Source organism: Clostridium ihumii AP5 (assembly GCF_000612845.1).
GTDB lineage: Bacteria > Bacillota > Clostridia > Clostridiales > Clostridiaceae > Clostridium_J > Clostridium_J ihumii.
Map to the genome: position 1 here is coordinate 57,672 of NZ_CCAT010000009.1, position 41,475 is coordinate 99,146.

At 26.8% G+C, this 41,475-nt stretch carries 45 protein-coding genes and 1 riboswitch; all 45 genes read right to left on the reverse strand.

Annotation, left to right across the window (positions count from 1 at the left end):
* Window positions 1–390: 390 nt before the first annotated feature.
* A complete protein-coding gene (locus tag BN346_RS02455; RefSeq protein ID WP_034438995.1) occupies window positions 391–1,089 on the reverse strand; it encodes a DUF6678 family protein in 699 nt (232 codons plus the stop codon).
* Between the two features lie 232 nt (window positions 1,090–1,321).
* Window positions 1,322–1,771, reverse strand: a complete 450-nt coding sequence (locus BN346_RS02460; RefSeq protein WP_034439075.1) for an NUDIX hydrolase — start codon at window positions 1,769–1,771, stop codon at window positions 1,322–1,324.
* Between the two features lie 127 nt (window positions 1,772–1,898).
* The gene (locus BN346_RS02465) at window positions 1,899–2,153 is read right to left on the reverse strand and encodes a hypothetical protein (protein WP_034438998.1); all 255 of its coding nucleotides are present in this window, start codon (window positions 2,151–2,153) and stop codon (window positions 1,899–1,901) included.
* A gap of 296 nt (window positions 2,154–2,449) precedes the next feature.
* A complete protein-coding gene (locus BN346_RS02470; RefSeq protein ID WP_034439000.1) occupies window positions 2,450–3,082 on the reverse strand; it encodes a class I SAM-dependent methyltransferase in 633 nt (210 codons plus the stop codon).
* A gap of 218 nt (window positions 3,083–3,300) precedes the next feature.
* Entirely contained in the window at window positions 3,301–3,843 is a 543-nt protein-coding gene (locus BN346_RS02475) for a GNAT family N-acetyltransferase (RefSeq protein WP_034439002.1), read from the reverse strand.
* 93 nt (window positions 3,844–3,936) lie between these two features.
* Window positions 3,937–4,155, reverse strand: a complete 219-nt coding sequence (locus tag BN346_RS02480) for a nucleotide modification associated domain-containing protein (RefSeq protein ID WP_341350014.1) — start codon at window positions 4,153–4,155, stop codon at window positions 3,937–3,939.
* A 409-nt stretch (window positions 4,156–4,564) separates the two neighbouring features.
* Window positions 4,565–5,227: a Type 1 glutamine amidotransferase-like domain-containing protein gene (locus tag BN346_RS02485; protein WP_034439005.1), complete on the reverse strand. Its 663-nt coding sequence runs from the start codon at window positions 5,225–5,227 to the stop codon at window positions 4,565–4,567.
* Window positions 5,228–5,478: 251 nt separating this feature from the next.
* Window positions 5,479–5,808 (reverse strand): hypothetical protein, encoded by a 330-nt coding sequence (locus BN346_RS02490; RefSeq protein WP_034439007.1) that lies wholly within the window; start codon window positions 5,806–5,808, stop codon window positions 5,479–5,481.
* Between the two features lie 330 nt (window positions 5,809–6,138).
* On the reverse strand, window positions 6,139–6,561 hold the full coding sequence (locus BN346_RS02495) for a DUF5301 domain-containing protein (protein WP_034439009.1): 423 nt from the start codon (window positions 6,559–6,561) through the stop codon (window positions 6,139–6,141).
* A gap of 90 nt (window positions 6,562–6,651) precedes the next feature.
* Window positions 6,652–7,104 carry a helix-turn-helix domain-containing protein gene (locus BN346_RS02500; protein ID WP_034439011.1) on the reverse strand — a complete coding sequence of 151 codons (453 nt, stop codon included), beginning with the start codon at window positions 7,102–7,104 and terminating at the stop codon, window positions 6,652–6,654.
* 175 nt (window positions 7,105–7,279) lie between these two features.
* Entirely contained in the window at window positions 7,280–7,675 is a 396-nt protein-coding gene (locus BN346_RS02505; protein ID WP_051539916.1) for a tetratricopeptide repeat protein, read from the reverse strand.
* A 69-nt stretch (window positions 7,676–7,744) separates the two neighbouring features.
* A complete protein-coding gene (locus tag BN346_RS02510) occupies window positions 7,745–8,596 on the reverse strand; it encodes a GNAT family N-acetyltransferase (RefSeq protein WP_034439013.1) in 852 nt (283 codons plus the stop codon).
* 206 nt (window positions 8,597–8,802) lie between these two features.
* Window positions 8,803–9,255, reverse strand: a complete 453-nt coding sequence (locus BN346_RS02515; RefSeq protein WP_034439017.1) for an NUDIX hydrolase — start codon at window positions 9,253–9,255, stop codon at window positions 8,803–8,805.
* 195 nt (window positions 9,256–9,450) lie between these two features.
* Window positions 9,451–9,699: a hypothetical protein gene (locus BN346_RS02520; protein ID WP_034439019.1), complete on the reverse strand. Its 249-nt coding sequence runs from the start codon at window positions 9,697–9,699 to the stop codon at window positions 9,451–9,453.
* 57 nt (window positions 9,700–9,756) lie between these two features.
* Window positions 9,757–9,948, reverse strand: coding sequence for a hypothetical protein (locus tag BN346_RS02525; RefSeq protein WP_034439022.1), 192 nt, complete (start codon window positions 9,946–9,948; stop codon window positions 9,757–9,759).
* Window positions 9,949–10,236: 288 nt separating this feature from the next.
* On the reverse strand, window positions 10,237–11,277 hold the full coding sequence (locus tag BN346_RS02530) for a hypothetical protein (protein WP_034439025.1): 1,041 nt from the start codon (window positions 11,275–11,277) through the stop codon (window positions 10,237–10,239).
* A gap of 95 nt (window positions 11,278–11,372) precedes the next feature.
* Window positions 11,373–11,903, reverse strand: a complete 531-nt coding sequence (locus BN346_RS02535; RefSeq protein ID WP_081770895.1) for a GNAT family N-acetyltransferase — start codon at window positions 11,901–11,903, stop codon at window positions 11,373–11,375.
* Between the two features lie 2 nt (window positions 11,904–11,905).
* Window positions 11,906–12,574, reverse strand: a complete 669-nt coding sequence (locus BN346_RS02540) for an HAD family hydrolase (RefSeq protein ID WP_034439027.1) — start codon at window positions 12,572–12,574, stop codon at window positions 11,906–11,908.
* A gap of 61 nt (window positions 12,575–12,635) precedes the next feature.
* Window positions 12,636–13,196, reverse strand: coding sequence for a histidine phosphatase family protein (locus BN346_RS02545; protein ID WP_051539922.1), 561 nt, complete (start codon window positions 13,194–13,196; stop codon window positions 12,636–12,638).
* 385 nt (window positions 13,197–13,581) lie between these two features.
* Window positions 13,582–14,109, reverse strand: coding sequence for an NUDIX hydrolase (locus BN346_RS02550; RefSeq protein WP_034439029.1), 528 nt, complete (start codon window positions 14,107–14,109; stop codon window positions 13,582–13,584).
* Between the two features lie 215 nt (window positions 14,110–14,324).
* Entirely contained in the window at window positions 14,325–14,984 is a 660-nt protein-coding gene (locus BN346_RS02555; RefSeq protein ID WP_034439032.1) for an acyltransferase, read from the reverse strand.
* 388 nt (window positions 14,985–15,372) lie between these two features.
* Complete coding sequence (locus BN346_RS02560) at window positions 15,373–16,389, reverse strand: serine hydrolase domain-containing protein (protein ID WP_034439034.1); 1,017 nt, start codon at window positions 16,387–16,389, stop codon at window positions 15,373–15,375.
* Window positions 16,390–16,685: 296 nt separating this feature from the next.
* Complete coding sequence (locus BN346_RS02565; RefSeq protein ID WP_034439036.1) at window positions 16,686–17,600, reverse strand: hypothetical protein; 915 nt, start codon at window positions 17,598–17,600, stop codon at window positions 16,686–16,688.
* Window positions 17,601–17,891: 291 nt separating this feature from the next.
* The gene (locus BN346_RS21300; protein WP_034439038.1) at window positions 17,892–18,080 is read right to left on the reverse strand and encodes a hypothetical protein; all 189 of its coding nucleotides are present in this window, start codon (window positions 18,078–18,080) and stop codon (window positions 17,892–17,894) included.
* Between the two features lie 345 nt (window positions 18,081–18,425).
* A complete protein-coding gene (locus tag BN346_RS02575) occupies window positions 18,426–18,899 on the reverse strand; it encodes a DUF4829 domain-containing protein (RefSeq protein WP_034439041.1) in 474 nt (157 codons plus the stop codon).
* A 454-nt stretch (window positions 18,900–19,353) separates the two neighbouring features.
* A complete protein-coding gene (locus BN346_RS02580) occupies window positions 19,354–19,572 on the reverse strand; it encodes a hypothetical protein (protein ID WP_034439043.1) in 219 nt (72 codons plus the stop codon).
* A gap of 333 nt (window positions 19,573–19,905) precedes the next feature.
* Complete coding sequence (locus tag BN346_RS02585) at window positions 19,906–20,907, reverse strand: S66 family peptidase (protein ID WP_034439045.1); 1,002 nt, start codon at window positions 20,905–20,907, stop codon at window positions 19,906–19,908.
* Window positions 20,908–21,555: 648 nt separating this feature from the next.
* Window positions 21,556–21,834 (reverse strand): hypothetical protein, encoded by a 279-nt coding sequence (locus BN346_RS02590; RefSeq protein ID WP_242838380.1) that lies wholly within the window; start codon window positions 21,832–21,834, stop codon window positions 21,556–21,558.
* Window positions 21,835–22,161: 327 nt separating this feature from the next.
* A complete protein-coding gene (locus BN346_RS02595; protein WP_034439087.1) occupies window positions 22,162–22,521 on the reverse strand; it encodes a DUF5412 domain-containing protein in 360 nt (119 codons plus the stop codon).
* A gap of 312 nt (window positions 22,522–22,833) precedes the next feature.
* Entirely contained in the window at window positions 22,834–23,715 is an 882-nt protein-coding gene (locus tag BN346_RS02600; RefSeq protein WP_034439047.1) for a class I SAM-dependent methyltransferase, read from the reverse strand.
* A 218-nt stretch (window positions 23,716–23,933) separates the two neighbouring features.
* The gene (locus tag BN346_RS02605) at window positions 23,934–24,281 is read right to left on the reverse strand and encodes a TIGR04076 family protein (RefSeq protein WP_034439049.1); all 348 of its coding nucleotides are present in this window, start codon (window positions 24,279–24,281) and stop codon (window positions 23,934–23,936) included.
* A gap of 708 nt (window positions 24,282–24,989) precedes the next feature.
* Complete coding sequence (locus tag BN346_RS02610) at window positions 24,990–25,328, reverse strand: CGGC domain-containing protein (protein ID WP_034439050.1); 339 nt, start codon at window positions 25,326–25,328, stop codon at window positions 24,990–24,992.
* A 400-nt stretch (window positions 25,329–25,728) separates the two neighbouring features.
* Entirely contained in the window at window positions 25,729–26,790 is a 1,062-nt protein-coding gene (locus BN346_RS02615; RefSeq protein ID WP_034439053.1) for an ABC transporter substrate-binding protein, read from the reverse strand.
* 272 nt (window positions 26,791–27,062) lie between these two features.
* A riboswitch (cobalamin riboswitch) is annotated at window positions 27,063–27,246 on the reverse strand.
* Between the two features lie 51 nt (window positions 27,247–27,297).
* Complete coding sequence (locus BN346_RS02620; RefSeq protein WP_034439055.1) at window positions 27,298–28,113, reverse strand: CPBP family intramembrane glutamic endopeptidase; 816 nt, start codon at window positions 28,111–28,113, stop codon at window positions 27,298–27,300.
* A gap of 1,673 nt (window positions 28,114–29,786) precedes the next feature.
* Window positions 29,787–30,347 (reverse strand): histidine phosphatase family protein, encoded by a 561-nt coding sequence (locus BN346_RS02630; RefSeq protein WP_034439059.1) that lies wholly within the window; start codon window positions 30,345–30,347, stop codon window positions 29,787–29,789.
* 176 nt (window positions 30,348–30,523) lie between these two features.
* Window positions 30,524–32,389 carry a type IA DNA topoisomerase gene (locus BN346_RS02635; protein WP_034439060.1) on the reverse strand — a complete coding sequence of 622 codons (1,866 nt, stop codon included), beginning with the start codon at window positions 32,387–32,389 and terminating at the stop codon, window positions 30,524–30,526.
* Window positions 32,390–32,903: 514 nt separating this feature from the next.
* Window positions 32,904–33,485 carry a hypothetical protein gene (locus tag BN346_RS02640; RefSeq protein WP_034439061.1) on the reverse strand — a complete coding sequence of 194 codons (582 nt, stop codon included), beginning with the start codon at window positions 33,483–33,485 and terminating at the stop codon, window positions 32,904–32,906.
* A gap of 283 nt (window positions 33,486–33,768) precedes the next feature.
* Window positions 33,769–34,926, reverse strand: coding sequence for a hypothetical protein (locus BN346_RS02645; protein WP_034439063.1), 1,158 nt, complete (start codon window positions 34,924–34,926; stop codon window positions 33,769–33,771).
* A complete protein-coding gene (locus BN346_RS20355) occupies window positions 34,913–35,758 on the reverse strand; it encodes a DUF1700 domain-containing protein (RefSeq protein ID WP_051539927.1) in 846 nt (281 codons plus the stop codon). Before BN346_RS20355 ends, BN346_RS02645 begins: the two co-directional genes overlap by 14 nt.
* Window positions 35,759–35,761: 3 nt before the next feature.
* Window positions 35,762–36,085 (reverse strand): PadR family transcriptional regulator, encoded by a 324-nt coding sequence (locus BN346_RS02655; protein WP_034439064.1) that lies wholly within the window; start codon window positions 36,083–36,085, stop codon window positions 35,762–35,764.
* A gap of 287 nt (window positions 36,086–36,372) precedes the next feature.
* Window positions 36,373–37,020 (reverse strand): HAD family hydrolase, encoded by a 648-nt coding sequence (locus BN346_RS02660; protein ID WP_034439065.1) that lies wholly within the window; start codon window positions 37,018–37,020, stop codon window positions 36,373–36,375.
* Between the two features lie 648 nt (window positions 37,021–37,668).
* Window positions 37,669–38,130: a 6,7-dimethyl-8-ribityllumazine synthase gene (gene ribH / locus BN346_RS02665; protein ID WP_034439067.1), complete on the reverse strand. Its 462-nt coding sequence runs from the start codon at window positions 38,128–38,130 to the stop codon at window positions 37,669–37,671.
* A 22-nt stretch (window positions 38,131–38,152) separates the two neighbouring features.
* Window positions 38,153–39,346, reverse strand: a complete 1,194-nt coding sequence (locus tag BN346_RS02670) for a bifunctional 3,4-dihydroxy-2-butanone-4-phosphate synthase/GTP cyclohydrolase II (RefSeq protein ID WP_034439068.1) — start codon at window positions 39,344–39,346, stop codon at window positions 38,153–38,155.
* A 75-nt stretch (window positions 39,347–39,421) separates the two neighbouring features.
* Window positions 39,422–40,075, reverse strand: a complete 654-nt coding sequence (locus BN346_RS02675) for a riboflavin synthase (protein ID WP_034439091.1) — start codon at window positions 40,073–40,075, stop codon at window positions 39,422–39,424.
* Window positions 40,076–40,088: 13 nt separating this feature from the next.
* Complete coding sequence (gene ribD, locus BN346_RS02680; protein WP_034439069.1) at window positions 40,089–41,168, reverse strand: bifunctional diaminohydroxyphosphoribosylaminopyrimidine deaminase/5-amino-6-(5-phosphoribosylamino)uracil reductase RibD; 1,080 nt, start codon at window positions 41,166–41,168, stop codon at window positions 40,089–40,091.
* Window positions 41,169–41,475 lie beyond the last annotated feature (307 nt).

The following is a 41,475-nucleotide window of genomic DNA, read 5'->3' on the forward strand; positions in this document are numbered from 1 at the left end:
GATGAAATTCTATTTATACACTATAGGGTTCCAAGTTCATCTTCATAATTATTAGTTCCAAAACTTGGATACCCTTAAGAGTGAGACTAGCTCGGAATCATTTTATAGTAAGTATTTCTTTTGAAATCAATATATTTACAGCTTAAAAAATAGTTTTGAATTCGAGCTTGTTTCCCTATATTATATACCAAACCTATAAAATAATAAACTTAATATCTTTTTATTTTGGTTCTCCACAGATATGCTTCACCGTATAATAAGCAAAAGATAACACCTTCCAAATATGTATTATCACTAGAATAGTTTCAATTTCAAATTTTCATTATAAATTTTCATAAAAAATAATATAGGCATCTGCCTATATTATTGAATTCCTACCATATAGTAAAATTATCTATATCCATATATAATAACATCATTTCCATCAACTTCATATGGTATATGTTCTTTTTTAAGTTCTCTTTTAAATTCTTCACTCTCATCTTGTATTTCAATTTTTGATGCAAGTCTGCCACCTTTGTTAACAGCATACTTAGGAGTGATCCTTATCCATTCTATTAAATAATGCTTATACTCAAGCCCTTCATAGCTATAATCGCCAAAATAACTAGGTATTTTAGATATAGTTTTTAAAAAATTACTATCAGGCATATCAAATAAAGTTTTATATATAAATGCTGGTGGAAATGAAAGTCTATTATTTACTATATCTAAAAGGACATTCCACTTTGTGTTATTCATATAACTTGTAAGATATTTATCTTCAATAATTTTTCGTGCCTTTTCTTTATCAGTTTTTTTTCTGTTATACTGCCCATCATTAATATTTTTAGCCAATTTTTGTACATATGATAAAACAGATGCTGCTCCCTTGAATTGAAAAGATTCAAAAATAGTATCATCCTTATAAACACTAATTCTATAATATTTACTATTAAACATTAATAACTCTAAACTAACTCCACCAGGCCATATAGCACTCATTATAATATTGAAAAAATTATTTTTATCTAATTGTTTATTTTCTACAAATTTTCCATTTCCTAAATCTATATCACTAAAATCATCAAAACACAGATTATTTTCCATCTTATCATACTCTCCTAAAAGCTCTATTTTTTATTTAATGCAATAATCTTTCTCTCTCATAATAAATTCTCATAGCTTCCTCATCACTACTTAGGTGTTCAATTTTTTGTTCAGCTTTTTATATTGCTGTATCACAACTTGATACAACTTTTTAAAATTTTATTTTTTAGACCTAATCCAAGGAGGAATTGGTTGTTACACAAGACAAGGGTGTATATTATAAACTTGAAATTTAACATTGTGTTTTCTTTGTATCAACCCACTTATTTAATGCTATCTTGATTGGCGGACATATCTTTTTAGGTAACTCTTCCATATAAAAAAACTTTAATTGTTCAACTTCACTTTCTTGACATATTAATTCACCAGCATAATCCCTACAAATGAATACTATATCCACATTAGATACCTCATCACCATTTGGATATACATAATGTGTATCTTTTCCTGAGAATATACCAAATAGTTCTAGACTATTAGCTATTAATCCAGTTTCCTCATATAATTCCCTTTTTGCAGCATCCTCAACTTTTTCATCTAATTCAACAGCACCTCCTGCATATCCCCAACAATGATTATCAGTTCTTTTTTGTAATAGTATTCTTCCTTTATCATCTTCTACAATTATACTTGCACCAACCTGCAATAAAGTTCTATGCCCAACAATAGTCCTCAAATCCATTATATAATTTGACACTTCATAACTTCCTCTCACACATATTTTATCGGTATATTACTTTTAAATAAATTTTTATTTATGCTTATTTCTCATTTTCAAATTTTGTATTCGTTCAATATAGTCTAGATTTTTACCACAACGCCCTATCCATATCATTTCTTGTTAATACCTCTTTATTTTCATAAGGATAACTGCATAATACGCTATCTAAAAATTTAATTTCACAAAAATATTTACATATCGAAGTTCCTTTTACAGCACATTTATGTTTATTATTGCCATCATCAACGTTCCATGGGCATTTTGTCTGTTTCCAATCAACTCCATCACTTGCCAAATCTATATCCATATTTCCACCGCTTAATGCTTTTACTCTATCATCCATATTAATACTCCTTTCACAAACTCCTATCTATATATTAGTTCAGTTAAAAACTATCACACATAAAATTCTACTACAAATTAGTAATAGCATATTTTATAAATATTATGTTATTTATATCTAAATTTTCAAAAATTTCATTTTCCTTTTATCTAATTTTAAAATAAAAACACTGCAAGATTTTAGATTAGATAATGCAGTGTTTTTTCATTATTTTGTTATATGTGAATATTTTCTTATAAATTATACATCATTTAAATAAGTTATATTATTTTAGTCAAATCGTATTCTATTATATACTAACTATTTTTAGTAGCTACTAAAACACCTACAAGAGGATGTAATTGATGTAATTCAACATTAAAATTTAGTTCTGAAAAACATTTAACTAAATCTTCAACTGTTGATGGTTTGTCCCCACCTGGTCCATAACCAATTTCATCGTATTCATCTTCATACTTATCTGGATTATCAAAAAACATTAAATCACCTATGATAATAGTTTGTAAGGTTTGTCCACCTATGTAAACCATATTTTCAATTGCCTTCTTCTTTTCTTCTAAATTTAAGTGATGTAATGCGTAATTTGAAATGATTTTAGTAATTTGCTTTTCTTTCAAATTAACATTTTCATCTAGCTTATCAAATGTTCCAATAAAAAATTCAACATTTTCTCTATTTCCTTCACTAGCATTTTCAGTTGACTTTATAATCATTCCTTCACTTATATCAATTCCTATGCCAAGTTTTATAGTATTTGAAAGTTCAATAATTTGCTTGCCTGTTCCACATCCCATATCTAAAATAACATCATTTGCATTTGGACTTGCTAATTTACTTACCAATTGACATGATCTATATCTCCAAATGTAGTTATCAGTTACATACTCTTCACTTGCATTATCAAATCTTTCCTTTACATTGTTATCCATTTAATTACCCCCATTTTTGCAATTTACTATTATTTATTATTTAAAATAAATATCCCCGATTAATATTTTACCATAATACTCAATTAATGTAATGAAATTACTATAACTAATTTATAAAAATACATTTAAAAACTTAAGCTATATATTTATTAAATTCTCGGATAATTTGGAAGTTAAAATTTAACGCCCATAATATATTAAAATTACAAATTATTTATTTAAATAGAATTTATATTCTTTTCCATGACTATAAACTTGAAATTATCATCTTCAATATACTCACCGCATCTATTAAATCCTAACTTACTGAACAAATTTAATGCAGGTTTATTAGTTTCACCAGTTTCAATGTATATTCTATTAATATCCATATTATTGAATATATATTTTGTAACTATATTTATTGATGTGAATGCAATACCTTTTCCCCAACATCGCTTATCAGCTATAATAATACCCATTTCACCCTGCTTTTTTTCTTTATCTATACTAAAAAAATTAACAAATCCTATAAAATCATCTGAATTATTTGTAATAATAAAATACTTATATTTTCTATCTTTAACATTCTCATTAATTATTTCATCATTAAATATATTGCAAAAATTTATACATTCATCTATTAACTCTTTACTTGTGTTAGGTATAGGTCGCGGGTCGTGTAAGTTTATTTCCTTATCTATTCTACAAGAAAATAAATTGATAACATCATCACTACGTACATCTCTAATCTTAATATTTTCATCTTGGTAATAAATCATTATAATCCCTCCTTATATCAATTTATTTTATTTAATGTAATTCTTAATCAAGCTAAGCCACAAATTCGCTTTTAATTATTTCACTTTTAATTCCTATTTATCTTTATTTTCAATTTCAATAATTGTCATTATAGAGTAATTGGCTAAATCTAGTAGTGTATCTATAATGCTCTCGTCTTTTACTTCAGCATCTTGTTTAATTAATTGCTTATATCTTCGTATCTTATCTTCCAATCTAATTGCAGGCATTATAAGTCCATATTCTTGAAAACCTTCACCAAAACTGTCTCCATAGTCTTCATTTTTTGCCACATATATCTTATTTAACTTTTCACATATCTCTCATACTGTTCAACTTTTGCCATGTAATAATATTTTCTTCTTGTATTTTATAATTTTTAAGGTTCATTATTTAAATATTAAATGAGAACAATGTTATTCCAGGAAAAAAGTTTAAATACTTTCTTTATCCAAAAAGTTAAAGTCTATTTTTCCTTTGTAGATAAAAACTATATCACCTTAGTAGCTGAGGTTTTAACCTTGGAGGTAATATATCCTTGCTAAATTCTTATTTTTTGAATTACAACATAAAAATACCCTAAAATTCATTTTTGAATAATAAGGTATTTAGAAAACTTATTTGTTTTATATTTTAGTTCTTGAATAAAAATATTGTTTTTAAAAACTAATTTAATAAAATCAGCATGGCTAATTAACACAACTAAAGTGTCTCATCTAACTTTTGAATTTTTGAATGTGAAATTAAATATACATTGCCTAAAATATCAATTTTGTTTCCTTTTACACGTATAGCACAATCTTTGTTTGATGCGTAAACATTCATTTCTTCTGATAATGGAGATAATTCGCTTTGAATTTGTTCAATGTTATTTTCAAGATCACAATGAGACAACACTGAAAAATCATCAAGACCAATACCATTGTAAATAGAACTTATGTCACATTCGCAGTCAGTACATTTCGAACATACCCATTTAGCAGACATGTTTATAGCACCAGCGCTTGTTCCCATCACAACTGATTTGCTTTTTTTTATTAAATCGGACAATTGGTATTCAATCAAAAGATTATTTTGTTCAACAGTATCTCCACCTAACAAGAAAATTACCGAAGCATCTTGAATTAATTTTCGTGCCTCTTCCTTCTGTACGCTATAATCAATTAAATGATATTCATCAAATATAATATTGGCCTGGTCAAGCCACGAACGTTCAGTAGCACCAACTTCTTTATCTTCATGAAGAAATGGATTTGCACTAATCATAACAAGCGATTTTCTATCAATTATATCCTCATACAATAACTTTACCAGTTTTTCAAGAAAAGTATCGTTAAACCAACCTAAATAATAATGAATTCCCATAAGTACCTCCGTATAAAAGTTTATATAATATAAACTTTTATATTTATAATTGTATTACATTTTAAATATATTTTATAAATAAAGCATTTTTCAATTTTTAAAGAACATTATCCATATTTAAATTTTCAAAAATTGCATTTTATTATAATCATAACATCCTCTTATTTTTGTAGAATAAAATAGAAATACCACATACTAACGTTGAATAGTATGTATTTAATTTTATCCTTTAACAAGAATATAAATTGTCATTATTCAAAATTTTCTTTAAATATCACTTTTAATGCTTCACATGGAATCACCTGATTATGAAAAATTTGTAGCATTCCTTTAGGCGTTATTTTATAACCTAACAATTCATCTTTATGAAGAACTACTGTTTTTGCTTCAACATTAATATGATCTTTAAAAGCAATAAGACGAACGAATTTATCACTTACATAAAATGTAGGTAGTTTAGCCCACAATTTTTCATCAATATTTTGGGAAGTACTTTCATAGATAAGTCTATATAAATCCCAAAACCTTTCCTTAGTTTGTTCTTCAAACTTCTTTAAATAATTATTTATTTCCTCTTTCATTTTTATCTCCATACTTCTATGATTTGTTTATATTTATATATCATATAAATTAACCTTGATATGAATTCCTTTATTACCACAAAACAATTATAACATATTTTGTAAATACAGAATTGCTTAATTTTAAAAAGTTATCTTGTATTTTCATTACTTTATAAAACATTTTATGCCTTTATTTTGAATATTAAGTAAAACTCCACTAGATCATTTTTCTTTGATTGGTATTACAACATAATAAAAAAAATACCATAAATTCATTTTTGAATAGTATGGTATTTAATATATTACTTTTCACTATTCACTTTTACTTCTTAACTCCTCATTAAATCACTACTTATCCTTAAGTAATGCATCTATATCCTCATATATCTCTTGTGCTATCTCCCAAGTACCATTATAAGGTTGTTCAATATAACATATATCTTTTATTTTGTACACATAAGCTACACTACTTCCACCTTCAGAATATGAAAATTCTAACTTTATATAATAGTCTACATTTGTTGGCGTGTCACCAAGAGACTCACGATTTGTTTTTTTAGAATTTAATTTAGTACTATCAATTATTTTTTTAATTTCTTCATTATCAGTGATTGTAATATATTTATTATTTTCTTCTTTGTTATCTGATAAAACTATACTTTTTAAATCAGCTTCATTTGGCAAAACAACTTGCACTTTACTACAACCAATTAAACTTAAACTCAATAACAAAATCACAATTAAAACACTGAAAATTTTGCTTCTACTCATTATTCAACTCCTATATAATTTAAAACTATGGTATTCTATCTCAATGTAATTATTTTAATAATACATTTAATACATTGATGAGACTAACCATTATTTTATTTTGCTTCGTTTTTTTGATAATTTAAATTTTTGGTAAAGAATATCTTTTAAAACCAAAGCAGTATCCTCATCATTAAAATTAAATTCATTTTTGCAATCATCATACAACTGCGATATTTTTTCACAATAATTATTTATTCCTTGCATACCTTGATAAGATGCTAAAATTGGATACTTCTTGCTCCATGCACTAGTCCAATCAATTTCATCCACAATCATTTTTATGCTTGTAACATCACCACTAAGATTACTTCCATTTATAAGATAATCATAACTTACATTATATAGTTGACTTAACAATTTTACCTTAATTAACTCTGGAACTGTTTGATCAGTTTCCCATTTGCTGATAGTTTGCCTTGATACCCCTAATTTTTCAGCCACATCTTCTTGAGATAAACCTGATTTTTTACGTAAATCTAGTAATTTATCACCTAATAACATAATAATCACACACCTTTCAATTCCTCTGAGCTACCTTGTATCTAAAGTATACTTGAAATGTAAAGTGTTATCTACCAATTAATCTTGGAATTTTGTCAACTATAATTAACATTTTTAATATAAGTATTCACTACTTTATTAAAATGACCAACAAATTTAAAATTTGATTTACTATTTACTTAATCTGAATTTTTAATTCCATACAGCGGTTAATAGCATAATCATTATTCTGCAATGCTGCCTTAATAAACCATTCTCTTGCTTTTGAAAAATTTTTTTCCACTATAATACCTTCCATATAGAATAAATCTGCAAGATTACATTGTGCATCTCTATCTCCGTGTAGTGCGGCTCGTTCAGTCCAGTAAAAAGCCTTTTCCATATCCTTTTCTACACCAATTCCATCATAATAGAAGCACCCAACTTGACATTCAGCTAAGGGATATCCTTTCTCAGCTAACCTTAAATGACCTTGAAAACACTCTTCATATTGTTGCGTTTCAAAGTATTTCTGAATAAGTTCATTACATTCATCAAGTTCTTTGCAGGGACTATAATAATCATCCGTCATATGTGTTTCCTCCCAAAATTCTATTTATCTTTATTTTTTACTTAACATAATTTGATTATTATAAATAATTTATGATTTTATAGGTTTTAATACTTTGTAAGAAAATTCTGAAATATATGCTTCTCTAAAACCTAAACTATCATATAACTTCCTAGCATCATTTCCAACAACACACCATAACACTACTTCTTTATAACCTCGATTATATATTTCATTGCATAAATACTTAACAAAATTTTTCCCTATACCATTTCCTTGTAAATCTGTTTTTACTGCTACGCTACCAATTTCATTTCCTACTAAATGTCCATGTCCAGCAACTTCATCATTTACTTCATATGTAAAACGATTAGCTGCATCTACATTCCAGGCTTTCCGATTTTTTTCACTTGGTTGTTCAACAACAGAGCCTGGAAAATCTCCTACTTTAATACGCATTTCATGAAATGGTTCTGCATACAAAGCATGCCCTTTTGAATAATCTTCATCAACATATAACCTTACAGGAAGCTCGCTAATTTCAAATTTTCCATCTTTATGTTTCATATAAGCACTTGAAAATTCTCTTTCATAACCCAATCTCTTTGCAAACATTTTTGACACTTCATTATCTGCATGAAAATTTGTTATTATTTTTTGTGATTCTTTTTGCAATTCATTTTCACAAAATTTAGCCACTGCTTGTCCTATTCCTTTACACCTATATTTTGGTGCAACAAATATAATTAAGCAAGATACCTTTTTACCTGATATTATTTGTGCTACTGCAACAATCTTACCTTCCATGTATACAACCGTTAGTGTACCTGTATCATTTTGCAATGCCCATAAAAATTCTTCACTTGTTTCAATATCTTGAAATAACAATTCCCTTACATCATCATACTCATTTTGACTTATTGATTTGTAAAAAAGCTCCATACTATTACATCCTCATATAATTATTTTTTTAAAATATATAACCCCCACTACAAATTAGAATTTGTATATGACTTATGGTATAAAACTAGATTTCTCTACTACTACATAAATATTTTTTCAAAGCTAAATTGCTTCACATTTTGTAGATATGAACCATATCTACAAAATATGAAGCAACTGATAATTAAATACAATCATTTAACATATTAAAAAATATTAGATTTAATTCTATTGTGGAGTTCAAAAATAGCTACTTTATTAGTTTGCCAATATAACATCTCTTCTGCTTTTTCATATGTAGCCCAAATATATTCTGTATGTTCTTCTGATAATTTTATTGGGTTATTATCTACGTTTACAGCAAAGCAATATTCAGGTAAAACAAACGTATCAGCAGACCAATATTTCCTATGTTTGTCGGAAATGCAGTCAGCAGGTACATAAAATGTTGACACTAACTGATAATAAGTAAGTGTCTTTTCAAGACTGGCTTCTTCAAATGCTTCTCGTTTAGCTGCCTCAAGTGGAGTTTCCTCGTCCTCGCCACCTCCAGCAATAAATTGCCAATATTCACCAGCATTTCTTTTGAAAATACAATATTGTGGTATTCCGTCTACTAATTTATAGGGTATAACTAATACTTGTATTGGTGCTCTCATAATAATACCTCCTAAAAAACTAATCTTCACATTAAAATACTATTATGAATTAATTATAACATATTTTGTAAATAACGCATTATTCAATTTTCAAAGAACACTTTTTACTTTTATGTCCCTTAATAATTATATTGCGAATTAAAAATACCAAATATTCACTTTGAATAATACGGTATTAATAAAAATTTAAAAGCTTTAAAAATTAAACCATTTTATACTTTTATATTCTTCTTCTACATCTGGATAACATCCAACTATTTTTTTTAAAGAAATAGCATCATTACCATATGTCATTTTAATAAATTTTACGAATAAAGTTTCATCATAGCAATTCTTCTTTTTCCACTTAAAGAAATCAGAAATAATATTATCAAAATTATCTAAGATAATTTTATCAACTTTATATAATCCAATATCGCCATCAGCACTTAATAGTAAATACATAATATACCTCCTCTTTACAAATTGAAGTTTAGCAATTCTATATTACGTTATTTTTTATCAACCATGTTGTTTTCCTTTTCTACCACTCTTATCACTACCAATTAAAATGAAGCCTTCAGAAACAGCAAGTGCAAATATAATATCATGTTCACCTAATGGATCTGATACGATAGAATATACTAAATGTACTGTACAAATTAATAATATACAAATTATGCTATTACGCAAAATTCTTCTATTTTTAAACATCAAAATAACCTCCTATGTAAATTGGAATTTAACAAGAAGTGAAGAGTGAAGAGTGAAAAGTTAATGAATAAATTCAGCAAAGCTGAATTTGAATATATTTTTAAAAAATCCTTTAGGATTTCCACCTTAACTCTTCACTTTTATCTCTTACTTTTTAACTCATATACAAATTAAAATTTGTAATTCACCATACTTTAAAATTGTTTAGTAAATTCAACTTTTTCAATTATATAATTTTATGCATCATCAATTGTTAAATCTTATTCATTATCAAATGTTTAGAATAATTTAGTTATTATTTATCCATTTTCCTTCTGTTTCCATAGTCTTTAGATTAATAACTTCTTTGAAATCATAATTTCTAGTCCATCTACAAAATATAGAATTCTTACTAAATAAAATCTTAGAAATCAAAGAATTAGGTACTGGAACCCACCCATCTGTGGCTCTTAAATTAAATTCAACTATATCTTCTTTTCTATTTACACTAAACTCACCATTTATGTGTCCATATATGCTTTTAGGTTCTATATTAAACTTTCCTGACATAGTTTCAGTAATATTTAGTGGTGGTGCAAATTTAATTATAGTTTCATTTTCTTTACACATAATTAGTATCTCTTTTAAAGCATTTTCTTTTTCAAATCTATACGCTACATTATCCTTCTGAAAAACAAGTTTATTATCCAAATTCACTTCCTCTAATTCTGAGTAATCTGTATTGATAAATTCAATTAACTCACAATTTTCACTATACCTTGTAAAATATCTTCTTTGAAAATTCATTAGCATAGGAAATGTATCTATTTCTACATCTATATTATCTATCTTACATCTTACAATTGTATCTTTTCTTCTAATGAAATCGAAATCATATAAAAATAAAAGTGGCATAAATTCAGGATTCTTAGAGCCAAATCCAACAGGTGCTAATAAATTGATTGGTTTAGTTTTGCTATTAATTTCCTCTTTTATAAAAAAGCTAATTTCACGATTTTCAATATCATTAAAAGTAAATGATAAGGTTAACTTTCCATCTTCAGTTTGAAATATTGTATTATCCAATGTAGTTTGTATATGCTTATTTAATCCATTTTCAGCAATATTAAATTTTTCATCCTTATCATATACAAGAGAATAATCATCATATACATCTAGATAATTATCATTTCTATAGGCAACTATTCTATATCCTCTACCAGAAATTTCACTATCAAAATATTGTAGTTCTAAGCACTTATAAAGTTTATCCGGATTATTTTCAAAAGGTATTAAAGCTAGTTTTTTCATTGGACAATATTTAACTTTAACAGACAAAAAACTTTTCATTTACTCAACTCCTTTGCTTTATAAATCATAGTTCTTTATATAACCACTCATATAGAAATTCCTATTTAACACTTTGATCTAAAACCTGTTGTTTATCAGTTTGTTTGAAATGCAAGAACTTGCTCATCATCTTCCAACTGATAAACAACAGGTTTAAATATTTCTGTTGATTTATTCCATAAATTAACGGCCGCTTTATTTTTTAAACTATATTTCAGTTCCCATTTACCAGGATATTGTGAAAATACTTTGTCAATTGCCTCTCGTGCAATACCTTTTTTTCTGTAAATTGGAAAGATAGAAAATTCAGTAATCACATAATCAGGTTTTTGGTGAATATATGAATGATTGTTTATCATTATAAAGCCAACAATTTTACCCTCCAATTTTATGAACAATGCTTTTCTTGTTGATTCAATAAAATAGTCATCAAAATACCTATATAGATAATTTCCTGTATCATCCAACTCATCATCATAATATTGCGTCATTTCATAAAGATACTTTTGAAAAATATTATACAACACTTCTTTTTCTGATTCTTTAACTAATTGTAATTCAATCAAATCAATCCCACCTTTATTAATTATAAATTCATCCAATTTTAGCCCATATCTATTTAACATACTCAAATATATTTTAATATTTCAAATGGTGTTTCAGCTTGTATAAAATCTTTCTTTCTTTTTGCAGGTTGAAGAGTTCCTTCTTTAAAATACCACACTGCCTGTATAGCTTTCATTCCTATCTCTGAAGCAGTTTCCAACTCAAAACTACCACCATCTCCAACATATATACATTCATCAGACGACACTGATAACTTATTCATACATCTAATAAATATCTCTTTTTCAGGCTTTTGCAAACCTTGCTCAAAAGAAAGATATGTAGCATCAAAATATGGAAAGAGTTCACTATTTCTTATTGCCTCAACTTCTTCTGAAAAACAATTGCTTATCAAACCTATACAAATTCCTTTTTTCTTTAGTTCCTTTAACATTGGGAGAATTTCTGGATGAAGATACTTGAAACATTCTTTCTTTGACATTTTCCTTTTATCCACGATCTTACTAAGTAGTTCTTTAGAATAACATTGTTTTTCTTTTAGTATGAATTCTAATGTTTCTTCTAAATTCATTTTTCCTATAGTTCTCCCATACTCTGTTGGTTTCCACAATAATTGAAATTCTTCTTCTGAAATTCCAGCATCTATAGCTATTTGCGTACCAAAATATAGTGGGCTTTGAAAAAGAGTTATTAATGTTTCATACATATCAAAAATTACTGCTTTTATCATACAAAACTTCTCCTTACACTCATAAAACTTTCTATTTATCTCTATTTTTTTTAATTAATATTTAATCAACCCAATCTACACATGGGTATCCCATATAGTAATCAATAGTATATGGTGTGCAATAATTTATATTTGCTTGTCCTATAAATCTTCTAATAATTCCACCATGTGCAATAATCATAATTTTATTAAATCCCTTTTCAAGATATTTATTTAAGATAGGAATAACTCTTTCTATAATTTCATTAATTGTTTCCCAATTTCTCTTCTCTCCATCTGGATACATACCCTTACACTTCCAAAAATCTTGATGAATCTCAAGTGATTGTTTAGAAGTCTTATATTGATATGTTTTGTCTGGACACCATTCATGTAAATCTACTTCTACTTCTATTCTTATACCTGTATTTCTAGAAATAATAGCTGCTGTTTGTAGTGCTCTTGTGTATGGAGATGAAACAATAAGCTCACAACTATATAAATCTAAATTTTTAGAAACATCTTCTGCTTGTTGTATACCTGATATAGTTAATGGAGCCAAATCTCTACCTTGTCCAACAAATCCTCTTTCATCACATGGTAAATAATTAGGTTCACCATGCCTTATAAAGACTACTTTCATATTAATTTATCCCCTTTCACACTTAAATATATTCCCATTTCTTATTATTTAAAACAAAACATCCTTAATTATATTTTTTCTACATACTCTTAGAATCACCTTTATTTTAATTTCCAAAATTACCTTTTAAATTTTTTTACTTAACTCATACATATAGAATTAGATTGCTTCATTTTTTCTTAATATAAAAGATTTAGATTTCAAGAAAATCGTATACTATTTACCATTTTTATACACTATTTTTAAAAATATTTAAAATAAAAAATATCACATATTCAAAATAAATATGTGATACTTTTATATAATATTTTATATTTTTAAGTTCATTAACAAATTTGAGTTTGTCATGGTAAGTACAAAATAAACTCTATGTAATATACTAAATTTACCACCTATCCAAAGCTGTTAGTAAAAAAATATAATGTGTTTTGTAAGGCATAAGCATAGCGGAATGTTTTTCTACCATTCTCTTAAATTTTTCAATTGAAACATACGATACCTCTTTTACTTCATTATCGTAGAAAGAGTATTCATCTAAAAGAATATCCTTTCTATAAATGAACACATCATCTATTTCATTTTCAATATATCCATCAACCTCACCATACTCTCGACAGGAAAAAAGATACTGGAGTTTATCTATTTCTAAATCAATACCAAGTTCTTCTTTTCCCTCTCGTATAGCTGCTTCTACAGATGTTTCACCGGCTTGGATATGACCTGAAAATGAAATATCCATCATATTTGGGAACATAACTTGATCATTTCGAGTTTGTAGTAGTATCTCATCCTTAGAATTAATAATCCATACACAAACACCTTTGTGAATAAATGCTTTTTTATGAGCCTCACATTTTTCCTCTGTCTTACCACATTTTTGACCTAATTCATCATAAATATCAATCATTTCCATACAATACAGTACTCCTATAAATCACTATTTATTTGTATATTTCATACAAATAGTTTTTATTTCACTTTATCTTATTATTATGAATAAATTATAACATATTTTACAAATACTATATTATTCAATTTTTAAAGAGCATTGCTCATATTTCTAGCTTTAGTAATTAGGTCACAATATAAGTACACTATGAATTAATACGATATTCTGGTTCGTTGACTTTATTTTCTATGTACAATTTCACCAGTACTTTTTAAAATACTCTTCTCTGGAATATAACCTCTTACAGAACTTAATGGGTAAACAATACTATCTTTTCCTATTATTGTCCCTGGGTTTAAAACTGAGTTACATCCTACTTCAGCTAAATCGCCTACAATTGCACCAAATTTTCTTAAACCAGTTTCAATAATATCTTTTTCATATTTTACTTTTACTAATGTTCCATCAGATTTTAAATTAGATGTTATTGCACCTGCCCCCAAATGAGATTTATATCCTAATATTGAATCGCCAACATAATTGTAATGGGGCACCTGCACTTTATTAAAGAGAATTGAATTTTTAATTTCACTTGAGTTTCCAATTACAACATCATTACCAATGATAACATTGTCTCTAATGTACGCCGAATGTCTGATTTGGCAATTGTAACCAATAATAGCTGGACCTTTTATAATAACATTTTTTTCTATAGTAGTACCTTTGCCAACCCATACAAATTCCTTTATTCTTTCAAAATCGCTTGGCAAATTTTTTGCGTATTCAAAAATGAAATCCTTAATTTCTGTAAGAGCTTCCCAAGGATACTTAACCCCTTCAAATATGGCTCTTGCATCTAATTCTTCAATGTTTAATAGTTCATTTACAGAAACTTTCATTATAATCCTCCTCTAAATAATTAAAATATAGTCACCCTCCATGTTATCACTAACGTGGTAATTTTATGAATATTTCGATATTTAAATATATTGTTTTATATCTAATTTTAAGTTACTTAATAAATTTTAATTCAACACGGAGTTAAAAATTAAAAGTTGTATGGCTTCAAGATATTTAATATCCTTAAGCTCATAACAACATAAAAAAATAAGTCACCAATATTTCTATTATTTTGGTTATCTCTATTTTCTAAAGCTATTATTACATATCCAAAACGCTAAAAAATGTAAACTAATTTCCTCTTAATTATTTTTTTATTTTCGTATACGTAAAAATAGACTTATCACTTTTATGATTGTTTACTTTAATAAGGTACTTACTCCCTATTTACTTGCTACCAATTTCTTCTGTTTCCATAGCAAATCCAGTACAATTCTTAAATATGCTTTGCCAACATTCTTCATAATAATTAGTCAATATTATTATAGAAACTTTTTCTTCAGGTACTTTTAATATTATATTAGTAAATCCATTATAATGCCCTGAATGAAAAGGAACTTTCACATTGTCTTCTTCTAAAATAAACCATCCAAATCCATACTTTCCTCTAGATCCATCATTTAACTTGTTTGAAGTAAAGATTTTATCAATAATATCTTTATTAAAAATACTTTCATTTTCAAAAGCTGCCATCCATAGCTTTAAATCATTAATGGTTGAATATATACCGCCATCTCCTGTAGTCAATCCACAATAATCAAAGTCACAAAATTTATCCCCTTCTTTTTTATATCCATAAGCCCTATTAGGAATAACTTGAGTTTTCTCTGTAAATACAAAGGTATTCTTCATTCCTAAAGGTTTAAAGAAGTTATGCTCTAGAAAATCTGAAAAAGATTGACCTGATAATTTTTCTATCAATAATGCCAATAATACATAAGCAGTATTAGAGTAGCCAAACCTGCTGTTACATGGATATTCCAGTTCTTTTTCTCTAAGTATAAAATCATACACATCAGCATTAGTCATATTATCAGTGCTTTTATTATTATTTTCATAAACAGTAAAATAATCTTTTATACCTGAAGTATGATTAACTATATTAATAATTTTCACGTCATCATAATGCTGTGGTAAGTCTTTAAAATACTTATTAATATTATCATTTAAATCCAGTTTAGATTGTTCATATAATAACATTATTGCTGCAGCTGTAAAGCTCTTTGCAAGTGATGCAATATAAAAACATGTATCCTCCGTTATTTCAGTTTTATCTTCCATGCTTCTGAATCCATAAGACTTGTTATATACAGTTCTTCCGTCCTTCATTACGGCCAATGAAAACCCAGGAGCCTCACTTTTATTTTTGGTATAATTAGCTATAAATTCATCTATCATTTTCATATCATCTCTCATCCCCTTTTTATTTTTTACAATATACCCTCAACTAAATTGTATAATCTTCAATTTAGTATAAATTATTTTTAACTTGTCCTTTTCTTAACCTACTCAAAACTTCTAATACTTTATCCATTTAAATGATTATCTAACCCTTCATATATTTCAAATGACTTATTAGTTAATATCCCACACGTTTTCTTTAATTTTACTACTTCATACTCCCAATGAATTTAATGAATATTTTGATATTTCAATATATTATTTTATATCTAATTTTAAGTTACTTAATAAAGTATATTTTATAAGTCAAATTCCCTAATGTACTTAATATTTTTTATAATAATATCTGACTTCCACCAATTTTTACTTATAGCCCATTGTTCAAGATAATCATTCCACTCCCATGTAACTTTCCAAGAACCATCATCATCTTGAGTCTTTAAAATAAATTTGTATTCAAAGTCACATATATCCTTGTTTTCTAAATAGAAATCACTTGATTTACTATTTATGAATAATGATGGTTTGCATATATAATCAGTGTTCCATATTTTAGTGTCGTATGTTATAACTTGCTTAATTTGTTTTTGTAATAATTCTTTAAATTCATCCATATTTACTAAATTTAAAATAGAGCATTCTTTCATATAATTGTATAATTCTATAAAACAAGCACTTTCATGCATAGATTCTAAAGGGAAATTCTTTTTAAAGTAATTATAAGCTTCTTTTGATAACTCACATGCTAACTTATATATAGCAGTATCTTTTTTTGCATATTTCAATATAAAACCTATTAAACTAGCCGTAGGATTATATGTTAATTCTTGCTTTGTGCTATAAGACCACCAAGGCGCATGAGGATAATTATCATTTGTTACCACTGTATTTAACCCATTCCATCTATGTCCATCAAATTCATTATTAGATGATAAATAATTTAAAATTCCTTTTATTATTGGATGAGTTTTATCATCTAAATTAATTTCTTTAATAATCTGAGTTGCTGCCCAAGTTTGCAAAGGTGTTGAATTAGTATTCCAACAATCAGGTTCAAGTGCACTTGCAAATCCACCATCAATATTTTGGTATGTCTTTAAAACACTAATAACGTCTTCCTTACTTCCATTTTCAAATAAGTAGTTCCATCTTTCCATATCAAGTGGTCTTGAATTCTTTAATATAAATCTTTTTGCACGTGTATAATAATCCATCACTTTCCTCCTTTTAAATTAGTTTTCAAATCTCTATTTATCCTCATTTCTCATATAGCTAATTTTTAATTAACATAATTTTACTATGATTTATTAATTATAACATATTTTGTAAGCAACTCATTATTTAATTTTTAAAAAGTTATGTTGCCTAATTAAAATAAAATAATTTTATATTTGTATTGTGACATAAAAAATACTGCATATTCATTTTTGAATATTACAGTATTTTTATAATTATTGTATTTTTAATTTTTACATATAATAAGAATAATATAAAATAAACTATTATTAAGACTTTTGTAATTCCAAGTCGATTCTCTCATTTAATTCTTTTAATACTTCTGCTTCACTTAACAGCATATTTTTTTGATACTTATAAGGAATTAAGATTTTTAATGATAATGGAAATGCTTCTCCTTCACAAGTCTCTTTATGATTTATTACAGAATGCATAACATTTGAATACTTTTTAAGCATAATAACTAAATAGTCAGCTCCACCAGCAATTTCTTCTTTATTATCATCTGCTGAATATAATGTATATATATAACACCAAATTTCTCATTTGTTCCATAAGTTTTATGAGCTTCATATTTTTTATAGGATTTTATATGCCTCCAATTGAAATAATTATTTTTTTATATAATCTGATATTACTAAATCTATATCTTCCCTATTTAAGTTTTCTGAGCAAATAATATTATTTTCTTGAGGTTTATAATAACGTAATAATATAATGCTTAATATTATAATAATTGATATCTATTTAATATGTCTTTTTTTCAAAAATTCTCCCCCTTAAATATAAAACATATATTATATTTATACCCCCATATCATCTATAAGCCAGGGTGATTTTTCATCCTTTCTTACAAGATAATACCAATAATTATATATTCCACTATCTTGCGGTCCAACTCCATCCTTTTTATAATTTACTTCATACTTCACCTTATAAATCTTTAGGTTATTTTTTGTTGCTCCATTTACGCTACCTCTACCATTATTTAAATAACTTTCTACAATTTGTCCGTCTTTTTCCTCTTCAATATTTATTATTTTAATACTATCTAAATTTTCAAATCCCCAAACTATATTTGGTGTATTCCACTCTTCTGTTAAAGTAGTCAATACTTTATCTTTATTTTTTTCATTATTAAATTCAAAATAATTCTCTACTACATTTTGAGCAGAATCACCTTTGTAATTAACTATACTATTACTTTTTTCTTTTGAACAAGCTACTAAAATAATCATAGTAAGAATTATAATTAAAATTTTAAAATTTAACTTCATAACATATCTCCCATATATCTTTCATTTACTTCGTATTGCTATACTAATATAATTTTATTATAACATATTTTTAAATATTTTATCTAAAAAGTTATGTTACTTAATTAGAATAAATAATCTTATATTTGAATTGAAAATGAATTGAAAAACAAAAATATCGCATATTCACTTTTGAATAGTACGGTATTTACTTTATATTATAATAAAATTGTTCACTAAATTGAGGCTTTCAATAATTTGTTTAAATATAACGCATATGATATTTCATAATGTGTAGGATTATTATTTTTATTAATATAATGATAGGCAGTATTTTGCAATTTTATTAATTCAGAACCCCCCAGACCTTATACATGCAGGTTAATCTTTCGGCATCATCATTATCTACACCTATTGTCACTTCGCTGAAACCTCTTTCAATCACCCTGTGTAAAACTCTTTGCATTAGCATTTTTCACAGCCCACGTCCCTGAAATTCCTTGTCAACTCTAAAAGCACAAAGATATGACCTTTCCTTACCATTGGCTTCCTCCTTATCTTGAGAATCCCAAAATATATAGAATTCACCTATCAGTGAGCTATCTATTTCATTTTCAATTGTCCAAAATTCTATATTCCATTTTTCAATGCCATAAATGAAGTCAGTAATATCAAGAAACCTTCTAGTTAGCATTGCTATAAAAATTATAATAAAAGCTAAAATTATTCATTTCTCATCCTAAATCAGTTTGTTAATACCATTGTAATCCAATTATGGCATATATTTTAAACACCGTACTATTCAATTTTCAAAGATTAATATCTCTTAATTAGATCGCAATATAATCATATTAAGAGATAAAAAAAATACCACATATTCACTTTTGAATAATGTGGTATTAAAATAACATTATTCAGTTCTATATTTGTATCGTTAGATAAATAATGTTACACACTAATATATAATTAACTATAACATATCTTCATCAGATTTATATTTTAGTTTTTGTAATTGTAAAATTTTATGCTATTTTAACCAATTTTCTATAATAGATATTTTCTTTTCTGTTGCGTTAAGTTCAATCTGGCATCCTATAGGCAATGTAAACATTGGATGTGTATGACAACAATCAAATTCTGCAATAAAAGGTATGCTTTTACCATCTAAAACTTCTAATAAAACCTCATATGGTTTTCTACCAGTTTTCTTGTCATCAAATAATTCATGTTTTCCAAGTATTATTCCTGAGATTTTATCAAATATACCGTTAATTTTTAAAAGAGAAAAACTTCTTTCTATATCCGAAATATCTTTTAAGGAATCTTCGATAAATAAAATGTCTCCTTCTTTTACTTCTGGCATATACTTGCTCCCCCATATACCTTGCATTGTGTTTAGATTTCCACCTATCACCCTTCCACTTACTTTACCTTCATTAACTGTTATCCAGCTATTATCTCTTTTTTCTTTACACCTATCTTGTAATTCCCAATCTATATATTCATCTGTCCAATATGAAGGTATCTCATAAGTATATGGAAAATCTGTATCCTCTATAAGAATCTCTTTAAAATAATTGTATGTGCCATCCACAAATGGTATTAGTTCACCAAATGATGCAACTAACGCGGGTCCATAATATGTATTTATTCCCGTTTGTGCATAAATACCAAGTAGAATTGCTGTTACATCTGAATAACCTATTATAATTTTAGGGTTTCTTTTAAAGGCTTCATAATCTATATATGGAAGAAGTGAATTTGAATTCATTCCTCCAATTGTAGCCATAATACATTTTACTTTTGGGTTTCTAATTAACTCATTTAACTCTTCAGCTCGTTCTTTAATACTACCGGACCTATAAAAATCACATTTACCTGTAAGATTACCTTCTATAATATTAAAACCTTTTTCTCTTAAATAACTTTTAGCTCTCTCAAATCGCTTAGGACAAAAATACGTTATTGGTGTTGATGGTGAGAAAATTCCTATTGAATCTCCAATCTTTAACTTTTCCAATCTAATCATTATTATGTCTCCTTCTAATTATACTATTTCTCATTTATTAGATTATAATACAATTATTTTCAACCTAAAATAACTCACTGTCAAGTTTATATATATCTAGTAAAAATATTCTTTACTTAAGATTATCTTATAATTAATTGATTTAATAAATTTTATAACCAACTTTATTATTTTACATCTACATAATAGTCCGCCAAGGTTAAAACCTCAGCTACGAAGAAAATCTAATCAAAAGCCAAAATTTGTAGGCGAGGTTTCAAGCTTGCATAACGTTATTTCATATATCATTTTTTAAATGTATTCCCATATAAAAAACACCAAGACTGAAGTCTCGGCTACGGTGTATTAATTAAATATTTATTATAAATAATGATTTCAATTAATGTATTTTATAATTCTCCATTTTCAATTTTCAACTTTCAATTTAAAATTATAGGCGAGGTTTCAACCTTGCATAACGTTATTTCATATATCATTTTTTAAATGTATTTCCATAAAAAAACACCAAGACTGAAGTCTCGGCTAAGAATACAAATAAATATGATCACCCAATCTTTGTAGGCAAAAGTTCCTTCTTCAATAGTATTTCTAATAAAATATTAGAATTAAAAAGTTTTTCAATAAATTATATTTATTTTACTTATAAATTTAGCTATTTATAAATCTAAAAATTACGACTAAAAAAATAAGTATTGTTGCACATAGACTCATTTTAGCAACTGCTCTATTCTTTTTCCAATTATGAACAGTTTGAATTAATAGTAAAACACCCCACAATGGTTCCATTACATTTATAGCATTTTTCCAAATACCTAAAATTTGCATACATGCCAACATTATAATACTTATAGAACAAATATTACTCAAAATAGATATTGCTTTTTCATTTGTTTGTTTTTGACTGCTCATATGGCTACTATCTCCCATAATACCTCCTATACATACCATTATAAATTAATTAGATAAGATTTTAATTTTATATTTGATCATGATGTAATTTTATATTTAAAGTACATAATGAATTTGTTGTTGTTTTCTTAGTATATTTTAATGTATTGTTTTATATTTTATTTATCTATTGCATTATATTTTCTTTTATCTACATATTCAAAAAAAATTTGGTAAAAGAAACCAATGCCCTGTACTATATTGATTTAAAACACGTCCTGAATCAAATAAAATCCCCTTAATTTTTTTCTTTCCTTCCCATATTTACACTCCTATACCATTTTCTCTATTTATATAATCTTAATATTATTCTCTTCTGTAATCATAGATTTCATTTTTTACATTTAATTGTATTCCATTTATTTTTATAGTTTCATCATTAATCCATGATATATCTGCTTTTTCACAATGATACTGCAAATATATATTTTTAGTTTTACCACTATTGTTGTTCTTTAACATCCCTAAAACAGCATAACCTGTTGTAGCTCCACCATCATTTAAGTAAGCAATCAAAGTATATTTTCCGTTTGGAGAAGTTGATTCCGTAATATATTGTTGTCCATTTATTCTTTGTATATCGTAAAATGCCCAATAGACACCATATGATATCTCACCGGCAATAATTGCACTACTTAAAAATATGGTTATTATACTTTTTTTCATTTTCTTCACATATATCCTCCAATTCTTTTATAAAAAATCCTACTGCCAAATTGGAATTTAACAAGAAGTGAAGAGGTAAGAGTGAAGAGTGAAAAGTTAATGAATAAATTCAGCAAAGCTGAATTTGAATATATTTTTAAAAAATCCTTTAGGATTTCCACCTTAACTCTTCACTTTTATCTCTTACTTTTTAACTCATATACAAATTACTATTTGTTGAATTATTTCACATTGTTCATATGTCACCTTTTACTCATAATGCAATTTTATATTTAATTTTAAATTACTTAATAAATTGAAATTTATCTATTATTACTTTGTTCCAAATGAAATAAACATTGGTGGAACAGTTAATGCCATTAAGTTCTCACCCATATCTCTAACATAATCATTGATTTCTTTTTCACATCTATATTGATAATGAGCTTCTTCCTCTGTAAGCCCTCTGTTACAGAGAGATTTTACAAACTCACTCTCATCACCTATTTCATGTCCCCAGCCATCAGCATAAAAAGTTTCTAACTGTTTTTTATATTCGTCCTTATTTCCATAAGGATTGATAAACCTTGCACAATCATTTAATCTCATGGAAACATTTTTCAGTCCAAGTTTTTGCATCATAGCAGGTAATTTCGTACCTATACATTTGTCACTTCCATAAACTTCTTTTTCATTTTTCCACAATTTAGACAATAATCCTAGATTACATTTTCCATCAACATCCAACCCATCTATATACATTGCTGCATTACATACATTCCAATTATTATCTATACAAATAATGAGTCCTCCATCAATAGTGACATCTATCATTTTCTTAATCATTTTTTCTGGTTCAGGTAGATGCATTAAAAATGCTTGACAAATAACTACATCATATTTTCCATTAATATCCTCATTAACTAAATCACAATTACTAAAATTAGTTTCATAATCAGCTTCCTTAAATATCTGCTTTGCCTCTTTAAGTAAAGTATCTGCATTATCAAATCCAGTATAGGTACTTCCAGTAGGTAAAATTGGCATTAATATGCTTCCCAAATATCCAAGACCACAAGCAAAATCTGCAACTCTGACAGGCTTGTCTATATGCCAAACTTTTTCTACTAAGAACTCTATATAATCAAGGTTAATCCATCTCTTTCTTGACTCTCTTAAATATTCTAAATGGGTGTTCCAATCAGTTCCAGACATTTTTATCCCTCCATTGCAAATTTTAATTTGTTTAAGAATTAAATATTCCTTCATCAATTTTTCTATAATCATATAACAATATTTACATATAACAATTTTATTTGTCTGAATATTGCAATATTAAAACCTATTATTTTATATTTAATTTTAAATTACTTGATAAATTGGATTTTATACATTTCAAATTATTTTCAAACTGGATGTAATAAAAGTCAAAACTAATCCAAAAATTTACCCTTATAAAAATTTTCATTTCCAAGTTTCTTTGCTGTCAATCTAAATATAACACAACCATCTGGACATACAATATCCTTGCTATATTTGCTATTTCCACCTATGTTTTCTAAATCTCCACCACTTCTGATAGCCTCCATGATTGGAAACATAATCATCATGACCTTTGAACAAATACCTTGTCCATTCATATTTACAGGACAACCATATGTGCATGTATATTTATCGCCTACTTCCTCTCCGTTTCGGCAATAGTTCTCTGTATGGTCACTACGAAGAAACCCCGTTACCTCAATTTCAAATTCATACTCCTCATCATACCATTTTTTCATAATTAATCTCCAATCTCCTATTTATCTTTATTTATCATACAAATAATTTTGATTAATATACTTTGTTTATTACGAATTAATTATAACATATTTTGTAAGTAACTTATTCTTTAATTCCTTTTTTTAATGTATATATTATTTAAACAGTTATCACTTAAGAATAGGTACGTATTTAAATCCGCCAAGACTAAAGTCTCAGCTACGAAGACAAATAAATATGATCACCCACCCTTTGTAGATGAGAATTTATTCTTACTTAATATCTTTTGTATATCTTACTTCTTATTTTTCATACACACCATAATCCGCCAAGGTTAAAACCTCAGCTACAGTGTATAGATTAAATATGAAACATCATATTTTATAATTTTCAATCTTCAATTTTCAACTTTCAATTAATAAAGTAGGCGAGGTTTCAACCTTGTAAAGAATTATTTTGATATATTATTTTATGAAATGTATTCCAATATCCAAAGCCACTAAAACTGAAGTCTCAGCTAAGAGGATAATTAAATAAGATCACCCAACCTTTGTAGACGAGAATTCATTCTTGTATAACGTTGTCTTTTATATATACTATTTATTCTTTTATATCCACATAATAGTCCGCCAAGATTGAAGTCTTAGCTACAAAGGAAACATAATAGAAATAGGGGGAATTTCTTCCCCCTTAGTATGTTGATATGTTGAAAATGTTTATATTTGATTTTAGTGTGTTCCTCTTATAACTTTTATTCCTTTTTCTTCTAGCATAGAAGCAATTTCAGTAATTGTTTTGCATTCTTCACCTGCACCATTTTGAGTGCAAACTCCAACATGCACTACTTCTACTCCTTCTTTTCTTAGACGTTCAATCTTTTCAATCATTCCATCATCTTTAGATGGTTCTTTACCACATCCATTACAACGCATGTATGCTGCTAATTCTATTTCTTCATCTTTATACATTTCAAAATGTTTTTGTTTTAAGTTAAAAGCTTTAAAACAAGCTGCTCCTGTGCATACTTCATTAGCTTTTAGACAATTTAACATTGCTATCTTTTTCATTTTTTTATACCCCTTACAAATATATTATAGGATCCCAAATTAAAAGTAATCTTTTTATCAAATGACACTACTAATGTTATAGTTTATTCTATTATCATGCTTGGAACCAATTAACAATTAACAGTTAACGATTAACAATGATGGTTAATATTATTCACTTCGTTCTTAATATTTATGAATAAAATTCCATAAAAACTATGTTTTATATTGTTTTCAAACTAATTTGCTTAACAAATTATCATAAAAATTGTCAAATAAACTAAGACTTCAGTTTTATCATTAATTGTCAATTGTCCATCGTTAATTGTTAATTTTATACAACACTTTAAATTGCTCTTTATCAACTTAAATAATAGTAATTGCATTTTCCAACTTAGATTCCTATGTTTAAAATCCTATTTTACTTTTTATATAATTCTGGATAAAGTGCTTCACCAATTGCATTTAATCCATCAATTGTACGAATTCCACTAGTGTATACTTCACTTAATCTAATTGGAAATACTTTTTTATTTTTTACTGCATTTAAACTTCCATAAACGGGATTGTCCATTATTTCAGCTAAAGCTTTGCTTCCTGCTCCTTCTCCATAGCCTTCCATATGTACTGTAAATATCACATCTGGATTTAATGTTACAAGGTCTTCGGCACTTATTTTAGGACCTGTTTCCATAAGCTCACCGCCCATTTTTGTTACCATATCTCCAGCTAAGTTGTTTTTATCGTATATACGTATATTATCTTTTTCTGAGCTAAGCACAATTACTTTTTGTTTTTCTTTACCGTCTGTAGCTTTTGTAACTTTTTCTACAGTTTTTTTCATATCATCAATTAAAGCTTTTGCTTTGTCTTCTACATCGAATATTTTTCCTACTGTCATAATATCTTCATATTCATTTTCTACTGTTCTTTTTTCACTTATGTCATTTGAGTTTAATGCCATATATGTATTTACATTATTTTCATGCCAATAATCTACATCGCCTAATGACTTATCAGAAAAAGTTGATTTCCAAGCTAAAATAAAATCTGGTTTTAGCATAACTGCCTTTTCTTTAGTCATTGCAACATTTGTATCTGTAAAATCATTAAATTCTTTATCTTTAATCTTTTTATATGCTTCCTTTAATGAAGGTGCTATATCTTCCTCTTTTACCCCAATAGTTGAAACGATTCTATCTTCAAGTCCCAATGCAAGCATTGTTTCTGCTGAATTTTGCCATGCTGTAATAACTCTTTCTGGCGCTTTTTCAAATGTTTCTTCAACTGGCTCTTTTGCATAGTTAAAAGTGCTAATCTTTAATGGATAGTTTTGAGACTTTTTATCTCCTTTTTTCGTTTCAGATGCTGATACTGTTTTTGATGTATCACTATTTTCTTTTGTTTTGTTATTACCTTGTGAGCATGCTGTAGTTAAGCACATTACACCTATTAATAATAACGCTAATGTTTTTCTCTTCATCTCTTTTCCCCTTTTTTTATACTATATCACCGCAGATATTGTTTACAAATTTAAATTTATACACAATAAAAGAAGTGCCTGCAATAGCCGCAGACACTCTAAATTTCAATAATAAACACATTAATTTTAAGCTTATTAATTACGAACTTAATTTCATAAAATGATAATTCTAACTTTACATATTATTCTTTATTCATTCTTTTGAATGATTTCTTCATAAGTTAACTATAATAATTTTGCTTTATATTAAGTGGTTACTTTCTGCGGAAGATACCAACAATAAATACTGAGCAGGTTTCCTGACTTAAAGTTCATTGTAGAATCATGCCTTCTCACAATAATTGCAATGACTATTTTATGAATCTACCAACCTCTTACAGTGACCGGATCGTTTAGGACTTTCACCTAATTCCCTATTACCTTATTAAGATAAGCACTCAATATTTCCTTATAAAGATATCATTCCAAGAAAAATTTGTCAATTATAACAAAATGGAATGTATTACGCTAAAATAATATGCTTTTTTCACTTGACTTTTTTTGTTTATAATCTTTAACAATATTTATTAACATGATTATTGTTACTATAAATCCTAACCCAAGATATAAATACGCAAGCTTCGGAGTAACCTCCATAAGCATTGGAACTAATGTTGATCCAAGTATATTATATAAAAAATGCCCCAATATATTTGACCATATAGAACCAGTCCACATATAAATTACGCCCAATACTATTCCTAATAGAGATGCATATATAGCTTGTAGAATGTTTCCATGGAATATACCAAATAGTATACCTTGTATCAATAATGCCAAAACAACATTCATATTACTTTTTAATTCATTAAATATTATGCCTCTAAAAAATATTTCCTCAAATACTGGTGCTATTACTAAAATCACCAACATTGAAAAAATAGATGTTCTTGCATTAACTATGCCTTCGGATACACTTTTATAGCTCTCGAATTTATCTCCGAATATATGGACAAAAGCTAACGTAAAGAAATTCAATGCTAATATTAGAAGAATACTTTTTAAAAGCTCATTCTTGTTTAGTTTTTTAAATCTACATCTTTGCCATAAATTCTTTTCTTTTCCTCTTAGTATTAATGCAAATATTAAAAGTGTTAATATTGCACCTCCACCTGAAAGTATATATTGATTTTCCATTATAATTTCAGCAAGCTTTGCTTCTTCCATCCCCATATGCGTTACAGTATACGAAATTGAAAATATCATAGAAAATATAAATTGAGCTGCAAAATATATGAGTATAAACCCAATTATTTTTCCTACCATTGCTAATTTTTTCTTCATTAAATTTTTCCCCCTTAGATAATACTAATTATTTTACCTTTATTACCATTTATTTTTTAATTTTATATATTTAAACTTAAAATTAATTTCCAATTGTAAACTTTCTTTAAATTCTCACTTTTTATTTGTTGTTTTCTCAGTTTTTTACCTATATAAAGATTGGAGTACTTTATTTGGAGGTTTTATTATGTTTTTTAATCTAAATGTTAATACTATTTTTTATAAGAATTTAAGTGGCTTTTCTTACTCAAATTATATTCGTAAATTTTCATATGGCATAAGTTTTATTTCATACAAATTGGATTTTAATTCATTGAGTATAGAATTTAAATCCAACGACATAGTTTTTTTATCCAACAGTAAGGATTTTTTTACATGTACTATTGGAGTAAACTCCTTAGCTAAATATATATTTAATATATTATTAAATAAAATAACTTCGTTATTTTATTATTTATATAAATCTAAAGATTTATATATTAATTCTATAAATAGAATTAATAATAACAAAAACATTATAGTTATTATAGTTTAGATACGGATTAAAATCATACTTACTTAAGGAATTAAATCCCTATAGCATTGCAAATTCAAATTCAAAATAATATCTTGTAATAACGTTTTGCAAGGTTGAAACCTCGCCTACAATTTTTAATTGAAAGTTGAAAATGTAAAATTATAAAATACACTATTTCATGGTTAATTAATTCATTGCAATTAGCGGTCTTTTATTTGGATAAATACTTAAAAATAATATCTCCCAATAACGTTTTGCAAGAATGAATTCTCGCCTACAAATGTAGTAATGACATTTAAGAATAGAAGTACATAAAAACTATAACACCTTTGTAGCTGAGGTTTTAACCTTGGCGGTAATGTATCCTTGCTAGATTTCATTGTTTCAAATTTTAAAATATATTAATCAACAAGAGGGACGGACCTATTATAGGCTAATTACTTATTTATAGTAAACTTCCTTTTTAAATAACATATTTACATAAACAAGCAAAGTCAGTCCCAAATAGATTATAAATTAAGTTGAAGTAGTGAAATTTGGAAATTAACGTTTTGCAAGAATTAATTCTCGCCTACAAATGTAGTAATAACAAAAATAGAAGTACATAAAAATATAACACCTTCGTAGCTGAGGTTTTAACCTTGGCGGTCTTTGATTTGGATATAAATACTTAAAAATAATATCTTCTAATAATGTTTTGCAAGAATTAATTCTCGCCTACAAATGTAGTAATGACATTTAAGAATAGAATTACATATCGACTAATTTTTATATGATGTTTAAATAATTGTATTTTTCAGCTTGGAACCCTATATAGGGTTCCAGTTCGAATTCAAAATAACAAATTTATCAATTGAAGAGCTTTTTTCTTTCATCAAGGAACAGGAATTATTTAAATTAGTATTTCTTTTAAAATTGATTTAGAAAATCTTATTATTTTGTGTTTTATTTCCAAGACCTGAACCCAAGGACGGGTTCAGCGACTGCCTAGACAGGACGTCGATTCAGCCGTTTAGTCTTGGAAATAAAATGGCAAATTTATTAGAGTTTCTTTGAAATTTTTATGAATAACGTTTTAAATAATTACTGTTTCCTTTACTAACATTATTCTCATTTAATATTTAAATAATTGTATTTTTCAGCTTGTATTCCTATATTAGAAACTAGTTTCTTCTATAGATATTAATTCTTTACCTTGAAATTTCATGCATACAACCCATGGCATTATAGCTTTTATTCTATAGAATTCATTATAATCAAATTTATTATTATAGTAATTTACTATAGTAGAAAGTGCTGTTCCATGAGTTGCTATTACTATGTTTTTATCACAATTATTTTCTAATATACTGCTTAAAACACTTATATTTCTTTCTTGAACTTCTCTTAAGCATTCACCATTTTCCAATTTATATTCAAAATCACTCCATTGCTTTTCTGCAAAACCATCAAAATCATCTAGCCAACAATCTGATATTTTTCTTTCTCTTAAATCATCTATAGTTTCAATACTTAATCCTACCTTATCAGCAAATGGCTTTACTGTATCTATAGACCTTTTAAGTGGGCTAGAGTAAATCTTATCTATATTTTTGTCGCTAAGAAACTCCCTTACTTTCTTGCTACCTTCTATGCCGTTTTCATTTAATGGCCTAATTAAATCATCATGTACAGAATAATCTGGTGCAGCATGTCTAACAAAATATATTGTAGTCATTCTTATTTCCTCCCCATTTTTAGCATAAAAAAATACTAGTTTATTTAATATATATGTATTTTTCTATGAATCTTATACCAAATTTTACATTATTTATTTTACCAAATAAAATATGTCCTTTCAAATTAAATAAAAATCCCTCACTACAAATGCAGCAAGGAATTTTCATTATAAATCTACTCAGTTTTAGCTTCTCTAGTATCGCATATTAATTCAGCTCTATGCTTTTTCATTTTATCAACACCATTTTTAGTAAACTTATATATATAATCTAAAAATTGTTTTTTATCAAATTTACCTTTTTCCATATCAGCTAAAGCTTTTTCCATTCTACCTGTGTAGTCTGTGTCTAAAAGCTCTTTTATAGGAAATGTTTGTATTAATCTTTTACCTTTTTCTGTTATTAAAAGTGATTTACCTTTTGATGATATATATCCTGCATACTTTAATTTGTTTATTGTTTCTGCTCTTGTAGCAGCAGTTCCTATTGAATATCCTGCAAGTACTAATGATGTGTCTTTTTCTTCACTATCATCATTATTATTACTACTTTTTCCGCAAGTTTCCATAGCTTTTAGAAGTGTTTTTTCTGTATGATGAGCTGGTGGTTTAGTTTTCTTTTCTTCAACTTTTATACTAACCATTTGAACTACTTCGTCCTTTTCAATTTTAGGAAGCAATTCATCTTTTCCATTATATTTTTCTATTTTTAAATATCCTTCTCTTCTAAGAATTTTTCCTTTTGATGAAAATAACCTATCATAGTTTTCACCTTTTACACAAGTTATTATTTCTGTGTGTTCAAACTCAGCACTTGCCATGAATTGAGCTATAAATCTATTTTTTATAGAATCATAGACTTCTCTTTCTTCTTTATTTAAATCTTTAGGTATTAAATATGTTGGAATTATGGCACTGTGGCTTTCAACTTTTGCATTGTTAAATACTTTTTTAGTCACAGAAAACTTTATTTCATCTTCAAATGGCAATCCTTTTTTTAGAGTATCTAAAACTTTTTTTGCCTTGTCTTTTAAACTTTCTTCTAGTGCAGTACTTGATGTTCTAGGATAAGTTATATACTTCTTTTCATAAAGACTTTGACAAACTTTTAATACTTTGTCTGCTGTATATCCTTTAAATTTACTTGTTACATATCCTTGAAGGTTTGTTAAGTTAAAAAGTGGGCCTGCATTTTCCTTTTTTACCTCAACTTTTTTCTCTATAACTGTTCCTTCTTTTCCATCTATTTCTTTTCTTAGTTTTTCCATCATTTCTTTATTTTTAAATTTATCTAACTTCTCATGAAAAAACTTTCCTTTATAACTTCCATTATCATTTTCAAATTCACAATAAAGCTCATAAAACTTTTCTGAGTTAAACTTATCTATTTTCATATCTCTATCATAAACCATTTTTAATGTAGGCATTAGTACTCTTCCAATGTTTAAAAGATTACCTTTTCCTCTACAATATTTCATAGTTGCTACAGATGTGAAATTTATTCCTATAACCCAATCAGTAAGCTGTCTACTAAGACCTGCATCCTGAAGACTTTTCATTTCTTCGTTTGACTTTAAATTTTCAAGACCTCTTTTTACTTCATCTTCTGTCCATTCATTTATAAGTATTCTATATATTGGTTTTGTAGCTTTTATGTAATCAAATATTAATAGTGCAATAAGCTCTCCTTCTCTATCATAGTCTGTTGCACAGATAATTCTATCTACATCATCTCTTTCAATAAGATTTTTTATTATTGAAAGTTGCTTTTTTGCACCACTGTCTTCTTTATTTCTATTTTTATCATCGGGCTTAACTTTGTATTTAAATTCACTTGGTATATATGGGAAATTTTCAAAGCTCCATAATGCTAATGCTTTGTCATAATCCTTACAATCATATAATGTTAATAAATGTCCAAATGCCCAAGTTATTATATAGTCTTCGCCTTCTATATATCCATCTTTTCTACCTCTGCATTTTAATGCTTCAGCTATATTTCTAGCAACTGAAGGTTTTTCAGCTAATATAACACTTTTCATCTTATCACCACTTGTTATTTAATTTATTTAAGACAATAAATACTTCTTTTTAGAGTTATTAAATCTACGTTTTTACATTATATCACATATTATAGTATTATCCTATTTTTAAAATTTTCTTGCCATATTCATTAAATTTTTTATCCGCATCCCAGTCCGCTAAGGTTAAAACCTCAGCTACGAGGGTAATTAAAGAAAATCCCCACCCTTTGTAGGCGAGGTTTTAACCTTGCAAAGCGTTATTTAATATATTACTTTTTAAATGTATTCCCATATCAAAGACCACCAAGACTAAAGTCTCAGCTACGAGGGATAATTAAATTGAATTCCCAACCTTTGTAGGCGAGAATTCATTCTTGTATAACGTTTTTTATTATATTACTTTTAAAATATATTCCTATATAAAATATAGCCAAGACTTGAGTCTCGGCTACGAGGGTAATTAAATACAATTCCAACCTTTGTAGACAAGGCTTTAATATTAAATGTTGTTACTTTTTATATTATTTATAATTTACACTAATTTATTTAGGAATGTTCCTTCTTTCAAATTAACATTTTTTATGCTAATTTCACCATCTCCTTTTTCTGAGTCTTCTTTAGCTTTTTCAATGGCTGCAATTTTTATACGAAGTTGAATGTCAGAAATTCCTCCTTTTAAAGCCATCTCAGATATATTGCTCATTGCCATGGCTATAATTTGCTGTCTTTCTTTGGTGCTTTTAGCTCCTTTAAGTCTTTCTTTTAAATCTTCTCCTTCTTTTTTAGCTTGTTCTGCTTCTCTTTTCATATCTGGATATTTTTCATTTATAAATCGTTCTTCTTCTTCTGATAATTTTTCACCTTTAGCAATCTTAACTGCTATTCTCTCAGCTTTGCTCATTTCTTCAGTTATTTCTTGCCAAAATGCTGCATTTTCTGCTTTTTCAAACATATTTAACTTTCCATACTCTTCATCTGATAAATCATCAACTTTCATTCCTGCTGCCAACTTATCCTTAATTGCTCTTATATCTTCCGTAATTATTGTGCTACTTTTTTTATCATTATTATTCTTTATAAAGAATAAATTTTTATTTCCTAAATTTGAAATCATTTATTATCACTCCCTTAACATCATTTATTATTAGATAATCTTAACTTTATATTTAATTCTTAGTTTTGTATTTAGAGCCCGTTGACAATTGAAATATTTTTTTCATTCATCAAGAAACATGAATTATTTAATGAGTATTTCTTTAAAGTTTAAATTAGAAAATCTTATTAATTTATGTTTTATTTCCATATATTTAATATCGTAATAATCTTTAATTTTGTTATAGTAATTTCATTATTCTAAACTTTTGTACAAAGAAAAAAGCCTCTTTTAAAAGAAGCTTTTATCTATGCATCATTAATTCAGTTTCTAAACTTTCTCTTGTAATATTTTCAAATCTTCCTCCACCATTAGAAGTTATATTCATGTTATACTTTCCAATAGTTCCATTTGAAATTTGGCCTTCAAATTTGTTGTCCTTAGCTTGTATATTAAGACCTTTTATACAGTGATTAAAATAATTATTATTTTTTCTGTCATCTCTATCATCTCTGTCATCATAATCATTATAATCATCATAGTCATCATAATCATGATCATTATAGTGTTCTGGATTTTTCATTTCTATTTTACCATTAACATTGTAATCATGTATATCTGTCACAATTTCAAAATAATTATTTGTATTTATATTAACATTTTGTCCTATAGGCATATATGATTTTACTTTAACACTACTAGCTTTTAATGTTACATTACTCGGTAACTTTTTAACGTCTTTATAATCACTTAATAACCCATTAGTTGATATATCTATATTGTCTGCAAATATTTCTATATTCTCAGCATTAATTAGCTCTTTAAAATCCATTGAAATATATGAATTTGTTTGTATATTTATATTCTTTAAGTTATTAACCTTAGGTAAATCACAATATCCTGAGTAACTTTTATACTTTAGTGTGTCTTTTAAAGTACTTGCATCTTCTGTTATTAATGATACGTGTCCTTCAGCATTTAAACTTACATTTATACCTTTTGGAACTTCTACTGTAATTTTAGATATTTCCCCATCGTAAACTACAGAATATATAAGTCCATCATATAATCTTTTAAAGAAGTTCCCTTCACCACTTAGAAATCTTCTTTGAGATTTTAAATTTGTATTTAAATTTAAAGTTTTCTTTTCACTATCATATTTTGTATCTATATCTATATTTTGAAACTGTGAATTATATGCTTTTATTTTAAACAAATTATCATCGCTTTTCTTTAACTCTACTGTTGATATACCACCACCAACAGAATTTATATCTAAGTTTTCTATTAGGTCCTGTGATTTGTAAATTTCTTCACCTTGATTTTGTTTATATTTAATTCTTGCATCTTCAACTTCATTTATAACAGTTGGAACAGCTACTACTCCTGAACCTATAGCTCCAACAGTTCCAATTCCTACTAAAATAGCTGCTATTATAAGTGCCACTTTACTTTTCTTCATCTTCTCCAGCCTCCTTCTCTTCAAAGTTTTCAACTTCTACTATTTTACTTTCTTCTAAATATACAATTGTATCTTCTTTTTCATTATTTTCTTCTTCTTTTCTTTCTTCATTTACATTAACTCTTACTTCATTTTCACTTGATTCTCTGTTGCTATTTTTATTTTCTTTAACTCTTATATACATTTTTTTTGTTTTTATCCATGCTACATATTTTGTAAATAATCTTTTTATTAAAATAACAACATTTACGTATATAGTCCATAAAGCAATTATTACACCAGTTCCTGCTAAAGATATAAAGAATCCAAATAATCCTAAATAAAAATTAGCTGCCATTGCTGGAAATGATAATGCATATCCTATCATATCTAAAACTGAAAGGCCTACAAGACCTAATCCTGCTCCAATTACTGAACCTATAACCATTATTGATGGTATTATTAAAAGCAAACTTAAAATTATAAGAATAGCTTTAACTCCCCAAGTAGGAATTTTTTCATTTATTATATCATTAGAGTTTAAAAACTCTTTACTCTTTTGAAATCCTTTTTTACTTGTCTCTTTTGTTTTTTCCCATACCTTTTTAGCTTCATCTTTATAATCTTTATCCCTATTTGAACCTCTATTTTCTCTTTTCATTTCTTCTTTTAAATCCTGAGCTATAGTTTTTGGTGAACCTAATGATGCTATTATTTCTTCATCACTTTTTCCCTCCAACTCTCCATTTAAGAAAAATTCTTCATAATCTCTTAATATATCTAAAATTTCACTTTGACTAAAACTATCTTTTAAATAATCTCTTAATATATCTAAAAATTCATTTTTACTCATTTTTTAGCACTCCTTCCTATATCTTTCTAAAATAAAGTTTACATCCTCTACAAATCTATCCCATTCATCTACCATATTCTTTAAATTTTTCTTTCCTTCTTCAGTAATTTTATAATATTTTCTGTCTGGACCACCTTGTGCTTTTTGAATGTAAGTTTCAAAATTGCCTTCTGCTGTAAGTCTTCTAAGCAATGGATAAATTGTACTTTCCTTTACATCCATAACTCTAGAAATACTATCTACAATTTCATATCCATACATATCTTTGTCATTTATTAAAGTTAAAACACATATCTCCAGCACTCCTTTTCTTAATTGAGTACTCATATTAATCCTCCCATCTTTTAAAGATAATAATTCCTTTGTTTCTCTATACTGTGTATTGCATAGTACTCATGTTTAATTTAAGAAATAACCTAAATACTTATATATATTTTAGCTATTTCAGCAATTAATATTCATATATAATCTACTTGGTAATACATAGTAGCTTATTTTTTTATAGGTACTGTGTAATGCACAGCACCTTATGAACTTATATTATCATACTACTATGCAATACACAATACCCTTTTTAAATTTTTTTAATTTAATTTTTCATATTTCAATAATTATTAACATTCAACTATCTTTATTAACTCTTCGAATTTATTTATTATGTATGTTGGATTTGATGTTTTAAGCTCTTCTAATGTATTGTTTCCATATGTTACAGCACAAGAATGACATCCTGCGTTATTTCCCATACCAACATCATAGATAGTATCTCCTATGACTAATGCTCTTTCTTTAGATATATTTATATTTTCAAGAACTAAATTTACAACATCAGGCGCTGGTTTATGTTTTTCTACATCTTCACAGCAAGCAATAAATGTAAAAAATTCTTCTATTCCTAATTCTTTTAAAAATAGAACTAAAGTATCTCTTCCTCTACTAGTGGCTATTGTAAGCTTTACACCTTTTTTATATAAATATTCTAAAGTGCTTTTTACTCCATCAAATAATGTAACAGTATTTGTACATATATTTTTGTATCTAAGCTTGTACTCATTTACAGCCTTATCTACATTTTCTTCTTTAAATCCATCAATACTTTTAAACATTTGATATAAAGGAAGTCCTATAAGTCTTGTAATATTCTCATCACTTATATCATCATTTCCAAAATACTTTAGTGTATCCCTCATTGTTAGTACTATACTCTCATTAGTATCTGCTATAGTACCATCAAAATCTAAAACTAATGCATCAAAATTCATAAATCTAATACTCCTTATAATAATTATTTTTTAGTTAATTCACTATAAATTCTTAATAAAACATGAATAACTTAGTTTTTAGCTTTGGCTTCCTACATTATACTACAAAATGCACTAAAGGTTAAAACTTTAAATTACAAATTTTACATTGAAATAAATTGTTAACTTAAAAAACTTTATCTTAAATTTTAAAACATATGTTTTCTATTATGTAAATTTTTTGTATTTTTTCACAAAATATTTTTACTTGCTATATAATTAACTTAATCACTAAAAAATTTTATTACAGGATACATGACATAGCCTAATAAGCCATGTTACCAAGGAATTCTTACATGGTTTACATCCTTTAATTCTAGGATTAATTGAATGAATTTATTGCTAAATTGGCTTACTAGTTTTCGAGTGTATCAAAAATTTGAATTCATATTCATTTTTAATTACAAAATCCCATTAATAATCTAATATTTAAACATACTCAAGTTTAAAATTGAGTATGTTAATTTTTTTTATATAAAAGGGGGCTTTTTTATGAGAAAAAAATTTCCAAACTTCTGTAAATACTTTGACTTATATTGCACTATCTTAAAATGGCGTATTTAACGCATTTTTAAAGGAGGGCTAAAATCCCCCCTTTTTAACTGTCTATTACATATTTTTTATAAGATTTGCCATTTCTATTGCAGTACATGCTGCATCAAATCCTTTATTTCCTGATTTTGTACCAGCTCTTTCTATAGCTTCTTCTATGCTGTTTGTAGTTAAAACTCCAAATATTATTGGTTTTTCTGTATTTAATGAAGCATTTGCAACTCCCTTAGATACTTCTGAACAAACATAATCAAAATGTGGTGTAGAACCTTTTATTACAGCTCCAAGACAAATAACCGCATCATATTTCTCATTTTTAGCCATTTTATTTGCTATAAGTGGAATTTCAAAAGCTCCTGGCACCCAAGCAACATCAATATCTTCATCTTGCACTCCATGTCTTTTAAGCCCATCTAATGCACCACCTAAAAGTTTTGAACCTATAAATTCATTAAATCTTCCAACTACAATTCCTATTTTTAATCCTTCTGCTATTAACTTTCCTTCTAATATATTCATATTTATCTCTCCCCTTAATTCTTTAAAGTATGTGATGTAATCTTTCTTTTTTAGTTTTTAAATAAAATTCATTTTTTTCATTGTGATTCATTTTTATTGAAACTCTCTCTACTATTTCAATTCCATGTCCTTTAAGTCCTAATATTTTTTGTGGATTATTAGTCATTAATTTTAATTTAGTTGCACCTAAATCACTTAATATTTGAGCTCCTATACCATAATCTCTAAGATCTACAGGAAATCCTAATGCAATATTTGCATCTACTGTATCCATTCCTTCATCTTGAAGCTTATATGCTTTCAGTTTATTTATAAGACCTATACCTCTTCCTTCTTGTCTCATATATAAAAGAACTCCACATCCCTCATCTTCAATTCTTCTCATAGCCTCTGCAAACTGCTCTCCACAATCACATCTTCTTGAACCAAATGCATCTCCTGTTAAACATTCTGAATGAACTCTTACAAGTACTGGTTTATCCTTTTTTATATCTCCCTTTACTAAGGCTACATGGTGTTCTCCATTAAGTTTATTTACATATCCTATTGCTTTAAAATTTCCATATTTAGTAGGCATTTCTGTTTCTACAACTCTTTCTACTAATTTCTCTCTTTCTTTTCTATACTTTATAAGATCTGCAACTGTTATAATCTTTAAATTATGTTCTTCACTAAATTTCATAAGTTCTTCTGTTCTTGCCATATGTCCATCATCACTCATGATTTCACATATTACTCCTGCTTTTTTTAATCCTGCCAAATTTGCTAAATCTACTGCTGCTTCTGTGTGTCCTGCTCTTTTTAATACTCCCCCATTTTTAGCTGCTAACGGAAATACATGTCCTGGTCTTCTAAAGTTTTCTGCTTTTGAATTTTCATCTATCAGCATTTTTATTGTCTCCGCTCTTTCAAATGCTGATATGCCTGTATCTGTAGTTATGGCATCTACTGAAACTGTAAATGCTGTTTCATGGTTATCTGTGTTTTTTTCAACCATTTGGTTTATTTTTAAATTATTAAGCATTTCTATGCTCATAGGTGTACAAATCAATCCTCTTCCAAACTTAGCCATAAAATTTATATCTTCACCTGTTGCTTTTTCAGCTGCCATTAAAAGATCTCCTTCATTTTCTCTATCTTCATCATCAACTACAATTAACATTTTTCCATTCTTTATATCTTCTATAGCTTCCTCAATTGTGTTAAAATTTTTCATTACTATTCCCCCTGTAAAATTTCAATATTTAATTCATTTTTTAATTAGTCATTTTAATATAATTATTTATATTTATTAATAAAACCCATTTTCTTTTAAGAAATTTATAGTTATATCATTTTTATTTGAATTTTCTTTATCTCTTGAATATAAAATCTTTTCTATATACTTGGATATTACATCACATTCTATATTTATTTTTGCTCCTATTTTTTTACTTAGAAGCGTAGTTTCTTCTTTGGTATGCGGAATTATACACACTTTAAATGAGTCTTCATTTACATCTGCCACTGTTAAACTAACACCATCTAAGGTTATAGAGCCCTTGTAAACTATATTTTTTATTATTTCTAAAGAAGGCTTTATAGTTATCCATGTTCCTATACTTTCTTTTTCATAACTTGTTATTCTTCCTATAGCATCAACATGACCTGTAACAATATGCCCATTAAATCTTCCATTATAACTTAATGCTCTTTCCAAATTCACTTTACATCCTGCATAAAAATCAGATAAGTTTGAGCATCTTAAAGTTTCTGCCATAGCTTCTGCAACAAAATCATTTTTGCTTTTTCTTACAACTGTCAAACATACACCATTTGTTGCTATGCTATCTCCTATTTTTATGCCTTCTAAAACTTTTTTACATTCAATAATAAGCTCTGAACTTTTTTCATAATTTATTATTTGTTTTACTATTCCTATTTCCTCGATTATTCCAGTAAAAATTTTTCTCATCTCCTTAATACTGAATATTACCTTCTATTAAAATATCCCCTTCAAAATCTAATACTTTTAAGTTTTTAATATTAAAACTTTCATTTATTTTACTTTTCCCTTCACCTTCTATTGGTGTTATAGCTTCCTTTCCCCCTATTATTTTAGGACCAATAAAAGCATATACCTTATTTATTATATTTTCCTCTAACAAGCTATAATTTAATGTTCCTCCACCTTCTACCAAAACACTATCAATATTTCTTTTACATAGCTCATCCATAACAGTTTTTAAATTCACTTTATCTAATTTTTTATCAACTTTTACAACTTCTACATTATAGTTTTTTAATGCTTCAAGTTTTTCTTCATTTTCCTCTGCATAAAATATTATAGTTTTTCCTTCTTCTTTTAAAAGCTTTGCATCTACAGGAATTCTTAAACTACTATCAATTACAATTCTTATTGGATTTCTTCCATTTTCTATTCTGCTAGTTAACCTTGGATTATCCTTAATTACAGTATTTATACCAACCATTATTCCTGAATATCTATTTCTTAATTTGTGAACATACTCTCTAGAATTTTCATTTGTTATCCATTTTGAATCATAATTTTTTGTAGCTATTTTACCATCTAACGTCATTGCCCATTTTAAAGCTATAAAAGGCACTTTATTAACTATGTAATAATTAAAAATTTCATTTAATTCTCTACATTTCTCTTCTAATACACCAACAGTTACGTCAATACCATGATTTTTTAGAAATTCTACACCTTTTCCACTGACTAATGGATTTGGATCTAGTACACCTATAACAACTCTTTTAATTTTACTTTCTAAAATTTTTTTAACACATGGAGGTGTTTTTCCATAATGACAACAAGGTTCTAAAGTAACATATATAGTAGAATCACAAACATCTTCTCTACATGAATTAATAGCATTTACTTCAGCATGATTTTCTCCAGATTTCTCATGATATCCACTACCTATTATTTTGTCATCTTTTACAACTACTGCTCCAACTAAAGGGTTAGGACTTACTTTTCCATGTCCTAATTTAGCAAGCTCTAATGCTTTAGCCATAAAAACTTCATCCATACTATTCTCTCCTTTTTATATTTAATCAGACTTATGACACTCCTATTTATTTCTCTATTTTATATAAAAAAACAAAAATGCCCTTAGCTTTTTATTGCTTCGGGCATTTAATAATTCCATATTAAAATTCATTTACTATTAATTATTTAATGTTAATTTTACAAGTTTAAATTTAAAATTTTTATAAAAATAAATACTCCAAGCTAAAAAGCTCGGAGCATAAAAATCATAAACAAAACCTATTTAAACAATATAAATAAACTTAATGTAAATTATTTTCTCTTCTCTCATCCAGACTATACTGTCG

Excerpts from the sequence above, each read along its gene's own strand:
- BN346_RS02455 (WP_034438995.1), bottom strand. The coding sequence starts at position 1,089 with ATGGAAAATAATCTGTGTTTTGATGATTTTAGTGATATAGATTTAGGA.
- BN346_RS02460 (WP_034439075.1), bottom strand. The coding sequence starts at position 1,771 with ATGGATTTGAGGACTATTGTTGGGCATAGAACTTTATTGCAGGTTGGT.
- BN346_RS02465 (WP_034438998.1), bottom strand. The coding sequence starts at position 2,153 with ATGGATGATAGAGTAAAAGCATTAAGCGGTGGAAATATGGATATAGAT.
- BN346_RS02470 (WP_034439000.1), bottom strand. The coding sequence starts at position 3,082 with ATGGATAACAATGTAAAGGAAAGATTTGATAATGCAAGTGAAGAGTAT.
- BN346_RS02475 (WP_034439002.1), bottom strand. The coding sequence starts at position 3,843 with ATGATTTATTACCAAGATGAAAATATTAAGATTAGAGATGTACGTAGT.
- BN346_RS02485 (WP_034439005.1), bottom strand. The coding sequence starts at position 5,227 with ATGGGAATTCATTATTATTTAGGTTGGTTTAACGATACTTTTCTTGAA.
- BN346_RS02490 (WP_034439007.1), bottom strand. The coding sequence starts at position 5,808 with ATGAAAGAGGAAATAAATAATTATTTAAAGAAGTTTGAAGAACAAACT.
- BN346_RS02495 (WP_034439009.1), bottom strand. The coding sequence starts at position 6,561 with ATGAGTAGAAGCAAAATTTTCAGTGTTTTAATTGTGATTTTGTTATTG.
- BN346_RS02500 (WP_034439011.1), bottom strand. The coding sequence starts at position 7,104 with ATGTTATTAGGTGATAAATTACTAGATTTACGTAAAAAATCAGGTTTA.
- BN346_RS02505 (WP_051539916.1), bottom strand. The coding sequence starts at position 7,675 with ATGACGGATGATTATTATAGTCCCTGCAAAGAACTTGATGAATGTAAT.
- BN346_RS02510 (WP_034439013.1), bottom strand. The coding sequence starts at position 8,596 with ATGGAGCTTTTTTACAAATCAATAAGTCAAAATGAGTATGATGATGTA.
- BN346_RS02515 (WP_034439017.1), bottom strand. The coding sequence starts at position 9,255 with ATGAGAGCACCAATACAAGTATTAGTTATACCCTATAAATTAGTAGAC.
- BN346_RS02520 (WP_034439019.1), bottom strand. The coding sequence starts at position 9,699 with ATGTATTTACTATTAAGTGCTGATGGCGATATTGGATTATATAAAGTT.
- BN346_RS02525 (WP_034439022.1), bottom strand. The coding sequence starts at position 9,948 with ATGTTTAAAAATAGAAGAATTTTGCGTAATAGCATAATTTGTATATTA.
- BN346_RS02530 (WP_034439025.1), bottom strand. The coding sequence starts at position 11,277 with ATGAAAAGTTTTTTGTCTGTTAAAGTTAAATATTGTCCAATGAAAAAA.
- BN346_RS02535 (WP_081770895.1), bottom strand. The coding sequence starts at position 11,903 with ATGTTAAATAGATATGGGCTAAAATTGGATGAATTTATAATTAATAAA.
- BN346_RS02540 (WP_034439027.1), bottom strand. The coding sequence starts at position 12,574 with ATGATAAAAGCAGTAATTTTTGATATGTATGAAACATTAATAACTCTT.
- BN346_RS02545 (WP_051539922.1), bottom strand. The coding sequence starts at position 13,196 with ATGAAAGTAGTCTTTATAAGGCATGGTGAACCTAATTATTTACCATGT.
- BN346_RS02550 (WP_034439029.1), bottom strand. The coding sequence starts at position 14,109 with ATGGAAATGATTGATATTTATGATGAATTAGGTCAAAAATGTGGTAAG.
- BN346_RS02555 (WP_034439032.1), bottom strand. The coding sequence starts at position 14,984 with ATGAAAGTTTCTGTAAATGAACTATTAAACATTGAAGAATTAGATGCA.
- BN346_RS02560 (WP_034439034.1), bottom strand. The coding sequence starts at position 16,389 with ATGAAAATGATAGATGAATTTATAGCTAATTATACCAAAAATAAAAGT.
- BN346_RS02565 (WP_034439036.1), bottom strand. The coding sequence starts at position 17,600 with ATGGATTATTATACACGTGCAAAAAGATTTATATTAAAGAATTCAAGA.
- BN346_RS21300 (WP_034439038.1), bottom strand. The coding sequence starts at position 18,080 with ATGCTTAAAAAGTATTCAAATGTTATGCATTCTGTAATAAATCATAAA.
- BN346_RS02575 (WP_034439041.1), bottom strand. The coding sequence starts at position 18,899 with ATGAAGTTAAATTTTAAAATTTTAATTATAATTCTTACTATGATTATT.
- BN346_RS02580 (WP_034439043.1), bottom strand. The coding sequence starts at position 19,572 with ATGCTAACTAGAAGGTTTCTTGATATTACTGACTTCATTTATGGCATT.
- BN346_RS02585 (WP_034439045.1), bottom strand. The coding sequence starts at position 20,907 with ATGATTAGATTGGAAAAGTTAAAGATTGGAGATTCAATAGGAATTTTC.
- BN346_RS02590 (WP_242838380.1), bottom strand. The coding sequence starts at position 21,834 with ATGGGAGATAGTAGCCATATGAGCAGTCAAAAACAAACAAATGAAAAA.
- BN346_RS02595 (WP_034439087.1), bottom strand. The coding sequence starts at position 22,521 with ATGAAAAAAAGTATAATAACCATATTTTTAAGTAGTGCAATTATTGCC.
- BN346_RS02600 (WP_034439047.1), bottom strand. The coding sequence starts at position 23,715 with ATGTCTGGAACTGATTGGAACACCCATTTAGAATATTTAAGAGAGTCA.
- BN346_RS02605 (WP_034439049.1), bottom strand. The coding sequence starts at position 24,281 with ATGAAAAAATGGTATGATGAGGAGTATGAATTTGAAATTGAGGTAACG.
- BN346_RS02610 (WP_034439050.1), bottom strand. The coding sequence starts at position 25,328 with ATGAAAAAGATAGCAATGTTAAATTGTCTAAAAGCTAATGAAGTATGC.
- BN346_RS02615 (WP_034439053.1), bottom strand. The coding sequence starts at position 26,790 with ATGAAGAGAAAAACATTAGCGTTATTATTAATAGGTGTAATGTGCTTA.
- BN346_RS02620 (WP_034439055.1), bottom strand. The coding sequence starts at position 28,113 with ATGAAGAAAAAATTAGCAATGGTAGGAAAAATAATTGGGTTTATACTC.
- BN346_RS02630 (WP_034439059.1), bottom strand. The coding sequence starts at position 30,347 with ATGACTACAATATATTTTGTTAGACATGCTGCACCAGATTATTCTGTA.
- BN346_RS02635 (WP_034439060.1), bottom strand. The coding sequence starts at position 32,389 with ATGAAAAGTGTTATATTAGCTGAAAAACCTTCAGTTGCTAGAAATATA.
- BN346_RS02640 (WP_034439061.1), bottom strand. The coding sequence starts at position 33,485 with ATGATTTCAAATTTAGGAAATAAAAATTTATTCTTTATAAAGAATAAT.
- BN346_RS02645 (WP_034439063.1), bottom strand. The coding sequence starts at position 34,926 with ATGAAGAAAAGTAAAGTGGCACTTATAATAGCAGCTATTTTAGTAGGA.
- BN346_RS20355 (WP_051539927.1), bottom strand. The coding sequence starts at position 35,758 with ATGAGTAAAAATGAATTTTTAGATATATTAAGAGATTATTTAAAAGAT.
- BN346_RS02655 (WP_034439064.1), bottom strand. The coding sequence starts at position 36,085 with ATGAGTACTCAATTAAGAAAAGGAGTGCTGGAGATATGTGTTTTAACT.
- BN346_RS02660 (WP_034439065.1), bottom strand. The coding sequence starts at position 37,020 with ATGAATTTTGATGCATTAGTTTTAGATTTTGATGGTACTATAGCAGAT.
- ribH (WP_034439067.1), bottom strand. The coding sequence starts at position 38,130 with ATGAATATATTAGAAGGAAAGTTAATAGCAGAAGGATTAAAAATAGGA.
- BN346_RS02670 (WP_034439068.1), bottom strand. The coding sequence starts at position 39,346 with ATGAAAAATTTTAACACAATTGAGGAAGCTATAGAAGATATAAAGAAT.
- ribD (WP_034439069.1), bottom strand. The coding sequence starts at position 41,168 with ATGGATGAAGTTTTTATGGCTAAAGCATTAGAGCTTGCTAAATTAGGA.